Annotated in this window: 53 protein-coding genes and 1 pseudogene (1 of these 54 running past the window's edge); 33 read left to right on the top strand and 21 right to left on the bottom strand. The window is 74.3% G+C overall.

What is annotated here, in order from left to right:
- The 4 genes from pabB to GCU56_RS00465 all read left to right on the top strand — a co-directional run.
- A protein-coding gene (gene pabB, locus GCU56_RS00480; protein ID WP_163479542.1) for an aminodeoxychorismate synthase component I crosses the window boundary here: on the top strand, positions 1–787 show its end. The gene continues 1052 nt to the left of window position 1, outside the view; the window shows 787 of its 1839 coding nt (coding positions 1053–1839); its start codon lies beyond the left edge, outside the window; it ends in the stop codon at positions 785–787.
- A gap of 98 nt (positions 788–885) precedes the next feature.
- Positions 886–1758, top strand: coding sequence for a formyltetrahydrofolate deformylase (gene purU / locus GCU56_RS00475; protein WP_163479541.1), 873 nt, complete (start codon positions 886–888; stop codon positions 1756–1758).
- Positions 1755–2423: a cyclodeaminase/cyclohydrolase family protein gene (locus tag GCU56_RS00470; RefSeq protein ID WP_345771554.1), complete on the top strand. Its 669-nt coding sequence runs from the start codon at positions 1755–1757 to the stop codon at positions 2421–2423. The genes purU and GCU56_RS00470 overlap by 4 nt, the downstream gene beginning before the upstream one ends.
- Before the next feature lie 58 nt (positions 2424–2481).
- Positions 2482–3501 carry an amidohydrolase family protein gene (locus tag GCU56_RS00465; RefSeq protein WP_163479540.1) on the top strand — a complete coding sequence of 340 codons (1020 nt, stop codon included), beginning with the start codon at positions 2482–2484 and terminating at the stop codon, positions 3499–3501.
- A gap of 46 nt (positions 3502–3547) precedes the next feature.
- Here GCU56_RS00465 and GCU56_RS00460 read toward each other — a convergent pair whose 3' ends face one another.
- From GCU56_RS00460 to GCU56_RS00450, 3 genes are all read right to left on the bottom strand, one after another.
- Positions 3548–4324, bottom strand: a complete 777-nt coding sequence (locus tag GCU56_RS00460) for a DUF1932 domain-containing protein (protein ID WP_163479539.1) — start codon at positions 4322–4324, stop codon at positions 3548–3550.
- Positions 4321–5331, bottom strand: coding sequence for a VOC family protein (locus GCU56_RS00455; protein ID WP_163479538.1), 1011 nt, complete (start codon positions 5329–5331; stop codon positions 4321–4323). Before GCU56_RS00455 ends, GCU56_RS00460 begins: the two co-directional genes overlap by 4 nt.
- 89 nt (positions 5332–5420) lie before the next feature.
- Positions 5421–6563, bottom strand: a complete 1143-nt coding sequence (locus tag GCU56_RS00450) for a 4-oxalomesaconate tautomerase (protein WP_345771553.1) — start codon at positions 6561–6563, stop codon at positions 5421–5423.
- Between the two features lie 212 nt (positions 6564–6775).
- On the opposite strand from GCU56_RS00450, the gene GCU56_RS00445 reads away from it, so the two are divergent.
- Positions 6776–8209 (top strand): MFS transporter, encoded by a 1434-nt coding sequence (locus GCU56_RS00445; RefSeq protein ID WP_163479537.1) that lies wholly within the window; start codon positions 6776–6778, stop codon positions 8207–8209.
- A 4-nt stretch (positions 8210–8213) separates the two neighbouring features.
- Here the strand turns inward: GCU56_RS00445 and GCU56_RS00440 are convergent, their stop codons facing one another.
- The 4 genes from GCU56_RS00440 to GCU56_RS00425 all read right to left on the bottom strand — a co-directional run bounded on the left by GCU56_RS00440 (position 8214) and on the right by GCU56_RS00425 (position 11452).
- Positions 8214–8489 (bottom strand): muconolactone Delta-isomerase family protein, encoded by a 276-nt coding sequence (locus GCU56_RS00440; RefSeq protein ID WP_163479536.1) that lies wholly within the window; start codon positions 8487–8489, stop codon positions 8214–8216.
- A gap of 32 nt (positions 8490–8521) precedes the next feature.
- Positions 8522–9259, bottom strand: coding sequence for an alpha/beta fold hydrolase (locus tag GCU56_RS00435; protein WP_163479535.1), 738 nt, complete (start codon positions 9257–9259; stop codon positions 8522–8524).
- Positions 9256–9951 carry a 4-carboxy-4-hydroxy-2-oxoadipate aldolase/oxaloacetate decarboxylase gene (locus GCU56_RS00430; RefSeq protein WP_163479534.1) on the bottom strand — a complete coding sequence of 232 codons (696 nt, stop codon included), beginning with the start codon at positions 9949–9951 and terminating at the stop codon, positions 9256–9258. The genes GCU56_RS00435 and GCU56_RS00430 overlap by 4 nt, the downstream gene beginning before the upstream one ends.
- Positions 9952–10117: 166 nt before the next feature.
- The gene (locus GCU56_RS00425; RefSeq protein WP_163479533.1) at positions 10118–11452 is read right to left on the bottom strand and encodes an MFS transporter; all 1335 of its coding nucleotides are present in this window, start codon (positions 11450–11452) and stop codon (positions 10118–10120) included.
- Positions 11453–11887: 435 nt separating this feature from the next.
- Between GCU56_RS00425 and GCU56_RS00420 the strand changes: the two genes are divergently transcribed.
- A complete protein-coding gene (locus GCU56_RS00420; RefSeq protein ID WP_163479532.1) occupies positions 11888–13279 on the top strand; it encodes an MFS transporter in 1392 nt (463 codons plus the stop codon).
- Here GCU56_RS00420 and ilvD (GCU56_RS00415) read toward each other — a convergent pair.
- Genes ilvD (GCU56_RS00415) through GCU56_RS00405 form a run of 3 tightly spaced genes read right to left on the bottom strand, consistent with a single transcriptional unit; the run spans position 13228 to position 17392 of the window.
- Complete coding sequence (ilvD, locus tag GCU56_RS00415; protein WP_163479531.1) at positions 13228–14898, bottom strand: dihydroxy-acid dehydratase; 1671 nt, start codon at positions 14896–14898, stop codon at positions 13228–13230. The genes GCU56_RS00420 and ilvD (GCU56_RS00415) overlap by 52 nt on opposite strands.
- Positions 14895–16244, bottom strand: a complete 1350-nt coding sequence (locus GCU56_RS00410) for an FAD-dependent oxidoreductase (protein WP_163479530.1) — start codon at positions 16242–16244, stop codon at positions 14895–14897. The genes ilvD (GCU56_RS00415) and GCU56_RS00410 overlap by 4 nt, the downstream gene beginning before the upstream one ends.
- On the bottom strand, positions 16241–17392 hold the full coding sequence (locus tag GCU56_RS00405) for a hypothetical protein (RefSeq protein ID WP_204331237.1): 1152 nt from the start codon (positions 17390–17392) through the stop codon (positions 16241–16243). Before GCU56_RS00405 ends, GCU56_RS00410 begins: the two co-directional genes overlap by 4 nt.
- Positions 17393–17800: 408 nt before the next feature.
- On the opposite strand from GCU56_RS00405, the gene GCU56_RS00400 reads away from it, so the two are divergent.
- From GCU56_RS00400 to GCU56_RS00365, 8 genes are all read left to right on the top strand, one after another.
- Positions 17801–18901 carry an ABC transporter substrate-binding protein gene (locus GCU56_RS00400; protein WP_163479529.1) on the top strand — a complete coding sequence of 367 codons (1101 nt, stop codon included), beginning with the start codon at positions 17801–17803 and terminating at the stop codon, positions 18899–18901.
- Positions 18902–19002: 101 nt separating this feature from the next.
- Positions 19003–19854 (top strand): ABC transporter ATP-binding protein, encoded by an 852-nt coding sequence (locus GCU56_RS00395; RefSeq protein WP_163479528.1) that lies wholly within the window; start codon positions 19003–19005, stop codon positions 19852–19854.
- Positions 19851–20726, top strand: coding sequence for an ABC transporter permease (locus GCU56_RS00390; protein ID WP_204331236.1), 876 nt, complete (start codon positions 19851–19853; stop codon positions 20724–20726). The genes GCU56_RS00395 and GCU56_RS00390 overlap by 4 nt, the downstream gene beginning before the upstream one ends.
- Positions 20727–20799: 73 nt before the next feature.
- A complete protein-coding gene (ilvD, locus tag GCU56_RS00385) occupies positions 20800–22524 on the top strand; it encodes a dihydroxy-acid dehydratase domain-containing protein (RefSeq protein ID WP_163479527.1) in 1725 nt (574 codons plus the stop codon).
- Positions 22521–23873 carry an FAD-dependent oxidoreductase gene (locus GCU56_RS00380; RefSeq protein WP_163479526.1) on the top strand — a complete coding sequence of 451 codons (1353 nt, stop codon included), beginning with the start codon at positions 22521–22523 and terminating at the stop codon, positions 23871–23873. Before ilvD (GCU56_RS00385) ends, GCU56_RS00380 begins: the two co-directional genes overlap by 4 nt.
- The gene (locus GCU56_RS00375; protein ID WP_163479525.1) at positions 23870–25153 is read left to right on the top strand and encodes an aconitase X; all 1284 of its coding nucleotides are present in this window, start codon (positions 23870–23872) and stop codon (positions 25151–25153) included. Before GCU56_RS00380 ends, GCU56_RS00375 begins: the two co-directional genes overlap by 4 nt.
- On the top strand, positions 25150–25590 hold the full coding sequence (locus tag GCU56_RS00370; protein WP_204331235.1) for an aconitase X swivel domain-containing protein: 441 nt from the start codon (positions 25150–25152) through the stop codon (positions 25588–25590). The genes GCU56_RS00375 and GCU56_RS00370 overlap by 4 nt, the downstream gene beginning before the upstream one ends.
- 48 nt (positions 25591–25638) lie before the next feature.
- A complete protein-coding gene (locus GCU56_RS00365; protein WP_345771552.1) occupies positions 25639–26550 on the top strand; it encodes an IclR family transcriptional regulator domain-containing protein in 912 nt (303 codons plus the stop codon).
- Here GCU56_RS00365 and GCU56_RS00360 read toward each other — a convergent pair.
- From GCU56_RS00360 to GCU56_RS25820, 3 genes and pseudogenes are all read right to left on the bottom strand, one after another.
- Positions 26541–28214 (bottom strand): AMP-binding protein, encoded by a 1674-nt coding sequence (locus tag GCU56_RS00360; RefSeq protein ID WP_163479524.1) that lies wholly within the window; start codon positions 28212–28214, stop codon positions 26541–26543. The two genes, GCU56_RS00365 and GCU56_RS00360, sit on opposite strands and share 10 nt — an antisense overlap.
- Position 28215: 1 nt before the next feature.
- On the bottom strand, positions 28216–29274 hold the full coding sequence (locus GCU56_RS00355) for a hypothetical protein (protein WP_163479523.1): 1059 nt from the start codon (positions 29272–29274) through the stop codon (positions 28216–28218).
- 28 nt (positions 29275–29302) lie between these two features.
- Positions 29303–29839, bottom strand: a pseudogene (locus tag GCU56_RS25820) (UGSC family (seleno)protein).
- A gap of 215 nt (positions 29840–30054) precedes the next feature.
- Between GCU56_RS25820 and GCU56_RS00340 the strand changes: the two are divergent.
- Complete coding sequence (locus GCU56_RS00340; protein ID WP_163479520.1) at positions 30055–30927, top strand: alpha/beta fold hydrolase; 873 nt, start codon at positions 30055–30057, stop codon at positions 30925–30927.
- A 15-nt stretch (positions 30928–30942) separates the two neighbouring features.
- On the opposite strand, the gene GCU56_RS00335 is transcribed toward GCU56_RS00340, so the two are convergent.
- The 3 genes from GCU56_RS00335 to GCU56_RS00325 form a co-directional block, all read right to left on the bottom strand.
- Positions 30943–31542 carry a YceI family protein gene (locus GCU56_RS00335; protein ID WP_163479519.1) on the bottom strand — a complete coding sequence of 200 codons (600 nt, stop codon included), beginning with the start codon at positions 31540–31542 and terminating at the stop codon, positions 30943–30945.
- A gap of 97 nt (positions 31543–31639) precedes the next feature.
- Positions 31640–32500, bottom strand: coding sequence for an amidohydrolase family protein (locus tag GCU56_RS00330; RefSeq protein WP_163479518.1), 861 nt, complete (start codon positions 32498–32500; stop codon positions 31640–31642).
- 138 nt (positions 32501–32638) lie between these two features.
- The gene (locus GCU56_RS00325) at positions 32639–33436 is read right to left on the bottom strand and encodes an enoyl-CoA hydratase-related protein (RefSeq protein WP_163479517.1); all 798 of its coding nucleotides are present in this window, start codon (positions 33434–33436) and stop codon (positions 32639–32641) included.
- Positions 33437–33531: 95 nt separating this feature from the next.
- On the opposite strand from GCU56_RS00325, the gene GCU56_RS00320 reads away from it, so the two are divergent.
- Complete coding sequence (locus tag GCU56_RS00320; RefSeq protein WP_163479516.1) at positions 33532–34290, top strand: SDR family NAD(P)-dependent oxidoreductase; 759 nt, start codon at positions 33532–33534, stop codon at positions 34288–34290.
- A complete protein-coding gene (locus tag GCU56_RS00315; protein WP_163479515.1) occupies positions 34287–34691 on the top strand; it encodes a RidA family protein in 405 nt (134 codons plus the stop codon). The genes GCU56_RS00320 and GCU56_RS00315 overlap by 4 nt, the downstream gene beginning before the upstream one ends.
- Positions 34692–34714: 23 nt before the next feature.
- On the opposite strand, the gene GCU56_RS00310 is transcribed toward GCU56_RS00315, so the two are convergent.
- Positions 34715–35563, bottom strand: a complete 849-nt coding sequence (locus GCU56_RS00310) for a PaaX family transcriptional regulator (RefSeq protein ID WP_345771551.1) — start codon at positions 35561–35563, stop codon at positions 34715–34717.
- 122 nt (positions 35564–35685) lie between these two features.
- Here GCU56_RS00310 and GCU56_RS00305 point away from each other — a divergent pair, with 122 nt between their 5' ends.
- The 5 genes from GCU56_RS00305 to GCU56_RS23325 all read left to right on the top strand — a co-directional run bounded on the left by GCU56_RS00305 (position 35686) and on the right by GCU56_RS23325 (position 42028).
- Positions 35686–37278: an AMP-binding protein gene (locus GCU56_RS00305; RefSeq protein ID WP_163479514.1), complete on the top strand. Its 1593-nt coding sequence runs from the start codon at positions 35686–35688 to the stop codon at positions 37276–37278.
- 5 nt (positions 37279–37283) lie between these two features.
- The gene (locus GCU56_RS00300; protein WP_163479513.1) at positions 37284–39638 is read left to right on the top strand and encodes a bifunctional salicylyl-CoA 5-hydroxylase/oxidoreductase; all 2355 of its coding nucleotides are present in this window, start codon (positions 37284–37286) and stop codon (positions 39636–39638) included.
- On the top strand, positions 39635–40555 hold the full coding sequence (locus tag GCU56_RS00295; RefSeq protein WP_345771550.1) for a DMT family transporter: 921 nt from the start codon (positions 39635–39637) through the stop codon (positions 40553–40555). Before GCU56_RS00300 ends, GCU56_RS00295 begins: the two co-directional genes overlap by 4 nt.
- A gap of 50 nt (positions 40556–40605) precedes the next feature.
- Complete coding sequence (locus tag GCU56_RS00290) at positions 40606–41340, top strand: alpha/beta fold hydrolase (RefSeq protein WP_163479512.1); 735 nt, start codon at positions 40606–40608, stop codon at positions 41338–41340.
- A gap of 136 nt (positions 41341–41476) precedes the next feature.
- Complete coding sequence (locus GCU56_RS23325) at positions 41477–42028, top strand: DUF6158 family protein (RefSeq protein WP_204331233.1); 552 nt, start codon at positions 41477–41479, stop codon at positions 42026–42028.
- Positions 42029–42119: 91 nt separating this feature from the next.
- Here GCU56_RS23325 and GCU56_RS00280 read toward each other — a convergent pair whose 3' ends face one another.
- Positions 42120–42965 carry a PaaX family transcriptional regulator C-terminal domain-containing protein gene (locus GCU56_RS00280; protein ID WP_163479511.1) on the bottom strand — a complete coding sequence of 282 codons (846 nt, stop codon included), beginning with the start codon at positions 42963–42965 and terminating at the stop codon, positions 42120–42122.
- A gap of 181 nt (positions 42966–43146) precedes the next feature.
- Between GCU56_RS00280 and GCU56_RS00275 the strand changes: the two genes are divergently transcribed.
- From GCU56_RS00275 to GCU56_RS00255, 5 genes are all read left to right on the top strand, one after another.
- The gene (locus GCU56_RS00275) at positions 43147–44370 is read left to right on the top strand and encodes an ABC transporter substrate-binding protein (protein ID WP_163479510.1); all 1224 of its coding nucleotides are present in this window, start codon (positions 43147–43149) and stop codon (positions 44368–44370) included.
- Positions 44371–44446: 76 nt separating this feature from the next.
- Positions 44447–45331, top strand: a complete 885-nt coding sequence (locus tag GCU56_RS00270; protein WP_163479509.1) for a branched-chain amino acid ABC transporter permease — start codon at positions 44447–44449, stop codon at positions 45329–45331.
- The gene (locus GCU56_RS00265; RefSeq protein WP_163479508.1) at positions 45328–46374 is read left to right on the top strand and encodes a branched-chain amino acid ABC transporter permease; all 1047 of its coding nucleotides are present in this window, start codon (positions 45328–45330) and stop codon (positions 46372–46374) included. The genes GCU56_RS00270 and GCU56_RS00265 overlap by 4 nt, the downstream gene beginning before the upstream one ends.
- Positions 46371–47162, top strand: a complete 792-nt coding sequence (locus tag GCU56_RS00260; RefSeq protein ID WP_163479507.1) for an ABC transporter ATP-binding protein — start codon at positions 46371–46373, stop codon at positions 47160–47162. The genes GCU56_RS00265 and GCU56_RS00260 overlap by 4 nt, the downstream gene beginning before the upstream one ends.
- On the top strand, positions 47163–47864 hold the full coding sequence (locus tag GCU56_RS00255) for an ATP-binding cassette domain-containing protein (protein ID WP_163479506.1): 702 nt from the start codon (positions 47163–47165) through the stop codon (positions 47862–47864).
- 12 nt (positions 47865–47876) lie between these two features.
- Here GCU56_RS00255 and GCU56_RS00250 read toward each other — a convergent pair whose 3' ends face one another.
- Complete coding sequence (locus tag GCU56_RS00250; RefSeq protein ID WP_163479505.1) at positions 47877–48524, bottom strand: GNAT family N-acetyltransferase; 648 nt, start codon at positions 48522–48524, stop codon at positions 47877–47879.
- Between the two features lie 182 nt (positions 48525–48706).
- Here GCU56_RS00250 and boxC point away from each other — a divergent pair, with 182 nt between their 5' ends.
- The 6 genes from boxC to GCU56_RS00220 all read left to right on the top strand — a co-directional run bounded on the left by boxC (position 48707) and on the right by GCU56_RS00220 (position 56057).
- The gene (boxC, locus tag GCU56_RS00245) at positions 48707–50431 is read left to right on the top strand and encodes a 2,3-epoxybenzoyl-CoA dihydrolase (RefSeq protein WP_345771546.1); all 1725 of its coding nucleotides are present in this window, start codon (positions 48707–48709) and stop codon (positions 50429–50431) included.
- A gap of 2 nt (positions 50432–50433) precedes the next feature.
- Entirely contained in the window at positions 50434–51915 is a 1482-nt protein-coding gene (gene boxB, locus GCU56_RS00240) for a benzoyl-CoA 2,3-epoxidase subunit BoxB (RefSeq protein WP_239521566.1), read from the top strand.
- Positions 51916–51999: 84 nt separating this feature from the next.
- Positions 52000–53673, top strand: a complete 1674-nt coding sequence (locus GCU56_RS00235) for a benzoate-CoA ligase family protein (protein ID WP_345771545.1) — start codon at positions 52000–52002, stop codon at positions 53671–53673.
- Positions 53670–54752 (top strand): NAD(P)/FAD-dependent oxidoreductase, encoded by a 1083-nt coding sequence (locus GCU56_RS00230; protein WP_163479504.1) that lies wholly within the window; start codon positions 53670–53672, stop codon positions 54750–54752. The genes GCU56_RS00235 and GCU56_RS00230 overlap by 4 nt, the downstream gene beginning before the upstream one ends.
- 52 nt (positions 54753–54804) lie before the next feature.
- Positions 54805–55137: a ferredoxin gene (fdxA, locus tag GCU56_RS00225; protein ID WP_163479503.1), complete on the top strand. Its 333-nt coding sequence runs from the start codon at positions 54805–54807 to the stop codon at positions 55135–55137.
- A gap of 8 nt (positions 55138–55145) precedes the next feature.
- Complete coding sequence (locus tag GCU56_RS00220; protein WP_163479502.1) at positions 55146–56057, top strand: LLM class flavin-dependent oxidoreductase; 912 nt, start codon at positions 55146–55148, stop codon at positions 56055–56057.
- 180 nt (positions 56058–56237) lie between these two features.
- Here the strand turns inward: GCU56_RS00220 and GCU56_RS00215 are convergent, their stop codons facing one another.
- The gene (locus GCU56_RS00215; protein ID WP_163479501.1) at positions 56238–57101 is read right to left on the bottom strand and encodes a dioxygenase family protein; all 864 of its coding nucleotides are present in this window, start codon (positions 57099–57101) and stop codon (positions 56238–56240) included.
- A 50-nt stretch (positions 57102–57151) separates the two neighbouring features.
- A partial coding sequence (locus tag GCU56_RS00210) for a zinc-binding dehydrogenase (RefSeq protein WP_163479500.1) occupies positions 57152–57671 on the bottom strand: 520 nt, incomplete at its 5' end.

The raw sequence follows: 57671 nt of genomic DNA, 5'->3' as shown, positions 1-57671 counted from the left end.
CTACGGCGCCGGTGGCGGGATCACCTGGGACTCCGAGCCGGCCGCCGAGTGGGCCGAGCTGCTCACCAAGGCCGCGGTGCTGACCACGCCGGCCGAGGACCACCAGCTGCTCGAGACCCTGCTGTTCGAGCCCGGCCGCGGGCTGCGCAACCTGGAGCGGCACCTGGCCCGGCTGGCCGACTCGGCGGACTGGTCCGGGTTCGCCTGCGACCTGGCGGCGGTCCGCGCCGAGCTGGACGCCGCGCTGTCCGGCCACGGGACGCCGGCCCGCGTGCGGGTCGCGCTGCACCGGTCGGGCCGGGTGGACGTGCAGACGGCGCCCGCCCCGCCGGCCGCCGCCGGGCCGGTGACCCTCGCGGTCGACACCGACCCGGTCGACTCACGCTCACCCTGGCTGCAGCACAAGACCACCCGCCGCGACGTCTACACCGACCGCGCCGCCCGCCACCCCGGGGCCGACGACGTGGTGCTGGTCAACGAGCGCGGCGAGGTCACCGAGACGACCATCGCCACCCTCGCCGTCCGCCTGGGCGGCCGCTGGTGGACGCCCCCCACCGCCGCGGGCTGCCTGCCCGGCGTCGAGCGCGGCCGGCTGCTGGAGGAGGGCCGGCTGCACGAGCGCGGCATCCACCTCGCCGACCTGCTGGCGGCCGAGGAGCTCGCCGTGGTGAGTTCACTGCGCGGCTGGCGCCCGGCCCGGCTGCTGGGGCCCCCCGACGACGACGGCCGTCCCCCGGCCGAGGGCTCCTGGCGCCGCCCGGCGCCCGTCGGGGGGAGCGACCGGTGACCGCCGCCCGCGCAGCCCCCTGACCGACCCGCCGCACGCCGTCCCACACCGTCCCGCACACGCACAGCCGCCCCGCCCATCCCGACCCTGGAGGACCCGTGACGACCCCCTCGACCGCCCGCAGCGCCGTGCTCACCCTGTCCTGCCCCGACGTCCCCGGCATCGTCCACGCCGTCACCGGGTTCCTCGTCGAGCACGACGCCACCATCACCCAGAGCTCGCAGTTCGACGACCTCGAGAGCTGCAACTTCTTCATGCGGGTGCAGTTCGCCCCGACCACGGACGCCGGCCTGGACGTCGCCGCGCTGTGCCAGGCCTTCGAGCCGGTCGCCCAGAAGTTCGGCATGACCTGGCGGCTGGAGGACACCTCCCACCGCGAGCGCGTGATCATCATGGTCAGCAAGTTCGCGCACTGCCTCAACGACCTGCTGTTCCGCAACTCCGTCGGCGACCTCAACCTCGACGTCGTCGCGGTGGTCTCCAACCACCCCGACCTCAAGCCCCTGGCCGACCACTACGGCGTCCCGTTCAAGCACATCCCGGTCACCAAGGACACCAAGGACGCCGCCGAGGCCGAGCTCCTGGACATGGTCCGGGAGCAGAACGTCGAGCTGGTCATCCTCGCCCGCTACATGCAGATCCTCTCCGACAACCTCTGCCGCCAGCTCGCCGGCCACGCCATCAACATCCACCACTCGATGCTGCCGGCCTTCAAGGGCGCCAAGCCCTACCACCAGGCCCACGACCGCGGCGTCAAGTTCATCGGCGCCACCGCGCACTACGTCACCGCCGACCTCGACGAGGGCCCGATCATCGAGCAGGACATCCAGCGCGTCGACCACTCCATGGACGCCGACACGTTCGTCGCCCGCGGCCGCGAGTCCGAGTGCCGCGCGCTGGCCCGCGCCGTCCGCTGGCACACCGAGAACCGGGTCCAGCTCAACGGCAACCGCACCGTCGTGCTCCAGTGAGCGCACCGGAGCGGGCCGGCGTCCCCGACGACGGGGACGCCGGCGTCGACGACCAGCCGCTGGGTCACTTCCTGGGCCAGCTGGCGGCCAAGATGCCGGCGCCGGGCGCCGGCGCGGCTGCCGCGATGGAGGCCGCGCTGGCGGCCTCGCTCGTGGCGATGGTCGGCCGCTTCACCACCGGTGAGCGGTACGCCGAGCACGCCGACGTGGTCGCCGAGGTCGTCGCGCGGGCCGACGTCGAGCGGGACGCCTGCCTGGACGCCGCGGCCGCCGACGGTGAGGCGTTCACCGCCGTGACCGAGGCCTACCGGCTGCCGCGCGACACCGACGAGGAGGAGGCGGCGCGCAGGCAGGCGATCTGTGCGGCACAGGAGCGGGCCGCCGGCCCACCCCGGGACGTGATCGCGGCGTCGGCGTCGCTGATGACCCTCGCCGAACGACTGCTGCCGATCGCCAACTTCAACGTGCTCAGCGACGTCTCCGCCGCGACGGAGGCCGCCCGGGCGGCGGCGACCACGGCGCGCCTGGCGATCGAGGTCAACCTGCCCGGCGTCCAGGACGAGCGGTACCGGGAGGAGCTGACCGCCATGGTGGCGTCGGTCGACGACCTCACCCGCCGGGCCGCCGACGTCGAGGCGGAGGTCCGGCAGCGGATCACCAGCTGACGCCGGGACGGCCCGCACCGGGACGGCTCCCACCACGACGACGCGAGGAAGGGCCCGCATGATCATCGACTGCCATGGTCACTACACGACCGCGCCGCAGCCGCACACGGCGTGGCGGGAGGCGCAGCGGACGGCGTTCGACGCCGGCCAGGAGCCACCGAGCTACCCCGCGATCTCCGACGACCAGATCCGGGAGACGATCGAGGGCAGCCAGCTGCGCCTCATGCGGGAACGCGGCATCGACCTGACGGTCTTCTCCCCCCGCGCCTCGGCGATGGGCCACCACATCGGGGACGAGGCGGTCAGCACCCGGTGGACCCAGGTGAACAACGACCTGATCGCCCGCGTCGTCGAGCTGTTCCCCGACTCGTTCACCGGCGTCTGCCAGCTGCCCCAGTCCCCCGGCGTCCCGATCGCGCACTCGGTGGCCGAGCTGCGCCGGTGCGTGGACGAGCTGGGCTTCGTGGGCTGCAACCTCAACCCCGATCCCAGCGGCGGGCACTGGACCTCCGCGCCGCTGACCGACCGCAGCTGGTACCCGTTCTACGAGGCGATGGTCGAGCTCGACGTCCCGGCGATGGTGCACGTGTCGGCGGTGACCAACCACAACTTCCACGCCACCGGGTCGCACTACCTCAACGCCGACACCACGGCGTTCATGCAGCTGCTGCAGGCCGACCTGTTCACCGACTTCCCCGACCTGCGGCTGGTCATCCCGCACGGCGGCGGGGCGGTGCCCTACCACTGGGGCCGCTTCCGGGGCCTGGCCGACATGCTGGAGCGGCCGCCGGTCGAGGAGTCGGTGATGGGCAACGTCTGGTTCGACACCTGCGTCTACCACCAGCCGGGCATCGACCTGCTGTTCGACGTCATCGACACCGACAACATCCTGTTCGGCTCGGAGATGGTCGGGGCGGTCCGGGGCATCGACCCGCGGACCGGCCACTACTTCGACGACACCCGCCGCTACGTCGACGCGCTCGACCTGTCGGCGGCCGACCGGGAGAAGGTGTTCGAGGGCAACGCGCGCCGCGTGTTCCCCCGGCTGGACGCCGCCTTGCAGAAGCGGGGCCGCTGAGCACCGCGGTGCCGCCGGACGCCGAGCGCGTCCGGCGGCACCGCCGTCACGGCTGCGGCCGGTCCCGCAGCTCGACGAGCCGGTCACGGGCGGCCGCGGCCACCCGGGGCTGCACGCCCAGCTCCACCAGCTGCTCGGCCGCGGCCGTCATCTCGTCGGCCCGCCGCCGCGCGTGGGTGTGCGTGCCGGAGACCAGGCGGTCGATGGTGCGCTCGTCGAAGCCGGCCAGCTCGGCGCTGATGTTGCCGTGCAGCCAGTCGGCCACCCCGGCGGCCTCCGCGCCCTCGAGCGCCTCGACGACCGCCGCGGCCAGACCCTTGTAGAAGACGCTGCGCAGCAGCTTGCGGGAGATGGCCGCCCCTGCCGGACCGGGGAGCACCTCCACGGTGACGCCGACGCCGGCCAGCATGCCGGCGTAGCGCCGCGCCGCCGTCCCCGACGCCACCATCGGCGTCCGCAGCCCGAGCCCGGGGACCGGCGCCATCAGCGCGACGTCCACGACCTCGACCCCCGCCGGTGCGGCCGCCTCCGCGAGCGCCGCCTTGACCCCCGGCGAGGCGGTGTTGAGGTCGGCCCACACCGTGCCCGGGCGGAGCCCGGGCAGGGCGTGGGTGAGCGCGGGCATGGCGTCGTGCGAGCTGTTGGCGCTGAGCACCAGGTCGGCGTCGCGGACGGCGTCGGCCTCGTCGGTGCGGGGCACGACGCCGTCCACCGACGGCACCCGCGGGTCGTACCCGCGGACGTCGGCGCCGGCCGCGACCAGGTCCCGGGCGATCTCGGACCCGGCCTCGCCGAGCCCGAGCACCGCGATCGGCAGGGTCACCCGGCGCTGCCCCCGGAACCGGCGGCCCGGGGACGGCCGGCCAGCTCGTCGGCCAGGTTCTCCCCCACCGGCGGCGTGCCGTGGGTGTGGAAGGTGTCGATCGTCTTCAGCCCCCACGCCTGGCCCTTGGCCCGCTCGGCCTCGCTCCAGTCGACCGGCTGCCAGTCCGGCGCGAAGACCAGCCGGGCGGCGGGGTTGTCCAGCTCGATGCGGTTGCCGGCCGGGTCCCAGACGTAGAGGAAGAAGCTCTGCTGGATGGTGTGCTTGTGCGGCCCGGTCTCGATGTGCACGCCGTGCTCGAGGGCGAGGTCGGCGGCGCGGATGACGTCGTCGCGGCTGTCCACGGCGAACGACAGGTGGTGCAGCCGGCCCGACGTGCCGGTGTTGTCCTTGGTCCAGACGACGTCGTAGCCCTTGTTGGTGAACGTGGTCCAGGTGCCGGCGATCGTCCCGTCGTTGAGCACGATCTGCTCGGTGATCATCGCGCCCAGGGTGTCGACGAAGAAGTCCCGGTTCTCCACCGGGGTGACGCCGAGGTAGTTGATGTGGTCGATCCGCCGCACGCTGACCCCACGGCCGGGGTAGGCCTGCGCCTGGTTCTTCAGCGCGGGCTTGAGCCTGCCCTCGGGCCGGTACCACTCGGTCTCGTAGTAGAGGCCCATCTCGTGGCCGTCGGGGTCGGTGAAGACGTAGACCGGGCCGTAGCCGGGGTCCCCGTCCTGCCAGCCCTTGCCCAGGCCGGTCTTCTCGATGGCCTCGACCCGCCGCTGCAGCGACTCGGGCGTGCCCGCCCGGAAGTTGGTCCGGCCCACACCCGGCTGATGGGCCGCGGTGAGCTTGATGGTCGTGTTCTCGTAGTCGTCCCACGCGCGCAGGAACACCGAGTCCCCGGAGGAACCGTTCTCGGTCATCCCGAGGTAGTTCACGTAGAAGTCCAGGCACTCCTCCGGCTTGTGCGTGAGGAGCTCGACATGGGCGAGGTGCGCGACGTCGTGCAGCGGGGGCACAGGTATCTCCTTCGGTTGATGTCTCCGTCGGCCCTCCTGCAGGGCCCCGCCGCGAGCCTGCGCGTGGCGGGTGCGAGGAGGGCCCTCTCTCAGGCGCGCGGGAAGGCGAGGCCGTCGAACAGCTTGCGGGCGGTGCGGACGACGCCGGACCGCAGCACGCGCGGTGGGTCGGCGACCGGGTCCACGGCCACGTCGACGAGCAGGTGGCCGGTGGGGTGCTCGACGTCGACCCGTGTGGTGCCCTCGGGCCAGTCCCGGGTCAGCTCGTGCCCGACCGAGCCCGGCAGCAGCATCCCGGTCACGATGCTGACCGCGGCGAGGACGCCGACCGACGAGTGCGGCTGCACCGGGATGAACGACCGGGTGCACACCTGCCCGCCGTCGCGCGGAGCGGCCAGCAGCGCCGTCTTCGGCACCGAGGAGGACCGGACGTCGCCCATCCCCATGAGGTCGCCGGCCTTGGTGCGGAGGGCGTCGATCCGGGCCAGCAACTGTGCGTCGGCGGCCAGCTCCTCGTGCGACTCGTACCCGGTCAGCCCGAGGGACTCGGCCATCGCGAGGACCACCGGCATGCCGTTGTCCACGCAGGTGACGTCGACGCCGTCGATGGAGTCCCGCACCCGGCCGGTGGGGAGCAACCCGCCGGTCGCCGACCCCTCGGTGTCGGCGAAGTCGAGGACGACCGGGGCGGCGGTCCCGGGGACCCCGGCGATCTCGATCTGTCCCCGGTACTCGACCCGGCCACCGGGCGTCGGGAACGTCGCGACGGCGATGCTGTCGGAGTTCACCATGCGGATGGCGACCGCGGTCTCCTCCGGGCCCGCGGGCACCAGGCCGCGCTCGACCGCGAACGGGCCCACGCCGGCCAGGATGTTGCCGCAGTTCTGCCGGTCGCTGACGGTGGGCTGGTCCACCCCGAGTTGCAGGAAGAGGTAGTCGACGTCGACCTCGGGGTGCTCCGACGGCCAGACGACGGCGACCTTGCTGGTCAGCGACGTGGCCCCGCCGAGACCGTCGATCTGGCGCGGGTCCGGGGTGCCCATCAGGCGCAGCAGCAGGTCGTCGCGCTCGGCGTCGTCGGCCGGCAGGTCGCGCGCCTCGAAGTACAGGCCCCGGGACGTGCCCCCGCGCAGCATGGTGCAGCGCACGCCGGTGTCGTCGTAGCCCATCGTCCCCGCCTCCCCGGTGCTGGCCGGACGGTCCTCGTACGCGTGTCCGGGGTCACGCACCACCGGTGCACAGTACAACGGTGCGCGGGGGCCTCCCGGGACCGCCCTCCCACCATGTGGAAGCCTTCCGGCGTCTGCGGCTCCACGCCCCGGTCCGCCCGCCGGGCGCCGTCGTCGCACGTCAGGGCGCTAGCCTGACCCGGCTCCCTCCCGGGGGACGGTCCGCGCAGCCCGCCGCCCGGTCCGGGACCCGCTCCGCGTGATCGAGGTGGTGGATGCTCCCCCGGGCCCTGGGCGGCGGCCGCCGGGCGCCGGTGCGGGGGGACGGCTCCTCCGCACTTCCCGCGGCCCTCGTGCTCGTCGCGACGGTGGTCACCGTGGTCGGCAGTCTGGGGGCGCCGCTGGTGCCGACGGTCGCCGACGCCTACGACGTGCCGGTTCCCGATGCCCAGTGGTCGCTCACCCTCCCCGTGCTGGTCGGCGCGGTGGCCACGCCGGTCCTCGGCCGGCTGGGCGACGGGCCGCACCGGCGGACGGTCGTGCTGGCCGTGCTCACCGTCGTCGCGGCCGGCAGCGTCCTGGCCGCCCTGCCGCTGGACCTGGGCTGGCTGCTGGCCGGTCGCGCGCTGCAGGGCGTCGGGCTCGGGCTCACCCCGCTCACCATCGCGGTCGCGCGGGACGCCCTCACCGGCGAGCGGGCCCAGCGGGCAGCGGCAGCGCTGTCCATCACCACCGTGGCCGGCGTCGGCCTCGGCTACCCCCTGGCCGGGTGGATCACCCAGGGATGGGGTCTGCACGCGGCGTTCGGCTGCGGCGCGGTCCTGGCGGCGGTCGTGGTCGTCGTCGCGGCGCTGGTCCTGCCGCCCGCGAGCAGGGCCTCCCGCCGGCCGCTCGACCTCCCGGGCGCGCTCCTGCTGGGCGGGGGGCTGGGATCGGCGCTGGTCCTGCTGGCCGAGGGCGGCGACCTCGGCTGGACGTCGACCCCCGCGCTGGCCCTCGCCGCGAGCGCGGTGGCGCTGGGGGGCTGGTTCGTGGCGCGGGAGCTGCGCGTGCCCGCTCCCCTGGTGGACCTCCGGCAGGCCCGGCAGGCCGGAGCGCTGGTCGGCCACACCACGGCGCTGCTGGCCGGCGTCGCCAACTACGTGCTGCTGACCGTCGTCACGATCATCGCCCAGGCACCCGTGTCCTCGGGTCACGGCTTCGCCGTGCCGGTCGTGGTCTCCGGACTGCTGCTGCTGCCCTTCTCGCTGGGCAGCCTGCTGGCCGGGCGGCTGGTGCGGGACCTGGACCGTCCCTCCGGTCCCGGGTCGGCGCTGACCGTCGGCGCCGCGGTCACGGCGACGGCGTTCCTCTGGCTGCTCACCGGCCCGGAGCGGTTGTGGGAGCTGTTCGCGCTGATGGCGCTGGCGGGGACGGGCATCGGCGGCACGTACGCGGTCATGCCCCGGCTGCTGTTCGCCGTCGTCCCGCCCGAGGACACCGGAAGTGCCATGGGGCTCAACCAGGTGCTGCGCTACGTCGGGTTCGCGACCGGCAGCGCGCTGAGCGCCGGCGTGCTGGCGGCCGCCACCGAGCCCGGGGCGCGCCTGCCGTCGGCCGCCGGGTACACCGCCGTCTCCGCCGTCGGCTGCGCGACCTGCCTCGCGGCCGCCGTCCTGGCCGGCGGGCTCACCCTGCGGGCGGCCCGCCGGCGGCAGCCGGCCGGCTGAGGGCTCAGCGCTCCTGCGGGTGCTGCGCCAGCGCCTCGACGTGGACGTCGAGCCAGGGCGCCATCGGCAGGGACACCAGGGCGTCGTGCAGGGCCGCGGGGTCGGCCGCCTCGTAGAGCCCGATGGTGGCGTTGCGCCCGGGCACCCGCCACAGCCGCTTGAGGACGCCCGCCTGCCGCAGCTCCATGGCGCGGGCCCGCTCGGCGGCGCGCAACTCCTCCCGCCGTTCGACCGGGGTCTCCGGGGGCAGCCGGTTCTCGGAACGGACGAGGAACTCCACGACGACCTCCTGGTCGGGTACGGGGACGGGGGTCAGCGGGCGAGCTCGAGCAGGACGTCGGCCAGCGCCTCGGGGGCGGTGACCATCGCCTCGTGCCCGGTGTCGAGCTCGTGCACCGGCCAGCCCCGCTCGCGGGCGCGCTCGGCCTGCGCCTGGAACACCCGCATCCAGGTGACGCACTCGATGAAGGCGGCCGGCACGGAGTCGACGGCGCCGGTGAGGTCGAGCGGGTCGAGGTAGGTCTTCCAGGGGTGCGGGGTCAGCTTGGGGGTCAGCCAGTCGACGTCGGCCTGGTCGGTCACCCCGAGGACCGACAGCTTGCGGACCGGGACCAGCCAGCCGAAGCCCTGCTCGGCCGCGGACTCGGCCCAGTGGTGCTCCACCTGCTCGGGCAGCAGGTCCCGGGCGGCCTCCCCGTCGGAGCCGACGAAGGCGTCCAGGTAGACCCGCCGGGCGATGGCCTCCGGCCGCCGGTCGGCCACCGCGGTGACCACCTGCCCGGCGTAGCTGTGCCCGACGAGGACGACGTCGCGCAGGCCGAAGGTGTCGATCACCCGGACGACGTCCTCGACGTGGGTGTCCAGCCCGACCAGCGGGGACAGCAGGTGCGACCGCTCCGACAGCCCGGTGAGCGTCGGGGCGTGCACCTCGTGGCCGGCCGCGCGCAGAGCCGGGGCGACCCGGTCCCAGCACCAGCCGCCGTGCCAGGCGCCGTGGACCAGGACGAAGGCGCTGCCGTGCCCCCCGCGTGCGCTCGCGAGCTCGCTCACCGGCCCTCCTCGTCGACGTAGACCACACCGAGGCGCTCGAGCGTGGGCCGCATCCCGTAGACGTCCAGGCCGAGCACGCCGGCCTGGAACTTCTCGCGCTTCTCCTGCTCGCTGTCCTCGCGTGCGATGGAGGCCTCGGCCACCGCGGGCGCGTCCTCCCGTGGCACGACCAGCACGCCGTCGTCGTCGGCGACGACGACGTCGCCGGGGCGGACCAGCGCCCCGGCAAGCACGACGGGCACGTTGACCGACCCGGGGGTGGCCTTGACCGTCCCCTGCGCGGACACCGCGCGCGACCAGGCGGGGAAGCCCATCGCGGTCAGCTCGGACACGTCACGCACCCCCGCGTCGATGGCCAGGCCGAGCACGCCGCGGGTGGCCAGCTGGGTGGCGAACAGCTCGCCGAACATCCCGTCGGTGGACGGCGAGGTGGTCGTGACGACGAGGACGTCGCCGGGCCCGGTCTGCTCGATCGACGCGTGGATCATGAGGTTGTCACCGGGCTGGCTCAGCACGGTCACCGCCCGGCCGGCGATGCGGGCGCCCGGGTAGATCGGCCGCAGCACCGGGTGGGTGAGGCCGCGGCGGCCCATGGCCTCGTGAGCCGTCGCCACGCCGACCCTCCCCAGGACGCTGACCGCGTCCTCGTCGGGCCGGGGGACGTTGCGGACGATGACGTGCCGGGTTCCCACTGTTGCTGCTCCTCCGTCGGGGCGGGGGTCGCTGCCCGGGCCGGCGCGAGCCGGTCCGGCGGGGCGACCTGGGCGGGGTCATTCTGGTCGGCCCCCCGGACCTGCCGGGAGCCGGGTCCCCGTGGCCCCGCACGAGGGAGCGGGCGGGGGCACGGGGGCCGCGGACTCAGCGCCGGGCGGTCGCCGCGGACGTCGGGACGTCGGCCGCCCGCCCGGTCGACGACGTCACCCGGATGCCGAGGACGGCGACCAGGCTGACCAGCGACAGGGCGGCCACGTACAGGGCGATCGGCGTCGACGACTCGAACGCGTCGTAGAGCGCGACGGCCACGATGGGGGTCACCGCGCCCCCGATCATGCCGCCGAGCTGGTAGGCGATCGAGATGCCGCTGTAGCGCGTCTTGAGCTCGAAGATCTCGGTGAACAGGCCGCCCTGGGCGCCGGCCATGATCCCCTGGACCAGCGCCGCGACGCTGAAGCCCAGGAGCGCGGCCGCGGCGCTGCCGGTGTCGACCAGGGCGAACAGCGGCCAGGGCCAGATGACCGCGGTGAGCGCCCCGACGATGAAGACCTTCTTCGACCCGATCCGGTCGGCGACCACGGCGGCCACGACGATCGTGGCGATCCACAGCACGGTGGAGGCCAGGATGAGCCACAGCAGGGTGTTGCGGTCGAACCCGACGACCTCGGTGCCGTAGTTGAGCATGTAGACGATGACGGTGTAGCCCACCGCCGGCGGCGCGATCGAGGCCAGGCTGGCCAGGATCAGCGTGCGCGGCTGACGCCGGAACAGCTCGGCCACGGGGATCTTGCTGACCTCCTTCTTCTCCTTCACCTCCTGGAACTCGGGGGCGTCCTGCAGCCGGGATCGGACGAGGAAGCCGACGACCACCAGCACGATGCTGAGCAGGAAGGGGATGCGCCAGCCCCAGGCCTGGAAGTCGTCGTCGTCGAGGCCGGAGACGGCGAGGAAGGCGAGGTTGGAGGTCAGCACGCCCATCGGCACGCCGAACTGGGCGAAGCTGCCGTAGACCGCGCGCTGCTTCGGGCTGGCGTGCTCCGTGGCGATCAGGACCGCACCGCCCCACTCACCGCCGACGCCGAAGCCCTGGATGAGGCGCAGCGAGACCAGCAGCAGGGGTGCGCCGATGCCGATGGCGGCGTAGGTGGGCAGCACGCCGATGAGGAAGGTCGAGCCGCCGGTCAGCAGCAGGGTCAGCACCAGCATCGACTTGCGGCCGATGCGGTCGCCGTAGTGGCCGATGACCGCGGCACCCAGCGGGCGGGCGAGGAAACCGACGGCGAAGGTGGTGAAGGCGGCCAGCGTGCCGACCGTGGGATCGGCGTCCGGGAAGAACGCCGTCCCGAACACCAGCGCGGCCGCGGTGCCGAAGATGTAGTAGTCGTACCACTCGATCGACGTGCCGACGAAGCTCGCCGCGAAGATCCCCTTGCGCGACGGGCCGCCCGTCGCGGGGGTGGTGCTGCTGGTCCTGGCCACGGGGGTGCACTCCTCTGGACGCCGTGCGGGCTGGGCGGTGTGGGCGCACCGAGAGTGCGCGACCGCGCGGACATCGGCACCTCGACCGCGCCGGGACCGGGGGCAGGGTGCCCGGCGCGGTCGCCACCGCGGGCGCCTACCGTGTACCCCGCCGCGGACGGGCAGCTCCGGAGCGCGTCCGCCGCCCCAGGGGGGTCCCGGCCGGCACGCCCGGACCCGTCCACCCGAGCCCGAGGAGAGACCACCGATGGTGACGCTGGACCAGTCGCCCGAGATCACGGACACCCACTCCGTGGGCTCCCCCTCCTGAGCGAGCAGCCGGTCGCCGCCGCGGCGGACCCCGCCACCGGGACGGGGACCGCCGCCGCTGCGGCGCGTCCGCGACCGGAGGGAGGGGACGAGCCGGGCCGGCGCACCCCGCGGTTCCTGGTACCGGTGCTGATCCTGCTGGGCACCGTCGTGGCGGTCACCAGCAGCGTCGGCGCCCCGCTGATCCCGGCCGTCGCCGACCTGCACGACGTGCCGCTGCACGTGGCCCAGTGGTCGCTCACCATGCCGCTGCTGGTCGGTGCGGTCGCCACCCCCGCCCTCGGCCGGCTCGGGGACGGCCCGCACCGCCGGGCGGTCGTGCTGGCCGCGCTCGGTCTCGTGGTGCTCGGGGGCATGTTCACCGCGCTGCCGCTGCCCCTCGGCTTCTTCCTGACCGGGCGGGGGCTGCAGGGCTTCGGCCTCGGCCTCATGCCGCTGCTCATCGCCACGGCCCGGGACGCGCTGCCCCCCGACCGCTCGAAGGGCACGATCGCGGCGCTGTCGATCACCGTCGTCTCCGGCGTCGGTCTCGGCTTCCCCATCGCCGGGGCGATCGCCACCTACGCGTCGGCGACGGCGGCCTTCTGGACCGCGACGGTGGTCTGCGCCGGCGCGCTCGTCGCCGCCGCGCTGGTGCTGCCGGCCGCTCCGCCCATGGCGCCCCGGCGGTTCGACCTGGCCGGCGCCGTCCTGCTCGGCGCCGGTCTGGCCGGCGCCCTGGTCACCCTCAGCGAGGGCGAGGAGTGGGGCTGGTCGTCGGCCCGTGTCCTGCTGGTGAGCGCCGGCTCGGTCGTCGCCCTGCTCGCGTGGGCCGCCGTCGCCCTGCGGGTCCGCGCGCCCCTGATCGACCTGCGGCTGGCCCGGGGCCGGCTGGCCTCGGCGGGCCACCTGTCGGTGTTCCTGGTCAGCCTGTCCAACTACCTGATGATGAGCTCGGTGCCGATCTTCGCCCAGACACCGACGGTCAGCGGCTACGGCTTCGGCGCCTCGGTGCTCGTCGCCGGGGCGGTGCTGCTGCCGTTCTCGCTGGCCGGCATGCTCGCCGGCCCGCTCTCCCGCCGGCTGGGCGAGCGACACGGCCCGCGGGTGGTGCTCCCGGTCGGTGCGCTGCTCATGGCCGCGTCGCTGACCCTGTTCGCGCTGTACCGGGCCGACCTCTGGGTGCTGTTCGTCGTCACCGCCGTGGCGGGCCTGGGCGTGAGCACGGTGTTCGCCGCGGCCCCGGGGCTGGTCGTCGCCGCCGTCCCGCAGCGGGAGACCGGTAGTGCCATGGCCCTGAACCAGGTGGGCCGCTACACCGGCTTCGCCGTCGGCAGCGCCCTGACCGCGACGGTGCTCGCCGCGGTCACCCCGGCGGACGGCGGCCTGCCCGACGGTGCCGGGTACACCGTCATCGGCGTCGTCGGCGGTGGCGTCTGCCTGGTGGCCGCCGTCCTGACCGGGCTGCTGGTGGGCCGGACCGCCGCTCAGCCGCCCAGCGTCGCCCCGCGGGACAGCGGCGCCACCGTCCGCGCGTAGACGTCGAGCCAGCCGCAGCCGGTCGGGGCGGCCAGCGGGGGCAGCTCCGCGCGGCGCCGCTCGAGCTCGTCGGCCGGGACCTCGAGCTCGAGGCTCCGGGCGTCGACGTCCACCGAGATGGTGTCGCCGTCGCGGACCAGCCCGATCGGACCGCCCACGGCGCCCTCGGGGCTCACCTCGGCGATCACCAGGCCCTTGTTGACCAGCCCGGACATCTGCCCGTCGGTGACGACGACGACCTGGTCGCCCAGCCCCGCGCCGTCGAGGGCGAAGATGAACGCCGAGGTCAGCGCCATCCCCGGGGAGCCGCGCAGGCCCAGCCCGGACAGGACGACGACGTCCCCGGGGCTGACCTCGCCGCCGCGGATGCCGGCGATCCCCTCGTCGCGCGAGGAGTAGACCTTGGCCGGGCCGGTGAAGCGGTGCACCCCGTCGTCCTCGACGGTGCGCTTGACCACGCCGCCCTCGGGCGCGAGGGAGCCCCGGACGATGGTGATGCCGGGGTGGCGGGCCAGCGGGTCGTCGACGGAGCGGATGACGTCGCTGTCGGCCACCTGCGCGGCGCCCAGCACGTCGCCGAGCGTGCCGCCGGCCACCACCGGCTGGTCGAGGTCGAGCAGCGGGCGCAGCCGGTGCAGCAGTGCCTGCGCGCCGCCGGCCGCCTCGAACTCGTCGATCCGCCGGTCGCCGTTGGGCTTCACGCCGGTGAGCAGCGGCACCTGCGGCGCCAGCTCCTCGAACAGGGCCAGCACGTCGACGTCGCACCCGGCCTCCACTGCGACGGCCTGCAGGTGCTTGACGCAGTTGACCGACCCGCTGATCGCGAGCACCGCGACCACCGCGTTGCGGAACGCGCCGGGGGTCATGACCTGCCGCGGGCGGAGGTCCTCGAGCACCAGCTCCACGATCCGGTGCCCGGCGCGCTCGACGTCGGCGAACATCTTCGGGCTGTTGGCCAGCACCGGTGCGCTCCCGGGCAGCATCATGCCCAGCGCCTCGGTGGCGATGTGCATCGAGTTGGCCGTGCCCATGCCGGCGCAGACGCCGGGGCCACCGACCGCGACCGACGCCATCTCGGCCAGGTCCTCGACGGTCATGGCGCCGGTGGCCACGTGCCCGGCGTAGAGGAAGACGTCCTCGAAGTCGACGTGCTCGCCGCGGAAGACCCCCGAGGGCTGGTACCCGCAGCCGACGACGATGGTCGGGATGTCCAGCCGGCCCGCGGCCATGAGCTGGCCGGGGGTGGTCTTGTCGCACGAGGCGAGGGTGACCATCCCGTCGAGCTGGGCCCCCTCGACGGCGACCTCGATGTCGCTGGCGATGAGGTCGCGGGTCGGCAGGATGTACCGGCCCTGGGCGCCGGCGCTGGTGATCGCGTCGCTGGACGCCGCCGTGCGCACCTCGAACGGGACGCCGCCGGCCGCCCGGATCGCCGCCATGAGCGGGGGCACCACACCGTCGAGGTGGCTGAAGCAGCTGGCCAGGCTGGACGAGCTGTTCACGATGGCGATCTTGGGCTTCTCCATGTCCTCGTCGGAGAGCCCCAGCGCGGTCCACTGCGCCTTGCGCATCGCCCACGGGGTGCCGCCGACGGGGAAGTTGCTGCGCAGCACGGTCATGCCGTCTCCTGCCGTCCGAGGAAGGCGCCGCCGAGCTCGAGGCGCCGTTGCAGTTCGTCGATCGGGACGTCGCCCACGGCGACGCCGTCGCGGATGGCGAGGTCGGCCGCCGTCCCGACGGCCTCCCCCATCGCGAAGCAGGGGCCGGTGACCCGGGCCGAGGACTGACCGCCCTGGGTCATCGAGGCGCAGCGGCCGGCGACGAAGAGGTTGGTCACCCGCTCGGGCACGAGCATCCGGTAGGGCAGCTGGTTGTAGCCGCGGGGGTCCTCACCGCGCTGCCAGCGGAACTCCACGGTGCCGGCGACGTGCGCCTCGACCGGCCAGCCGTTGACCCCGATCGTGTCGGGGAAGTCGGCGCAGTCGAGGACGTCGTCCTCGGTGAGCCGGTACCGGCCGAACACCCGGCGGGTCTCGCGGATCCCGATCTGCGGGGCGAGGTCGACGATGTAGGACTCCTCGAAGCCCGGCGTCCGGTGCTTGATGAAGTCGAAGGCGTCGAAGGCCTGGCGCCGGCCCTGCAGCTCGCCGCGGGTCAGCTGGTCGACGTCGGTGCCGTCGACAGCGGTGCCGTCGGCGTTGGACAGCTGGGTCAGGTTGGCCCGCCACTCCAGCGGGTTGCGCTGCGGGCGGACGATCGGCTTCTTCCGCGGGAACGTGTGGGTCCCCGCGGCCTCGGCCTCCTCCATGAGCCGCTCGACCGTGCGCCACGGGGCGGGGCCGGCCGCCGCGACGTCCACGGCGTTGATCCGGAACATCAGCGACGGGTAGAGCAGGTGCGGCGCCTTCTCGAACGGCACCCCGGCCCAGGCGGCGACGTCGGCGTCCCCCGAGGCGTCGACGAACACCCGGCCGCGGACGGCGGCCCGGCCGGACTTGGACTCGATGACGACGGCGTCGATCGTGTCGTCGTCGGCCATCACCACCCCGACCGCGGTGGCGTGGAAGAGCAGCCGGGCGCCGGCGTCCACCACGAGCTCGTCGGCGGCCAGCTTGTAGGCGGAGATGTCGAAGGCCTGGGCGAGGATGCCGTCGTTGATGGTCAGGTGCGGCTCGTTGAGCCCGTCCAGCTTGACCAGCCGTTCCAGCAGCTCGTCGGCCAGGCCGTGGACGACCTGCCGGTGCTCGCCGTGCACCTTGGCGTGCAGGCCGCAGAAGGTGGACAGCCCGCCCATGGTGCCGGCGCCACCGAGGAAGCCGTAGCGCTCGACCAGCAGGGTGCTGCGGCCGGTCCGGGCCGCCGCGGCGGCGGCCGTGATCCCGGCCGGCCCGCCGCCGATGACGACGACGTCGAACTCGCCGTGGACCGGGATGTCGCGGGCGGGCTCGTGGACGGTGCTGCTCATCGGGGTCCTCCGGTGGACGGGTCGGCGGGGACGCGGGCGATGGCCGGGGCGCCGCCGCGGGGGCCGAAGGTCTCGGCGACGGCGGACACGCCCGCGTTGTGGGCGCCGGCGACGGTCACCAGCAGCGCCTCGGGCGAGTTGAGCACGGGGACGAGGTCCTCCGGGGCACCCGCGTCCGACCCGGGCACCGCGTCGGGGTGGCCGGCCGGCAGCCGCCAGCGGGTCTCCTTGGAGATCGCGTCCTTGCCGACCTCGGCCAGCCGGGCCCGGGTGTTGACCGCGTGCTCGTGGACGAACTGCCGGACGTCGGTCCGCGACCAGCCGGCCCGGTGGAACAGGTGCGCGTGCTCGGGGCCGAGCACCAGGCAGCCGCTGATCGTCTCGTGCACCAGGGCCCCGGTGCGGGCCAGCGTGCCGGCGAGGTCGCGGCCCAGCTGCTCGGGGTCCTCGGTGTGCCGGGCCTCCAGGTGGATGACCGAGCGGATCAGCATCGCGGTGACCGTGCTCTCGCCGGGGGCGAAACCGTGGTCGGCGGGGAACGGGGTCCAGGGGCTGTCCTCCTCGTTCTCCCCGATGCAGCAGGTGTACTTCGCCGGCGTCCCCTGGGTGGCCTGGTCCAGCTGCTGCGGCTGCAGGCCGAAGGCGTTGATCGCGGTGAGCCGCAGGGCCCGGCCGATGGTGGCGTTGGCGCGGAACCCCGAGCCGAAGACGTTGCCGCGGCTGTTGATCCCGAGCTGCTCGCGGACGGGGCCGTTCACGACCAGCATCGGCGCCGTGCCGGTCGTGCTCTGCCAGATGCCCTTGCCCGCGTACCCCTCGAGCGTGAGCGCCTCCCACGCGGCCAGCACCACGGGGAAGTACTCGGGGAGGCACCCGGCCATCGCCGCGTTGATCGCGGCCGAGCGCACCGTGCACGAGCGCTGCAGGTGCGGCATCCGGAAGACGACGTCGTCGGGGGCACGGTCGGTCCGGGCGAGGAACTCGGCCAGGTAGGAGTCGGTCACCGGGACGACCGGCAGCCCGTCGGTCCAGCCCTGGCCGGCGTAGTACTCCTGGACCCGCCGCAGCGTCTCCATGTCCACCCGTGGACGGCCGGCGTCGTCGGCCGCCCCCGCCACGCCGTCCCTCGAGTCCAGCCCGCTGCTCACGGGTTCTCCCTCCTGGTGGGCGCGCCGGGATCGAGCGCCATGGTGTGCGCCATCCGTACAAGCGCTCTCTCTGCGCACAGACGCTCCCCCAGCGCGGCCTCCGGGTCAAGGGCGCGAGCGGTGTGGGTCACATCTCGGTCACGGATCACGCGGGGCGCCGCCCGGGTCGGGATCCTCCCGTTGACACCCCTGTGATGGGCGCCATAATGTTCGGTAGGAGCACGACTGCTCGCATGCCGCACACATCGGCGCCGCCGGCCCACCTCGTCGTCCCGCCGACCTCCACCGCCCGTCCACTGCCACCCGCAGGGAGACCGCCGTGGCCAGACCGCTCGCCGTCCCGCCGGTGTCGACGACGCCCGTCCTCCGGACCGAACCCGACCGCCCCGCCGCTCGAAGGAGAGCTCGATGACCCGCACGACCGCACGCTCCGCCCGCTCCGGTCGCCGCCCGCGCTGGCAGGTGACCCTGGCGGCCGTCAGCGCCGCGACCCTCCTGGCCGCCTGTGGCGGCGGGGACGACGAGGCGGCCGGCGACGGCGGCGGCACCGGCGGTGGCGGTGGCGGCGGCGGCGAGCTGCAGGAGGTCACCTTCCTCAACATCCTCCCGCTGGAGAGCCTGACCTTCACCCCCGAGCTGGTCGCGCAGGCCTGTGGGCACTTCGAGGAGCAGGGCCTCGACGTGAGCTTCGAGACCACCCAGGGCTCGGCCCAGGCGATCCAGACCGTGATCGCCGGCGGCGCGCTGATCACCCGCGTCGGCGACATGGAGACCATGCTGGCGATCGGCGAGCGCGACGCCCCCCTGGTCAACGTCGGCCAGATCTTCAAGACCGGCACCATCCGCTTCGTGTCGGCGCAGTCGGACCCGCTGGAGACCGCCGCGGACATCGAGGGCCGGCTCATGGGCACGCCGTCGGAGGGCGGGACCAGCGAGATCATCCTGAAGCTCGCGGCCGCCTCGGCCGGCATCAACCCCGACGACGTCCAGACCCAGGTGGTCGGCCTGGCCCCGGGTGTGTTCGACCTGGTGACCTCCGGACGGATCGGCGGCTACATCGTCTCCCTCGACACCGCGGTGGCGCTGGAGGAGCAGCAGCCCGACGCCGTCATCTACGCCCCGTCCGACGACGTCGAGAGCGGCGGGCAGGTCTACATCACCTCGCAGGAGCAGGCCGACGACCCGGAGAAGCAGGAGCAGTTGCGCTCCTACCTGGCGGCCATCAAGGCGGCGGTGCAGTTCGTCGCCGAGGACGAGGCCAACGACTTCGCCGAGACGATCGAGTGCCTCTCGGAGTACGACATCCCGACCCTCCAGGACCCGGCCGTGGCGCAGGGCGCGCTGTCCCAGTACGTCGAGTCGTGGACCGCGGCCGGCGAGGGCGAGATCGCGCGCACCGTGGACGAGCAGTGGACCGCGGTGTACGAGGAGATGTCGGGCTCGGGCTTCGTCCCCGAGGGCCTGGACCCGGCCGAGTGGTACACCAACGACTTCGCGCCGGCGCCGTGACCGCGCCCCGACCGGCGAGCGCCGGACCCGGCTCACCCACGCACGTCGGGGCCACCCCGTCCGGGGTCCCCGAGGCCGAGGCCGGACGACGGGAGGACCGCATGACCGCCCCTGCCACCGAACCCGACGTCGCACCCCGCCCGGGTGCGGCCCGCACCCCCGGCGCCCTGGACGGGCAGTCCCAGCTGGAGGTCTCCGGGGTCGACAAGATCTACCAGGCCCGCCGCGGGGAGGTGCACGCCCTCAGCAACGTGAACCTCTCCATCGCCCGCGGGGAGTTCATCTCCCTGGTCGGCCGGTCCGGCTGCGGGAAGACGACCCTGCTGCGGATCCTCGCCGGCCTGCTGCCGCCGAGCTCGGGCAGCGTCACCGCCGACGGGGAGAGCATCTGGCGGGGCGGCAAGCGCAACGACAAGGCCTTCGAGCACTTCGGGCTGGTGTTCCAGGACGCCAACCTGTTCCCCTGGTACACCGTCGCCGACAACATCGCGCTGCCGCTCAAGCTCCGCGGGGTCGGCAAGAAGGCGCGGCGGGCGCGGGCGACCGAGCTCTGCGAACTCGTGGGACTGCCCGGGTTCGAGAACGCCTACCCGCGGGAGCTCTCGGGCGGGATGCGGCAGCGCGCCGCGATCGCCCGGGCGCTGAGCTACGACCCGACCATCCTGCTGATGGACGAGCCGTTCGGTGCCCTGGACGCCCTCACCCGCGACAAGATGAACCTCGAGCTGCAGTCGATCCACGCGCAGGCCGGCGCCACCGTCGTCTTCGTCACGCACTCCATCAACGAGGCCGTGTTCCTCGCCGACCGCGTCGTGCTGCTCACCCCGCGGCCCGGCCGCATCCGTTCCGTCACCCCCGTCCCGCTGGCGCGGCCGCGCTCGCTGGAGACCGAGACCAGCGCGGAGTTCCAGGAGATCGTCCGGGTGCTCCGCCACGAACTGGACGAAGAATGACCGATCTCGTGAAGTCCTCGGAGACCACCGCCGCGACCGCCGGCCCCCGCCCGCCGGCGGCCAAGGACCCGGACGCGCCGGTGCAGGACCGCGACACCCTGATGAAGTGGCTGCCCTTCATCTCCACCCCGATCCTGCTGGTGGTCCTGATCGGCAGCTGGCAGTTCGCCGTCTCGGTCATCGGGGTGTCGGAGTTCATCCTCCCCGCACCGCTGGACGTGTGGCGGTCGCTGATCGACCTCCTCTCCGGCGGGGCGGTCTGGCGCGACATCTGGATCACCCTCTACGAGGTGCTCGTCGGCTTCCTCTTCGCGCTCATCGTGGGCACGGCCGTGGGCGCCGTCCTCGGCCGGGTGATCTGGCTGGAACGGGCCGTCCAGCCCGCCCTGGTGGCCCTCCAGGTGGTCCCGAAGGTCGCGTTCATCCCGATCTTCGTCATCTGGTTCGGCTTCGGGACGACGTCGAAGATCATCATGGCCGGGATCCTGGCCTTCTTCCCGATCATGCTGAACGTGATGCTCGGCGTCCGCTCGGTCGACCGCGGGCACCGCGACGTCATGCGCGGCCTGGGCGCCAGCAAGTGGGCGACGTTCAAGAGCCTCGAGCTGCCCAGCACGCTGCCCTACATCTTCGCCGGCGCCGAGGTGGGCATCGTGTTCGCCGTCATCGGCGCGATCGTCGGTGAGTACCTGGGCGGCAGCGAGGGCCTGGGCCACCTGGTGGTCCGCAGCCTCAACGCCCTCGACGCCCCGCAGCTGTTCGCCGTCATCGTGCTGCTGGCGCTCATGGGCTCGCTGCTCTACGCCGCGGTCACCCTGACCAAGCGGCTGATGATCCCGTGGCACGACTCGGTGGCCGGGGTCAGCCCGTGACCGAGCTCGCGAGGTCACGCATGAGCACAGCACCTCGCGGCACGGGGCCGACGAGCGCCAGCGAGGAGACCCCGTGACCACTCCGCCGCGCCCCCTGCGCAGCAACCTGCAGGAGGGCAGCTCGCGCTGGGCGGTGCGGCGGGCCCAGTGGCGGGCGCTGGGCATCCCCGACGAGGACATGACCAAGCCCAAGATCGCCATCGTCAACAGCTCGTCGAAGCTGGCGATCTGCTTCAGCCACCTCGACGGCATCGTGCCGGCGCTGGAGGAGGCGATCCGGGCCGCCGGCGGCGTGCCGTTCGAGGTCCGGACGGCGGCCCCCAGCGACTTCATCACCTCGGCCGGCCGGGACGGGCGCTACATCCTGCCCAGCCGTGACCTGATCACCAACGACATCGAGGTGGCCGTCGAGGGTGCCCAGCTCGACGGCATGGTCACCCTCGCCTCGTGCGACAAGACCGCGCCGGCGCACCTCATGGCCGCCGGCCGGTTGGACATCCCCACGATCGTCGTCGGCTGCGGCTACCAGCCCAGCGGTGACTACCGCGGCGAGCACGTGGACATCGAGGAGGTGTTCCTCGCCGCCGGCTCCGTCGCGGCCGGGCGGATGTCGCTCGAGCACCTGTGCGGGATGGCCGACAACGCCATCCGCGGCCCGGGGGTCTGCGCCGGGCTGGGCACCGCCAACACGATGCACATGGCGTGCGAGGCGCTGGGCATGTCGCTGACCGGCACCACCCCGGTGCTGGCCAACAGCCCGGCCATGTGGGACGGCGTCCGGCGGGCCGGCGCGCGGATCGTGGAGCTGGTCACCGAGGGCCTGCGCCCGCGCGAGGTGCTCACCGAGGGGGCCTTCCGCAACGCGGTCACCCTCATGCTGGCCACCAGCGCGTCGGTGAACTCGATCAAGCACCTGCAGGCCGTCGCGCACGAGGCGGACTGCCCGGTCGACGTGCCGGGGCTGTTCGCCGAGCTGGCCGACCGGGTGCCGCTGCTGTGCGCGGTGCGCCCCAACGGCCCGCACTTCATCGAGGACCTGGAGCGGGCCGGCGGCGCCCGCGCCGTGCTGTCGCAGCTGACCGGGATGCTCGACCTCGACGTCCGCACGGTCGACGGCGGCACGCTCGGCGAGGTGCTGGCCGGCGCGACGGTGGCCGACGCGGAGGTCGTCCGCCCGGCCGACCAGCCGTTCGGCACCCGCCCCACCATCGTCATCGTGCGCGGGTCGCTGGCGCCCGGTGGCGCCGTCGTCAAGCGCCCGGTCGACGACCGCGGCGCCCGCCGGTTCGAGGGCACCGCGCTGTGCTACCCCTCCCGCGACGCGGCCCTCGAGGGACTGGCCAACGGCGAGGTGCGACCCGGCACCGTGCTCGTCGTCCGCGGCCTGGGGGTCGTCGGCGGGCCCGGCATGGCGCTGGGCTCGGCGGTCGTCTTCGCCCTCGAGGGCGCGGGGCTCGGCGACAGCGTCGCCCTGGTCACCGACGGGCAGATGTCGGGCCTGGTCAACGTGGGCACCGTCGTCGGCGAGGTGACCCCGGAGGCCGCGCTCGGCGGGCCGCTGGCCCTGGTGGAGGACGGCGACCGGATCGTCATCGACGTCGACCGACGTACCGTCGACCTCGAGGTCCCCGACGACGTCCTGTCCGCCCGGCGGGACCGGCTCGGCGCGCCGGAGCTGGGCCCCGACCACGGCTGGCTGTCGGCCTACCGCCGGCTGGTCTCCCCCGTGCCGGGCGGCGCGGTGCTCACCGCCCCCGCCCCCGGCCGCACCCCGACCCCCGAGGAGAACGGCCCGTGACGCAGAGCTGGCTGGACGAGCCCGGACGGCGCACCGCCGTCCTCGGCGAGTACGAGGTCGTGGTGGTCGGCGGCGGACCGGCCGGTGTCATGGCCGCGGCCGCCGCCGCCCGCGCGGGCCGCTCGACGATCCTGGTGGAGCGCAACGGCTACACCGGCGGGGCCGGCAGCGCCGGTGGCCTGTCCACCTTCTGTGGCCTGCACGCCAACGTGCACGGGGAGCACCGGCAGGTGATCCACGGGCTGGCCGACGAGCTGCTGACCCGGATGGACGCCCTCGACGGCCTCAACGCGCCGCACCTGAGCTTCGCCAACCGGATCCTGGCGCAGGCCTACGACATCTCGGCGTACAAGATCGCCCTCGACGACATGCTGGTCGAGGCCGGCGTGCAGCTGCTCTTCCACGCCCTGGCCGTCGGCGTCGTCATGGCCGACGAGCACCGGGTGGACGCGCTGCTGGTCGAGTCGAAGTCCGGCCGGGGGGCGATCCGGGGGCAGGTGTTCGTCGACGGCTCGGGCGACGGCGACCTCGCGGCCTGGGCCGGGGCACCCTTCGAGAAGACCGATCCCCGGCACGGGATGCTCTACCCGTCGCTGATGTTCCGGGTGAACGGGGTCGACGCCGACGCGGCCCGCGCCACCTACGACCAGCTGCCCGCGCTGATGGAGGACGCCGAGGGATCGGGCCGCTTCTCCTTCCCGCGCAAGCGGCCGATCGTGCGCCCCCAGCGCAACCCGCTGGAGTGGCGGGCCAACATCACCCAGCTGTCCAACGCCGACGGCAGCGCCATCGACGGCACCGACGTGTGGCAGCTGACCCGCGGCGAGCTGCAGGGCCGCCGCCAGGTGCGCGACGTCTTCCCGTTCTTCCAGCGGGAGGTCCCCGGGTTCGAGGCCTCCTACGTGGTGGACATCGCCCCCGACATCGGCATCCGCGAGACCCGCCGGATCATCGGGCCCTACCAGCTGTCCGAGGCCGACATCCTCGACTGCGTCGACTTCCCCGACACGATCGGCGTCAACGGCTGGCCGGTCGAGGCGCACGTCGAGGGCGACGTCGAGATCCGCTGGCAGCGCGATCCCCGCGGTTACAACCAGCTGCCGTTCCGGATGATCGTGCCGCAGGTGCTGACCAACACCTACGTCGTCGGCCGGTGCGCGTCGATGACCCACGAGGGGCAGTCCAGCGCCCGGGTCTCGGGCCCCTGCTTCGCCATGGGCCAGGCCGCCGGCACCGCCGCGGACCTCGCCCTCGGCGCGGGCGTGGCCGTCGGCGACATCGACGTCGGCAAGCTCCAGGCCCGGCTGGAGGAGGACGGCGCCTTCCTCGGCGGCGAGGGCACCCGATGAGGCTGGCCGACGACGAGCAGGCCATGCTCGACGGCGAGCAGGGCGAGGCGGTCGCCGCCGCGATGGACCTGCTGGTCCGCTACGGCGAGGTGCTCGGCGCCGAGCGGCTCGTCGACACCGACAACGTGTGCGGGGCCAACCTGTTCGGCTCCCGCCACAGCCTGGTCTGCGGCTCCCCCACGCCGGACGCCGCGTTCTCCGAGCACAGCCTGGACGCACCGACCGTGCTGACCATCCCCCCGGTGAAGGCGCAGAGCTACCAGCTCATCGGGCCCATGGACACCAAGAACTGGCAGGTCCAGGGGCTGCCGCAGGCCGAGCACGACGAGATCATGGCCAGCGAGCAGTACAACGCCGAGCACGGCATCCACCTGCTCACCACCTGCACGCCGTACCAGGTGGGCAACGTGCCGCTCAAGGGCGAGCACTGCGCCTGGATGGAGAGCTCGGCGGTCGTCTACGTCAACTCCGTGCTCGGTGCGCGCACCAACGTGGAGGGCCGGGAGAGCACCGGCGCGGCGATGCTCACCGGCAAGATCCCCTACTGGGGACTGCACCTGGAGGAGAACCGGCGCGGCTCGCACCTCATCGAGGTGAGCACGCCGGTCACCAGCAACCGCGACTGGGGGCTGCTGGGCTACTGGATCGGCGAGCAGGTGCCGGAGGAGGCGATCCCGGTCGTCGACGGCATCACCGGCACCACCCCCGACCTGGTGCGGCTCAAGCACTTCGGCGCCGCGGCGGCCTCGTCCGGCGGCGTGGAGATGTACCACGTCCCGGGCATCACCGCGGAGGCCCGCACCCGCGACGAGGCCCTCGCCGGCCGGACACCGGTCGAGACCCTCGGGTACGGGCCGGCGCAGCGGCGGGAGGCCTACGAGCACCTCAACGCCACCGCCTCGGACACGTCGGTGGACCTGGTGATGATCGGCTGCCCGCACGCCACCCTCGGCCAGATCCGGGACGTCGTCCGGCTGCTCGAGGGCCGCCGGGTGCACCCGGACAGCGAGCTGTGGGTCTTCACCCCGCGGGCGCTGCGGCACGTCGCCGAGCAGAACGGCTACGCCAAGGCCCTGGAGGACGCCGGGGCGCTGCTGATGAGCGACACCTGCCCCGCGATCGGCCAGTTCCTCCCGAAGGGCACCCGGGTCATCGCCACCGACTCGGCGAAGCAGGTGCACTACCTGCCCGCGATCATGAACGTGCAGGGCTGGTTCGGCACGCTCGCCGAGTGCGTCGACGCCGCGGTGACCGGCACCTGGCGGGGGGAGCAGCCGTGACCGATCTGGCGCGCAGCGGGGAGACCGTCGTCCTGCGGGGCCGCGGGCTGGTCGGGGGCGTCGCCGAGGGCGAGGCCCTGGTCACCCGGGAGGCGATCTCCGGCTGGGGCGGGGTGGAGCCGCGCAAGGGCCGGGTCATCGAGTCCCGCCACGAGCTGGTCGGGCAGTCCTTCGCCGGCAAGGTGCTGGTGTTCCGGGGCGCGAAGGGCTCCTCGGGGTGGTCGGGCATGTTCCACATGTCCCGGCTGATGGGCTCCGCCCCGGCCGCGATGGTGTTCACGACGATGAACACCAAGATCGCGCTCGGCGTCGTGGTCACCCACGTCCCGGCGATCACCGACCTGGACGGCGACCCGTTCGAGCTGATCGCGACCGGCGACCTGGTGCGGGTGGACGCCGACCGCGGCGAGCTGACCATCACCCGGCGGGGTGGGTAGCGCCGGCGGAGCCTCCCCCGGCGCGCAGAGCAGGGACGAGGATCGAGAGTGGACACGGACACCGCGGCGCAGGGCCGCGCACGCGCGGAGGAGCTGGGCCCACTGACCGAACCCGACGCCGCAGCCGGCCCCGAGGACGACGCGGGCCCGGAGGCCACCGGCGTCCGGCCACGCGGGGACTACTTCGTGCAGTCACTGGAGCGCGGGCTGGCCGTCGTCAAGGCGTTCACCGCCGACGAGCCGGAGCTCACGCTCAGCGACATCGCGCGGCGCACCGGCATGACCCGCGCGGCCGCCCGCCGCTTCGTGCTCACCCTGGTCGACCTCGGCTACGTCGGCACCGTGGAGCGCCGGTTCCACCTGCGGCCGACGGTGCTGGAGCTCGGCTACACCTACCTGTCGCTCCTGTCGTTCCCCGAGGTGGCCACGCCGCACCTGACCGCCCTCTCCAACCGGCTGAAGGAGACGACGAGCATCGCCGTCCTCGACGGTGACGACGTGGTCTACGTGGCGTGGGTCGGCCCCCGGCGGGTGGCGTCCAGCGGGATCAGCATCGGCACCCGGCTGCCGGCGTACCTGACCTCACACGGGCGGGCGCAGCTGGCCGGGCTCCCCGACGAGGCGCTCGACGACTACCTCGCGCGCACCCCCCTGCCGGCCCGCACCGCCCGGACGACGACCGACCCGGCGGTGCTGCGCCAGCGCCTGATGGACGTCCGCGCGCAGGGGTACGCGCTCGTCGACCAGGAGCTCGAGGAGGGCGTGACCTCCCTCGCCGTCCCGATCCGCGACGCCGGCGGCACGGTCGTCGCCTCGGTGAACGTCGGCACGCACGCGCGGCGGATGTCCGCCGCCGCGCTCCGACGGACCTCCCTGGAGGCGCTGCGGGAGACCGCCGCGCAGATCGAGCGGGACATCGCCCTGCTCGGCGCGCGGCCCACCCCGCCCGGTCAGCTCTGAGCCGGGGCGTCCAGCCGCAGCGCCTGCTCGGCCGCCCACCGCCGGTCGATCTTCCCCGACACCGTCCGCTCGATCACCGGCACCACCGACACCGCCCGCGGGCGCTTGTACCCGGCCAGCCGGCCGCCGACGTGGTCGGCCAGCTCCTGCGCGGTGGGGGCGGTGCCCGGCTCGGCGACGACGAGCGCGGTCACCACGCTCCCCCAGCGCTCGTCCGGGACCCCGACGACGACGGCCTCGGCCACCGCGGGGTGCTCGGCGAGGACGTGCTCCACCTCCTCGGCGAACACCTTCTCCCCGCCGGTGTTGATCACGCCGGAGCCGCGGCCGAGCAGGGTCAGCGTGCCGTCGGCCTCCAGCGTCGCGGAGTCCCCGGGGACGGCGTACCGGACGCCGTCCAGGGTGCGGAACACCGCGACGGTGGCCTCCGGCGCGTCGAGGTAGCCCAGCGGCAGGTTGCCGGTGCTGGCCAGCACGCCCTCCTGTCCGGAGCCGGGCCGCACGTCGGTGCCGTCGGGGGCGAGGACGCGCGCGTTGGGCGGCAGCGTGAACACGGTGTTGGCCGAGTCCGGGTCCGGGCCCGACATCGACAGGCCGAAGGGGCCGCCCTCGGTGGCCGCGATCGTGTCCTGCAGGGTCATGTGCCCGGCCTCGAGCAGGCGCCGCTTGGTCTGGGTGCCCCAGCGCACGCCGCTGCTGAACACCCGGCGCAGCGACGACAGGTCGTAGGGGGTGCCCGCGGCGGCGGCCCGGTCCAGCTCGGCCACCAGCGGGACGGCGAACGCGTCCCCGACGATGACCAACTCGGCCACCCGGTGCTCCTGCACCGCCGTCCAGAGTGCGGCGCAGTCCAGCGAACGCTGCGGGAGGGTGACCACCCGGCCGCCGCGGACCAGGTTGCCCAGCGCGGCGAAGAAGCCGGTGCCGTGCATCAGCGGCGAGGCCGGCAGCACCACCGGCTCGGTCCCGGCGCCGGCCGCGGCCAGGGCGGAGGCGACGACGCCCGCGGTGTCGGCGGGCACCGGCAGGTCGACCCGCTTGTAGGCCGACGACACCAGGCCACACAGCCCCGCGCAGTCCCAGACCACGCCCTTCGGCAGCCCGGTGGTCCCGCCGGTGAGCACGATGACCTGGTCGTCGGCCGAGCGTTCCCGGCGCGGCAGCGGCGGTCCGGCCAGTGCCTCGTCGTACCCGGTGGCGCCGCCCGGCGGGGCCCCGTCCCCGTCCCCGGCGACGACGACGACGGCCCGCAGCCCCGGCGTCCGCGAGGCGACGGCGACCGCCGCACCGGCCAGCGTGCCGTCGCACACGAGCGCCCGGGCGTCGACCATGGCCAGGACCTGCTCCAGCTCGGCCTCCCGGTACCGGTAGTTGACGTTCACCGGCACGGCGCGCAGCTTGAGCGCCGCGACGACGCCCTCCAGGTACTCCGGGGAGTTGTGGAGGCCGACGCCCACGCGGTCGCCGTGGCCGACGCCGGCGGCCGCGAGAGACCCGGCCAGCCGGGCGGCCCGGTCGTCGAACTGCGCCCAGGTGAGGGTCCGGTCCCCGTGCACCAGCGCGGTGCGGCCGGGGTCCAGCTCGGTCATCGCGTCGGCGACCGCCTCCAGCAGCGTGGCGAGGTTGTCGCGGAAGCGGGGAGCCTCGCCGGCCGGCCCGGTCACGTCAGACCGCCGCGACCGGGGTGACCGCCGGCCGGTCGCCGCGCGGGCCGAAGGTCTCCACGACGGCCGAGACGCCCGAGTTGGACGCACCGGCGACCACGACCAGGACGGCGTCCGGCGAGGTCATCGTGTGGATGCCGTCCCGCTCGGGGTCGGCCCCGGCGTCCACGACGGCGTCGGGGTGGTCGCGGGCCACCCGCCAGTGGCTCTTCTGCGACACGGCGCCCTTGCCGGCCCGGTCCAGGGTCTCCCGGGCCACGAACGACTGCTCGTAGAGGTGCCGCGACACGTCGCGCTTGCTCCACCCCGCGTCGGCGAGCAGGTGGGCGTGCTCGGGGCACAGCACCACGCACGCGCTCACCGTCTGGTGCAGCAGGGCCCCGGTCCGCGCCAGCGTCCCCGCGACGTCGAACAGCAGCTGCTCCGGGACCCCGGTGTGCCGGGCCTCGATGTGCACGGTCGACCGCATGGTCATCGCGGTGACGGCGCTGTCGTCCGGAGCCAGCCCGAAGTCGACGTGCAGCGGCGTCCACGGCGACTCCTCCTCGTTCTCCCCGATGCACGCGGTGTACTTCGCCGGGGTGCCCTGGGTGGCCTGGTCCAACTCGTGCGGCCGGAGCCCGAGGGAGTTGATCGCCGCCAGCCGGATCGCGCGGCCGATGGTCGCGTTGGCCCGGAACCCCGGCCCGAAGAGGTTGCCCTGGCTGTTGACCCCCAGCTCGCGCCGGACCGGGCCGTTGACCAGCAGCAGCGACGCCGTGCCGGTGGTGCTCTGCCAGATGCCCTTGCGGGGGTAGCCCTCCTCGCGCAGGGAGTCCCACGCCGCGACGACCACCGGGAAGTACTCGGGCAGGCAGCCTGCCATCACGGCGTTGATCGCCGCCAGCCGCACGGTGACCGCGCGGTTGATCTGCGGCATGCCCAGCAGGACCTCGTCCGGGTCGCGGGCGACCCGTGCGAGCACGGCGTCGAGCGCCGCCGCGTCGCAGGGGACGACGGGCAGCCCGTCGGTCCACCCCTGCGCGAAGCAGTGCTCGATCGCCCGCTGGGTGTCGTTCACAGGGCTCCCCGGCTCGGCCCGCGACCGGTCACTCCTCGACCCCGAGGATCTCCAGGAGACGCGGCAGCATCTCCTCGACGCGCTGCGCGATCCCCTCGGCGGACAGGCTCGCCACCGGGTGCGGGATGGAGGCGTACTGGAAGCCCGGGAACCCGTAGGTCCGGGCCATCGCCTCCGCGGTGATGCGGAAGGCGTCGGTGCAGACGGAGACGGTGGGCACGCCCTGACGCTCCAACAGGATGCCGTCGGCCAGACTGGCCGCGCTGCAGGAGCCCTAATCGCCGATCGCCGCTACGGCGAAGTCACACTCCTCGAAGATCCGCTCGGTCTGCGTGGGCTCCACGGGCGTGCCGAAGTAGGGCTTGGTGAACATCAGCACGTCCTTGACCCCGTACCGCTGCTGGAGCACCGAACCGATCTCGGTGAGCAGGGCGGCGCCGTTGGGCTTGCCGTTGTCCAGCAGCCCGAGGGTCTTGCCCCGCAGCGTGGTGATGCGGGGGGCCAGCGACGTGTCCGCCGTGGCATCGGTCGCGCCGGTCGGGTCCAGGATGGACTCGAGCTGCATGGCGACTCCTCGATCGTCGGGGCGCCGGGCCCCGCGAGAGCCCGGCGCAGGTGTGCGGCATCCGAACGCAAGTTCTCTGGCCGCACGCTGACCCTAACGAGCAGGTGGGACGCCGGTCAACGCCGGAGCGTCGGCCGGGGCCGCCGAGGGGGTGCGGTGCCGGTCGTGCGTAGCGTCGCGACCGGCCGTCGCCGTCGTCGCCACCAGGAGCCCGCATGTCCCGCCCCGGACCCACCGACGCCGGCGCCCCTCCCCCGGCCTGGTTCCTCCGCGCGGTGGCCACCCCGCCGGTGCACCGCGACGTGCGCGTCGGGGGCGTGCCGGTGCACTACCGGGTGTGGGGCCCGCCGGGCCGGCCGGGGCTGGTCCTCGTGCACGGCGGCGCGGCGCACTCCGGGTGGTGGGACCACGTGGCGCCGCTGCTGGACACCCACACCGTCGTCGCGCTCGACCTCAGCGGGCACGGGGACAGCGGGCGGCGCCCCTCCTACGGGACGGCGGTCTGGGCGCGCGAGGTGCTGGCCGTGGCCGCGGCCGAGCAGTTGCGCCGTCCGGTGGTCCTCGGGCACAGCATGGGCGGGTGGGTCGCGCTGACCCTGGGCGTCGAGCACGCCGGCGACGTCGCCGGCGTCGCGGTCATCGACTCGCCGCTGGACCGCCAGCCGCCGGAGGAGCGGGAGCTGCGCGACGAGCCGCGGGTGCACCGGGTGCACCCGACCGTCGAGGCCGCGGTCGCCCGGTTCCGGACGCTGCCGCCCCAGGAGGTGTACCTGCCCGCCGTCCGGGAGCACGTCGCCCGGGGCTCGCTGCGGGCCGTCGAGGGTGGGTGGACCTGGAAGTTCGACCCGGCGTTCTCCGGCGACCGTCCGCCGGTGCGCCGGCTGCTCCCCCGGCTCGGCGCCCCCGCCGCGCTGTTCCGCTGCGAGCAGGGCCTGGTCAGCCGGGAGATGGCCGCCGAGATGGCCGCGCTGGTGCCCGGTGGGCTGCCCGTCGTCGACCTGCCCGAGGCGGGACACCACCCGATGCTCGACCAGCCGCTGGCCCTGGTCACCGCCGTGCGCACCCTGCTGGCGGTCTGGCCCCGCTGAGCTGCCCCGCGATGATCAGGTGGTGCGGACGGCGGAGACGTCGAACTCGATCTGGATGCGGTCGCTGACCAGCACGCCACCGGTGTCCAGCGGGGTGTTCCAGGTCAGGCCCCAGTCGCTGCGCCGGATCGCCAGCGCGCCCTCGAAGCCGACCCGGGTGTTGCCGAACGGGTCCTTCGCCGAGCCGGTGAGGGTGAAGTCCACCGCGACCGGGCGGGTGGTGTCCCGGATCGTGAGGTCGCCGGTCACCGTGTAGACGTCCTCGTCGACCTGCTCGACGCGGGTGGAGGTGAAGACGATCTCGGGGAAGGTCTCGACGTCGAGGAAGTCCGCCGACCGCAGGTGCGCGTCCCGGTCGCCCTGTCCGGTGTCGATGCTGGCCGTCGCGATCCGCAGGGTGACGGAGCTGGACGGCGGGTGCTGGGCGTCCAGGTACGCCGTCCCGGCGAAGTCGGTGAAGGACCCGCGCACGGTGGTGACCATCGCGTGCCGGGCGCGGATGCCGATGCGGGTGTGCGCGGCGTCGACCGCGTACTCGCCGGTGACGTCGACGAGCGCGCTGGTCGCCTCGTCGAAGTCGGTGGGGTCCGCGTCAGGTGCCCGGTGCTTGCCCATCGTCGGGCCTCCTTCCCCCCAGTGCTCGGACCATCCTGACGGATGTCGCCCCTGGCGCCACCCCGGGGTCCCCTGGCCCGCCCGGGTCGGCCCGGGGTCAGGCCGGGTCGAGTCCGGCGTAGACCCGGCGGGCGTTGCCGCCGAGCACGAGCGGGACGACGTCGTCGGGCAGGCCGAGCGAGGCGACCGCGCGGGCGTTGGCCGCCTGGCCGGGCACCCCCGGCCAGTCGGTCCCGTAGATCCACCTGCGCGCCAGCCGGCCCAGGTCGAAGCGGGCGTAGTACTCCGGGAGCCGCTGGGGCGGCAGGCCCGACAGCTCGATCCAGACCGTCGGCCGGGACAGCGCCAGGAACGCCGCGGCGTCGTACCACCAGCCCCGGCCCCCGTGGGCGAGCACGACCTGCAGCTCGGGGAAGTCACGCAGCACCGCGTCGAGCAGCAGCGGGTCGGCGTAGGCGTTGGTCGAGCCGGGGAAGGTGCTCGTGCCGCAGTGCACGACGAGCGGGACGCCGCGCTCGACCAGCACCGCGTAGGCGGGGTACAGCGCGGCGTCGTCGGGCCGGAACCCGCCGTGCACCGGGTGGATCTTCAGCGCGGCGGCACCCAGGTCCAGCTGGCGCTCCAGCTCCCGGGCGATCGGGAAGTGCAGGTGCGGGTTGACGTTGGCGACCGGCCGGAACCGCCGCGGGTTGTGCTCGACGAGCGGCAGCAGGTCGTCGAAGAGCTGGTAGCCGGTCGCCTTGGGGCTGTACTCGCAGAAGAGCAGGGCGACGTCGACCCCCTCGTCGGCGAACAGCCGGTCGAGCGCGGCCGGGTCCGGCGTCCCGTCGGCGTCCCACACCTGCTCGAGCAGGCCCGGCCGGCCGAACTGACGGGCCCACTCGATCCAGGCCGGCGCGAGCGAGCCCAGCCGGGGGACGTGGACGTGCGCGTCGACCAGCAGGTGTCCGTCCAGCACGTCAGCGATCCTGCCCCGCGGGCCGCTGGACCACCCGGGCGGGCACCGGGTCGGCGGCACGCTGCGAGGAGCCGCCGCCCTGCGCCGGCCGGTCCGTCGGGGCGGCCATCACCGTCGGGAGCGATGGCACCGGCGCGGTCAACGGAACCGGCGGAAGTCCGGTGGCCGCTTCTCGGCGAACGCGCGGGCGCCCTCCATGCCCTCCTCCCCCTCGGCGAACAGCGCCAGCCCGTCGAAGGCCAGGTGCGAGATGCCGCCGAGGTGGTCGCTGTCGGCGTTGAAGGAGTGCTTGAGGAAGCGCAGCGCAGTCGGCGAGTAGGAGCCGATCTTCCGGGCCCACGCGCGGGCGGTGTCGAGCAGCCGGTCGGCCGGCACCACCTCGTTGACCAGCCCCCACCGTTCCGCGGTGGCGGCGTCGTAGCGGTCCAGCAGGAACCAGATCTGGCGGGCCCGCTTCTCGCCGACCACGCGAGCCAGGTAGGCCGAGCCGAACCCGGCGTCGAACGACCCCACCCGCGGCCCGCTCTGGGCGAACGTGGCGTGCTCGGCGGCGACGGTGAGGTCGCAGAGCACGTGCAGCACGTGACCCCCGCCGATGGCGATGCCGTTGACCGCGGCGATCACCGGCTTGGGGACGTCCCGGATGATCCGGTGCAGCCGCTCGATCTCGAAGGTGCCCCACTCCGTCTCGCCGTACCCGCCGGTCTCCGCCCGCTCCTTGACGTCGCCGCCGGTGCAGAAGGCGCGCTCGCCGGCCGCGGTGAGGACGACGGCGGCCACCCGGCGGTCGGCCCAGGCGTGCTTGAAGGCCGAGATCAGCTCGTCGACGGTGCGCCCGCGGAAGCTGTTCATCCGCTCCTGGCGGTCGATGGTGATGACCGCGTGGTTGTCCTCCTCCACCACGTAGCGGATGTCGGTGAACTCCTCGGGCCGCATGCCCACCACCCCTCCGTGGTCGCCCGGCCGGACGCCGCCCGGGCCGGTATGTCGTCATGTTGACGGTCGTCACGGACGGCTGGCAAGCTGCCGCCGTGGTCCCCCGCCGCTGCCTGGTGACCGGCGCGGGACGGGGCATCGGGGCCGCGGTCGCGCGGCGGCTGGCCGCCCAGGGGCACGCCGTGGCGCTCACCGCCCGCAGCGCCGACGAGCTGGCGGCGGTGGCCGCCGATCTGCCCGGCAGGACGCTCGTCACCGCGGCCGACCTCACCGATCCGGACGCCGCCGACCTGGTGCTGGGCCGGGTCGAGGCCGAGTTCGGCGGTGCCGTCGAGGTGCTGGTGCTCAACGCCGGTGCCGGGACGTCGGCGCCCCTGGCCCGCACCACCGACGAGGACTGGGCGCGGATGCTCGAGCTCAACCTGACCGCTCCGTTCCGGCTGCTGCGGCGGGCCCTGCCGGGGATGGTCGGGCAGGGCTTCGGCCGGGTGGTCGCGGTCGCCTCCACGGCCGCCAAGCGCGGGGACCCCTACGTCGCCGCGTACACGGCGAGCAAGCACGGCCTGCTCGGGCTGGTCCGGTCGGCGGCCGCCGAGGTGGCCGGCAGCGGCGTCACCGTCAACGCCGTGTGCCCCGGCTACGCCGACACCCCGATGACGGCGGCCACCGTGGCCGCGATCAGCACCGCCACCGGACGCACGCCCGGGCAGGCGCGGGACGTCCTCGCCGGTCGCCAGCCCATCGGCCGGCTGGTGGACCCCGACGAGGTGGCCGACGCAGTGCTGCTCTGCGTGGCCAGCGCGGCGATCACCGGGCAGGGCATCAACGTCGACGGAGGGGCGGTGCAGTCATGAGCGGGCTGGAGCGGGTGGACCCGCCGGAGCTGGCCCGCCCCTCGGGCTTCGCGCACGCGGTGGTGGCGCAGCCCGGCCGGACGGTGTTCCTCGCCGGCCAGACCGCCATGGACGCCGGGGGCCGGATCGTCGGCGCGGACGTCGTCGCCCAGTTCGAGCAGGCACTGGGCAACCTGCTGACCGCGCTGCGGGCGGCCGGGGGCGAGCCCGCACACCTGGCCTCGCTCACCGTCTACGCCGTCGACCTCGCGGGCTACCGGGCCCGGGCCCGCGACATCGGCGCGGTGTGGCGCCGGCTGGTGGGCGCCGACTACCCCGCGATGGCCGGCATCGGCGTGGCCCGCCTGTGGGACGACGACGCCCTCGTCGAGGTGCAGGGCATCGCCGTCCTCCCCGCCTGACCCCAGGAGTTCCCGGGCGGGGGTCAGGCGTCGAGGAGGCGGCGGGCGTGGGCCTGCGCGGGGCCGGCGAGGCGGCCGGCCAGGTCGGCGAAGAGGTCGGCGGCACGCGCCCCGTTCCAGTCCCCGGGCAGCAGGTCCAGGGGCAGCCCGGGGTCGGCGTAGGGCAGGGCGCGCCAGTCGGTCACCAGCCGGACGTGGTCGGCGAAGGCCCGCGCGGGGTCGGCGGGCCGGTCCGGGGACGCGCGGTGCAGGGCCGGCGCGTGCCGGTCGAGGAAGCCGGCGTAGCGGTCGTGCAGCACGTCGAGGTCCCACCAGCGGGCGACGGCGGCCCGCGCCTCGTCGTCGCCGGGCACGAGAGCGCGGGAGAACAGCTCGACGTAGCCGGCCAGCCCGCGCCGGCGCAGCACCTCGCCGAGCTCGTCGGCCAGGTGCGCCGGTGCGATCCACACCCCGGGCGCCACCGTGCCGAAGCCCAGCCGGGTGAGCTCCGAGCGCAGCCGGTGGCGGCGCTCCCGCTCGGACTCCGGCACCGAGAACACCACGAGCAGCCAGCCGTCGTCGGCCCCGGCCCGCCGGCGGCCGAAGATCCGCGCGTCCCCCTCGGCGAGCATCTCCAGCGCCCCGCCGGTGAGGGCGTAGCCCGCGACCTCGCCGTCCCGCCGGGCGTCGAGCAGCCCGCGGCGCTTCAGCCGGGAGATCGACGAGCGGACCGCGGCCTCCTCCACCCCGAGGTCGGCCATGAGGCGGACGACGGCGGCCACCGACAACCAGCCACCGCGCTCGCGGGCGTAGAGGCCGTAGAGGGTGACGATGAGCTGGCGGGGCTGGAGGACGACGGATCCCGGCGCCGCCGCCTCCTCGACGGCGGTCACGGCGTCCACGATAGCGGCCGACCTGCTCGCATGCCGTCCCGTTGACTCCCGTCATCTGCGCGGCATACTGGCGGCCGGTTGCGGTCCCGGCCGGGACCCGGCGACCCCGGGAGGTCCGTCCCATGAGCCGCGGTGCCCCGACCCTCACCCCCTCGGCGCACGTCGACCCGTTCTGCCGCGACCACCTGCCGCCGAGGGAGCAGTGGCCGGTCCTGGACCTCGGGGACCTGGACTACGGCGACCAGCTCAACTGCGCCACCGAGCTGCTCGAGGGCACCATGGCCGCGCACGGCGCCGACCGGCCGTGCGTGCGCGCCCCGGACGGCCCGGCGTGGAGCTACGGACAGCTGCGCGACCGCGCCGACCGGATCGCCGGCGTGCTCGTCGACGACGTCGGCGTCGTCCCCGGCAACCGGGTCCTGCTGCGCGGCTACAACAGCCCGGAACTGGTCGCCTGCTGGCTGGCCGTGCTCAAGGCCGGTGGCGTCGTCGTCACCACCATGCCGATGCTGCGCGCGGGCGAGCTGGCCACGGTCGGGCAGATGTGCCGGCCCACGGTCGCGCTGTGCGACGCCCGGCTGACCGGTGAACTGGCCCGTGCCGACGTCCCCGGCCTGACGGTGGTCGCCTCCGACGACCTCGACGCCCGGTGTGCCGGCCGGCCCGCGGGCTTCTCCGACGTCCCCACCGCCGCCGACGACGTCGCGCTGCTGGCCTTCACGTCGGGCACGACCGGCCGGCCCAAGGCGACGATGCACTTCCACCGCGACGTGCTGGCGATCGCCGACACCTTCTCCGCGTCGGTGCTGCGCCCCACCCCCGACGACGTGTTCGCCGGCAGCCCGCCGATCGCCTTCACCTACGGCCTGGGTGGGCTGGTCGTCTTCCCGCTGCGCGCGGGCGCCAGCGTGCTGCTGCTCGAGCGCGCCTCGCCCGACGAGCTCGCCGACGCGGTCGCCGAGCACGGCGTCACGGTCCTCTCCACCGCGCCCACCGCGTACAAGGCGATGGTCGCCGGCGGGCGGGGCGGCCGGCTGCGCGGCCTGCGCCGGGCGGTCTCCGCCGGCGAGCCCCTGCCGGCCGCCGTCTGGCACGCGGTGCACGACGCGGCCGGGGTGCGGATCGTCGACGGGATCGGCTCCACCGAGATGCTGCACGTCTTCATCGCGGCCGCGGACGACGACATCCGCCCCGGCTCGACCGGCCGCGCCGTCCCCGGCTACACCGCCGCCGTCCTCGACGACGACGGCCGCCCGGTCCCGGACGGGACGGAGGGACACCTCGCCGTGCGCGGACCCACCGGCTGCCGCTACCTCGACGGCGACCGGCAGGAGGTCTACGTGCGACACGGCTGGAACTACACCGGCGACACCTACGTCCGCGACGCCGACGGGTACTTCACCCACCGGGCCCGCACCGACGACATGATCATCTCGGCCGGGTACAACATCGCCGGCCCGGAGGTCGAGCAGGCGCTGCTGGGCCACCCCGCGGTCGTCGAGTGCGCGGTGGTCGGGGCGCCCGACCCCGACCGGGGCACCGTCGTCAAGGCGTTCGTCGTGCTCGACCCGGAGCACGGCGGGGTGGGCGCCGAGGAGCTGACCGCCTTCTGCCGGCAGGTGATCGCCCCCTACAAGTGCCCCCGCGCCGTCGAGTTCCGCACCGAGCTGCCCCGGACCAGCACCGGCAAGCTCCAGCGCTACCGGCTGCGGTGACCGGGATGCGGATCGCGGTGGTCGGCGGTGGCCCCGGGGGGCTCTACCTCGCGGCGCTGGTCAAGCAGCTGGACGCCACGCACGAGGTCACCGTCTGGGAGCGCAACGCCCCCGACGACACGTACGGGTTCGGCGTCGTCTTCTCCGACGAGACCCTGGGCGGCATCGAGCACGCCGACCCGGTGGTCTTCCGGGAGATGGAGCGGCACTTCGCCCGGTGGGACGACATCGACGTCCACCACCGCGGCCGGGTGACCACCTCGGGCGGGCACGGGTTCGCCGCGATGAGCCGCCGGGAGCTGCTGGCCGTCCTCCAGCGCCGCTGCGCCGACCTCGGCGTGCCGGTGCACCACCGCACCGAGGCCCCCGACCCCGAGGTGCTGCGCCGCGACTGCGACCTGGTCGTCGCGGCGGACGGCGCCCGCTCGGCCGTGCGCAGCCGCTACGCCGACGTCTTCTGCCCCACCGTGGAGACCCGCCGCTGCCGCTACATGTGGCTCGGCACCGACCTGGTCTTCGAGGCGTTCGAGTTCTACGTCGCGGAGACGCCGCACGGCGTCATGCAGATCCACGGCTACCCGTACGACCGCACCGGCAGCACGTTCATCGTCGAGATGCACGAGGACGTCTGGCAGCGCGCGTTCGCCCCCGTCGCCGCGCTCGACCTGCCACCCGGCGAGAGCGACACCGCGTCGATCGCCCTGATCGAGGAGCTGTTCGCCGACGTGCTCGGCGGCCACCGGGTGTTCGCCAACAACTCGAGGTGGCTGGCCTTCCTGTCCCTGCGCAACGAGACCTGGCGGCACGGCAACCTGGTCCTGCTCGGGGACGCCGCCCACACCGCCCACTTCTCCATCGGCTCGGGCACGAAGCTCGCCATGGAGGACGCCCTCGCCCTGGCCGCCTGCCTGCACGAGCAGCCCGACGTCGACGCCGCCCTCACCGCGTACGAGGCCGAGCGCCGCCCGGTGGTGCTCTCCACGCAGCGCGCCGCGCAGGCCAGCCTGGAGTGGTTCGAGGACATCGGGAGGTACGTGCACCAGGACCCCGAGCAGTTCGCCTTCAACATCATCACCCGCAGCCGCCGGGTCACCCAGGACAACCTCCGGCTGCGCGACCCGGAGTTCGTGGCCGGCGTCGACGCGTGGTTCGCCCGCACCCAGCCGGTGCCCGCGCAGCCGCGGCCCCCGATGTTCCACTCGTTCCGGCTCGGCGAGCTGGAGCTGGCCAACCGCGTGATCGTCTCGGCGATGGACATGTACTCGGCCGTCGACGGGCTGCCGACCGACTTCCACCTCGTGCACCTGGGCGGCAAGGCGCTCGGCGGCGCCGGGCTGGTGATGACCGAGATGGTCTGCGTCTCCCCCGAGGGGCGGATCACCCCGGGCTGCACCGGCTTCTACACGCCGGAGCAGGAGGCGGCGTGGACCCGCGTCGTCGACTTCGTGCACTCGGCGACCGACGCCCGGATCGGCGTGCAGCTCGGCCACTCCGGCCGCAAGGGCTCCACCAGGCTCATGTGGGAGGGCATCGACGAGCCGCTGCCCTCGGGCAACTGGCCGGTGGTCGGCCCCTCGGCGGTCCCCTACTCACCGGCCAACGCCGTCCCCCGGGAGCTGACCGAGGCCGACCTGGCGGCGATCCGCGAGCAGTTCGTCGCCAGCACCCGCGCGGCGGCCCGTGCCGGTTTCGACGTGCTCGAGCTGCACTGCGCGCACGGCTACCTGCTGTCCTCCTTCCTCTCCCCGCTGGCCAACCACCGCACCGACCGCTACGGCGGCTCGCCGGCCGCCCGGCTGCGCTACCCGCTGGAGGTCTTCGACGCCGTGCGCGCGGCGTGGCCGGCGGAGCGGCCGATGACCGTCCGCATCTCGGCGACCGACTGGTGCGAGGGCGGCACCGACGTCGAGGACGCCGTCGCGATCGCCCGCGCCTTCGCCGAGCACGGCGTCGACGGCATCGACGTCTCCACAGGGCAGGTGGTCAAGGCCGAGCGGCCGGCGTTCGGCCGCAGCTACCAGACGCCCTACGCCGACCGGATCCGCAACGAGGTCGGCCGCGCGCACGGCATCGCGGTCGTCGCGGTCGGCGCCATCTCCAGCTGGGACGACGTCAACTCGATCCTGCTCGCCGGGCGGGCCGACCTGTGCGCGCTGGGCCGCCCGCACCTCTACGACCCGCAGTGGACCCTGCACGCCGCGGCCGAGCAGGGCTACCAGGGCCCGGGCGTCAGCTGGCCCGCGCCGTTCCGGGCCGGGAGCCGGCCACCGCAGACCGGCCGCACCGACGGACCCCGGCCCCGGCTGGACCTGGTCCGGAGAGGCGGCAGCGGCACGCGGCACGCACGCTGGCGGCCGTGACCTCCTCTCCCCTCGTGCGCCTGGGCGGGCCGGCGCTGTTCGTCCTGCTGTGGAGCACCGGCTTCGTCGGGGCGAAGTACGGGCTGCCCTACGCCGAGCCGTTCACCTTCCTCGCCGTCCGGCTGGCCGTCGCCGCCGTGCTGCTGGTCGTCCTGGCGCTGGCGCTGCGCTCGCCGCGGCCGGCCACGGGCACCCAGTACGGGCACGCGTCCGCGGTCGGGGTGCTCCTGCACGCCGGCTACCTGGGCGGGGTCTTCTACGGCATCTCGGTGGGCGTGCCGGCGGGGGTGTCGGCGGTGGTGGTGAGCCTGCAGCCGGTGCTGGTCGCGGTCCTGGGCACGCGGCTGCTCGGCGAGCGGCCCACCGCCCGGCAGTGGGGCGGCCTGCTGCTGGGGCTGGCCGGCGTCGCCCTGGTCGTGGGCCCGGGCATCGCCGCCGCCGGCACCGAGGACCCGCTGCCGGCGTCCGGGGTGCTGGCCTGCGTGGTCGGCCTGGCCGCCGGCACCGCGGGCACGCTGTACCAGAAGCGGCACGGCGACGACGTCCCGCTGGTGTGGGGCACCGCGGTCCAGTACGCCGCGGCCTCGGCCCTGTTGCTGGTCCTGGCCGTCGGCACCGAGGACACCAGCATCCGGTGGACGGGCGAGTTCGTCGCGGCCTTCGTCTGGCTGGTGGTGTTCCTGTCGCTCGGTGCGGTGCTCCTGCTGCTGGTGCTGCTGCGCCGGGGGACGGCGGCCGGGGTGTCCAGCCTCTACTACCTGGTGCCGCCGGCGACCGCCGTGGAGGCCTACCTGCTGTTCGGCGAGCGGCTCTCGGCGGTGTCGCTGGCCGGCATCGCGGTCACCACGGTGGGCGTCGCGCTGGTCGTGGCACCCACCCGGCGACCGGCGACCGCTGCGGCGGAGAGCCGCTCCTGATCCCCCGCGCCCGTCCGGGCGCGGTCGGCACTCGACGAGGAGGAACGGACATGGCGGAGGAGTTCGTGCTGCAGCACGGCGCCTGGCACGGCGGGTGGGCCTGGCAGCCGGTGGCCGCCCGGCTGCGGGCGGAGGGGCACCGGGTGATCGCCCCCACCAGCCCGGGCCTCGGCATCGACGACGACCCGCGCGGGGTGACCCTCAGCGACTGCGTGGACCGGCTGGTCGACGCCGTGGACCGCTCCGGGATGACCGACGTGACGCTGGTGGGGCACAGCTGGGGCGGGTTCGTCGTCGCCGGCGCCGCGCCCCGGCTGGCCGGGCGGCTCAAGCGCCTCGTCTTCTGGAGCGCGTTCGTCCCCGAGGCGGGCAGCTGCCTCAACGACGAGGTGCCGCCGCACTACACCGAGCTGTTCGAGCAGCTGGCCGCCGCCTCCGACGACAACACGGTGCTGCTGCCCCTCGAGGTCTTCCAGGGCGGCTTCATGCAGGACGCCGACCCGGCGACGGCCGCGGTGGTGCACTCGGTGCTGCGCCCGCAGTCGTTCCTGTGCTTCAGCGAGCCCGCGGTCGGGGGCAACGCCTACCGCGACCTCGACGTCCCGATCGACTACCTGCTCTCCGTGGACGACGTCGCCCTGCCCCCGGGCGAGCACGCCTGGGCACCGCGGTTCCCACAGCGCTGCGGCGCGCAGGTCACCGAGGTCCCGGGCAGCCACGAGTCGATGTTCACCCGCCCGGCGGAGCTGGCCGAGGGCATCCTGCGCCTGGCGACGGCGCCGTGACCGGCCCGACCGGCGCCGCGACCGGGCCGACCGGCGCCGCGCCGCGCGGGGTGACAGCCGGGCCCCGCGCCCCCCACGATGAGACGCGGGTCACCGCCTGCGGCGTTCGACCGAGGAACCGACGGAGGGAGCGGCCATGACCGACCGACCGGGCATCCCGGCGCGCGAGCTGTCCGACGAGGAACTGGAACGCCAGGGCGTGCACGCCCACGCGATGCGGCACTGGGTCTTCCTGCACGGCACCGCCGAGCAGTTCCGCACCCACACCGAGCGGATGCTCGAGCTCGAGCAGGAGTACCTGCGCCGACACCCGCAGCGCACCTGGCAGGGCTCCGGCGGCGAGGCGGCGGCACCCTCGCGCGACGACCGCATCCGCGACCTGGTGCAGACCTTCTCCCGGGCGATCACCGCGCTGCTCGACGAGCAGCCCGCCGCGGTGGCCGACCCCCGGGACCGGCCCGACCCCGAGCAGGTGCAGGCCGCGCTGCTGCAGCGGTTCGCGGCCGCCCCCGAGGGCCGCCTGCACAAGCTGGAGGCCCACCAGATCGCCCGGCAGCTCGCGCCCGACAGCCACCTCGTCGCGCGGCTGTACCGGCAGGACCCGCCGCTGCTGCTCGCCGAGCGGGACATGCGGGTGCTCACCGACGCCGGCCGGGCCTGGCTCGAGCGGCACCCGGTCCCCGCCTGAACGGCCGCCCTCCAGGGTCCCGCGCCGGAACGGCCGCCCTCCAGGGTCCCGCGCCGAGCGGAGCGAGGCGTGGGGGGAGGGCGGTCCTCCTTCAGCGGTCGACGGACAGCTCCGACCAGGCCCGCTGCGCGCGCGGGGCCCAGGAGGCGTGCCGCTCGCGGAAGACCTCCGCCGCCCGGCTGCCGCTCCACCGCGGTGGCAGCAGCTCCCGCGGCAGGCCCGGGTCGAGCAGCGGGAACCGGCGCCACTCCTGGACCAGCCGGACCTGGGCCACCAGCGCCTGCCGGTCGGTCCGGGGTCGCCGGCGGCCGACCAGGTCGAGGAAGTCCTCGTAGCGGGCCTCGATCGCGTCGAGGTCCCACGCGTTGCGGGCCAGCGAGCGCTCTTCCCCGACGGCGCCGGCCGCGGCGACGAACGACCAGCTCCCGCCGAGCAGGTCCAGCTGCTCGAGCACGCGCCGGGCCTCCTGCTCGCGGTCGACCCGGGGGGTCACCCAGGTGCCGCCGTCGAGGGAGCCCAGCCCGGCCCAGCCCAGGCGGGTGCGCAGCTGCTGGCGGAGCGCCCGGTTGTTCTCCGGGACGCCGACGGACAGCACCAGCCAGCGGCCGTCCCAGGCCCGGTCGTCGGCGGCGAAGCCGTAGATGCGGTCGGTGCCCTCGCGCAGCAGGCGGGTACCCGCCGCGGTCAGCGACCACCGGGTCTCCCGGCCGATGCGGTTGGCCTCGATCCAGCCGCTGTCGGCGGTGCGCATGATCGCCTGCCGGGCGGCCTTCTCGGCGACGTCGAGCTCACCGAGCAGGTCGATGAGGCTGGCGGTCCAGACCGGCCGGTCGCTGGGCAGCACGAACTCGCCCAGCACGGTGAGCAGCAGGCTGCGCGCGCTGGCCGCGCCGAGCTCCTGCCGGCGGGTCACGAAGGGTCCCTCGACGACCTCCACACCTCCATCGTGACACCCGGTGACCCGGCTCCCTCCGCGCGCCACCACCCGCGTGGGAGAGGTCACGGATGGGTCACCTTCTCCACGGGGAACCGACTGTGACGCTTGACACAGCTACCGGTCCGCTACATGGTTCTGCGACATCAGACGTGCAGGTGTAGCACGTCACGAGCTTCGGAGCGTGCCCGTGCTGCATCACCTGTCCGGTCGGCGACTGCTCGGCGGCCTCGGCGTCGGCGTCCTCACCCTGGCCGTGGCCGCCTGCGGCGGCGGCAGCCTCGGCGAGGACGAGGAGAGCGGCGGCGGGGGCGGCGAGGGCGGCGGCACCGTCCGCATCGGCCTCGTCATCCCGCAGGCCGGGGTCTACACCCCGCTCGGCGAGGACATGCAGCAGGGCTGGGACCTGTGGCTGGAGCAGAACGGCGGCGAGATGGGCGGCTTCACCGTCGAGACGGTGACCGCCGACGAGGGCGAGGGCCCCGACACCGGCGTGCCGGCCATCCAGCGGCTGCTCACCGAGGGCGACGTCGACGCGATGGTCGGCATCGTCAACTCGGCCACCGCCCTGGGCGTCGCCGAGCAGGTCACCGAGGCGCAGGTGCCGCTGATCGTGGCCAACGCCGGCGCCGAGGCGATCACCCAGGCCGCCGCGAGCCCCTACGTCTGGCGGTCGTCCTTCACCAACGCCCAGATCGCCGGCGCGATGGGCGAGTACCTGGCCGGCGAGGGCATCGGCCCGGTCTACGTGATGGCACCGGACTACGCCGCCGGCCAGGAGGTGGTCGCCGGCTTCACCGAGGCCTACACCGCCGGCGGCGGGACGATCGCCGGCCAGGCGCTGACGCCGTTCGGCACGACGCAGGACTTCCAGCCGTTCCTCTCCGGCGTGCAGTCCTCCGGCGCGGCCGCGACGTTCGTGTTCTACGCCGGCGGCGAGGCGGTGAGCTTCGTCCAGCAGTACGCGGAGTTCGGCCTCAAGGACACCACCCCGCTCTACGGCTCGGGCTTCCTCACCGAGGGCAGCGTGCTCGACGCGCAGGGCCCGGCGGCGGTCGGCGTCCGGACGACGCTGCACTACTCGACCGAGATCGACAACGAGACCAACACCGAGTTCGTCGAGGCCTACCAGGCGGCCTACGACGAGCTGCCCACCACCTACGCGGTGCAGGCCTACGACGCGGCCAACGTCCTCGCCCGCGCGCTGGAGGAGTCCGGCGAGACCACCGGTGAGGCGCTGAGCGAGGCCCTCGGCGGCCTCGGGGAGATCGACGACAGCCCGCGCGGCCCCTGGAGCTTCACGGACCAGACCCCGGAGCAGGCCGTCTACCTGCGGGAGGTGGTCGATCAGGACGGGACGCTGGTCAACTCCGTCGTCGAGGAGCTCGGCGTCTTCCCGCAGCCCTGACCAGCCCGGGCGCCGGGCCGTAGCGGCACCTGCCCGCCCTGCCGCCGCGGCCCGGCTCCCCGAGAGGAGCACTCCCATGCTCGGCTGGTTCGACGAGAACCTCGTCAGCATCCTCAACGGCTTCGCCATCGGCGCGCTGCTGTTCGTCCTCGCCGTCGGCCTGTCCATCGTCTTCGGGATGATGGACGTGCTGAACCTGGCCCACGGCGCCTTCTTCCTCGTGGGGTCCTACCTGGCGGTCAACTTCGTCGCCGGCGACTCGTGGGGTGGCTTCCTCGCCGCGCTCGGCGTCGCCGCGCTGGTCGGGCTGCTGGCCGGCGGGGCCCTGTCGGGCATGACCGAGCCACTGGCCCGGCGGCCGGTCCTCGACCAGGCGCTGCTGACCCTCGGCATCTCGCTGGTCGTGGCCGAGGTGCTCTCGATCGTGTACGGCAACGACGTCCGGTCGGTCTCCCCACCCCCGGGCCTGGACACCAGCGTGGACGTCGCCGGCAGCGCCTACCCCGCCTACCGGCTGATGCTCATCGGCGTCGGGCTGGTCCTGGCCCTGGCCGTCTGGCTGGTCGTGGAACGGACGTCGGTCGGCGCCCTCGTCCGGGCCAGCGTCGCCGACCGGGAGATGGTCTCGGCGATGGGCATCGACAACCGCAAGGTGAAGGTCGCCGTCCTCGGCATCGGCTCGATGCTGGCCACGGTCGCCGGTGTGCTGGCAGCACCGGTCTACGGCGCGCGGCCGGGACTGGACGAGACCATCCTGCTGCTCGCGCTGGTGGTCGTGGTCATCGGCGGCCTCGGGTCCATCCGCGGCGCGCTCATCGGCGCGCTGGTGATCGGCCAGGTCGAGTCGCTGGGCCGCGCGCTGCTGCCCGACGTGGCCTCGTTCATCCTGTTCGGCACCCTCGCCCTCGTGCTCATCGTCCGGCCCCGTGGACTCTTCGCCGGGAAGGTGGCCCACTCATGAGCGTGCAGAGCCTCCCCGCCGAGACCGCGCCCGGTGCCGCGGCGGCCCCGGCCGCACCGCGCCGGCGCCGGCCGCCGCGCGCGCTGACCGCCGTCCTCGCCGTGGCGCTGCTGGCGGTCCTGGCCGCCGTGCCGCTGGTCGCCGACCCGTTCAGCACCAACACCGTCTCCCGGATCCTGGTCTTCGCGCTCTTCGCGATGAGCCTGGACCTGCTCGTGGGTCTCACCGGTCTGCCCTCGCTCGGGCACGCCGCCTGGTTCGGCGTCGGCGCCTACACCGCCGGCCTGGTGTCGACGCACTGGACCAGCGAGGGCCTGGTCACCGTCCTGGCGGCCGCGGTCGCCGGCGCGCTCGCGGCGGCGGCCACCGGCTGGCTGGCGGTGCGCAGCGGCGGCGTCTACTTCCTGATGCTCACCCTCGCCATCGGCGAGCTGGTGCACCAGCTCGCCCAGTCGCTGTCGTCGGTCACCGGCGGCTCCAACGGCCTGTTCGGCATCCCCTCGATCCGGGTCGCCGGCACCCCGCTGACCCTCGCCGGGTACGTGTACTGGTTCGTCCTCGCCGTGGTGCTGCTCGGCGCCCTCGGCCTGTGGCTGGTGGCCGCCTCGCCGTTCGGCGCCGCGCTGCGCGGCATCCGCGACAACGAGGGGCGGATGCGCTCGCTCGGGTACTCGCCGTTCCGCTACAAGTACCTCGCCTTCGCGCTCGCGGGCGGCTTCGCCGGGCTGGCCGGCGGCCTGTTCGCCGGCCTGGTGCGGATCGTCAACCCCAGCGACGCCGGCTTCACCACCAGCGCCCTGATGCTGCTGGCCGTCGTCCTGGGCGGCGCCGGCACGCTGTGGGGCCCGGCGCTGGGCGCGGCCGTCGTCGTCCTCGTGCGGGACACCTTCGGCCCGACGCTCGAGGGGCACGGGCCGCTGCTGCTCGGCCTGGTCTTCATCGTCGCCGTGTACGTGCTGCCGCGCGGGGTCGCCGGGCTGGCCGACCTCCGCCGGGGACGGCGCCGGGCCGTCCTGCCGGGCACCGACGAGGCACCGGCATGAGCGCACCGCTGCTGTCCCTGTCCGGCGTGACCCGCTCCTTCGGCGCCCTCACCGCGGTGGACGACGTCACGCTCGACGTCCCGGCCGGGGCGCGGCACGCCCTCATCGGCCCGAACGGTGCCGGGAAGAGCACGCTGTTCAAGCTGGTCACGGGTGCGCTGCGGGTCTCGGCCGGCACGGTGGCCCTCGCGGGGGACGACGTCACCCGGCTGTCGGAGCCGCAGCGGGCCCGGCGCGGCATCAGCCAGACCCTGCAGCACTCCAGCCTCTTCCTCAGCCAGACGGTCGAGCAGAACGTGCTGCTCGCGGCGCAGCGGCAGCACCGGTCCCGCCACTCGCTGGTTCCCCGCCGCCAGGCCGCGGCCCGCGAGCGGACCCGGGAACTGCTCGCCGACGTGGGCCTCGCCGAACGGGCCGGGACGCCGGTGGCCGCGCTGTCGCACGGCGAGCGGCGGCAGGTGGAGGTGGCCGTCGCGCTGGCCTGCGAGCCGACCCTGCTGCTGCTCGACGAGCCCGCCGCCGGCATGTCACCCGCGGAGAGCGCCCGCCTGGTCGGCCTGCTGCAGACGCTGCCCGGGTCGGTGACCGTGGTGATCGTCGAGCACGACCTCGACGTGGTGTTCGCCCTGGCCACCTCGGTCACCGTGCTGCACCTGGGCCGGGTGCTGCTCACCGGCGACCCGGACGAGGTGCGGGCGAGCACGGCCGTGCAGCAGGCCTACCTCGGCACCGGCCGGGAGGCGCTGTTCCTCGACGACCCGGGGCCGTCGCGGACGGAGGTGGGCTGAGTGCTCGAGGTCCGTGGCCTGCGCTCGGGCTACCGGCGCAGCACCGTCCTGCAGGGGATCGACCTCGACGTCGCCGCCGGTCAGGTGCTGGGGCTGCTCGGCCGCAACGGCGTCGGCAAGACCACGCTGGTGCACACGCTCATGGGGCTGGTGACGCCGTCCGCGGGCACGGTGCGGCTGGAGGGCCGGGACCTCGCCGGCCGCCGTCCCGACGTCGTGGCGCGGGCCGGTGTGGCCCTCGTGCCCCAGGGCCGGCGGGTCTGGGCGCCGCTCACCGTCACCGAGCACCTCGACCTCGCCGCCCGGCGAGGCCGGGGCCGCGGGCCGTGGGACGCCCCCCGGGTGCTCGAACTGCTCCCCCGGCTCGGCGAACGCCGCCGGCACGCGGCCGGTCAGCTCTCCGGCGGCGAGCAGCAGATGCTGGCGATCGCGCGGGCCCTGCTCACCAACCCCCGGCTGGTGCTCATGGACGAGCCCTCCGACGGTCTGGCCCCCGCCGTGGTCGACCTCGTGGGGCACGCGATCTCCGGCATGAAGGCCGAGGGGACGACGCTGGTGGTCGTCGAGCAGGACCTGCACCTGGCCTTCGCCGTCGCCGACGAGATCGCGGTGGTGGACAAGGGCCGGGTGGTGCACCGCTCCCCGACCCAGGAGTTCCGCCGGGACAGCTCGGTCGCCCACGCCCTCCTCGGCGTGGCCTAGGAGACGACGACGTCAGAAACGGTGCTGCTCCTGGGCGACGTAGCCGCCGCTCTCCTCGGTGCCCGGACCGAGGTCGGACCCCCCGGTCCGGTCGTCGGGGTGCCCGCGGCCGGCCGCGCGGTCCCGCTCCGCGGCGTAGCGCTCCTGCCGCCCGCCGTCGGGGAGGGGCGCCGTGCCGGTGCCCGGCCGGCCGGCCTGCCGCTGACCGACGTCGCGGGTGCGGTCGCCGACCCGCTTGCGCAGCCGGCCGCCCTCGTCGGCGGTGAACCCCCGGGCCAGCAGCCAGGCGGTCACTCCCTCCCGCTCGGGATGGGTGTCGCGGACCACGTTGAGCACGTAGTTGAGTCCGCGGGCGACCGCCTCCTCCTCCAGCCGGGCCAGCGTGAAGGCCCCGGCACCGCTGCCCCGCACACCCTGCTCGACGGCCAGCAGGATCTCCGCGTCACCCCAGACGTCGTCGAGCCACCCGTAGCCGACCACCCCGTGCTCGTCCTCCACGCGCCACCAGTCGCCGGGCAGTCGCGCGCCGGGACGCCGCGGCATCGTGGGGAAGACCCGGTCGGGGATGGCGGCGAAGACCCGCTCGCGGTCGGGGTCCCACCGCGGGTCGGGGTCGGCCACCCACCGCCACCGGTCGGTCCGGACGTCCGTCGTGGTCATCGCGACCCCTCCCCTGGGCTCGGGCCCCAGCGTGGCACCGCGGACCGCGTCCGTCTCCCCCGAGATCGGGAGATCTACACTCGCTCCGCCGCTTGCGCATAGTCGTGTAGCACGTCAGGATGGGCCGCGACGGCAGTGCGGTAGCCCGCCCGCACCACCTGCTGCGACTCCCTGGAGGCCCCGTGACCGCCCTCGAAGACCGCTCGACGACGGAGGGCCCGGGCCCGGTGGCCGAACCGGGTGCCACGGTGGAGGTCTCCTTCGACACCTCGCCCGAGCAGTACCGGCACTGGACGCTGTCGGTGGAGGGCGAGGTCGCGACGCTGACCCTCGACGTCGCCGAGGACGGCGGGATCGTGCCCGGCTACGAGCTGAAGATGAACAGCTACGACCTCGGGGTGGACATCGAGCTGCACGACGCGGTGCAGCGGATCCGCTTCGAGCACCCCGAGGTGCGGGCGGTCGTCGTCACCAGCGCCAAGGACCGGATGTTCTGTGCCGGCGCGAACATCAAGATGCTGGCCGCGTCGCCGCACAGCTGGAAGGTGAACTTCTGCAAGTTCACCAACGAGACCCGCAACGGCATCGAGGACGCGACCGCGCACTCCGGGCTGCCGTTCATCGCCGCGGTCAACGGCACCGCGGCCGGCGGCGGCTACGAGCTGGCCCTGGCCTGCGACCAGATCGTGCTGCTCGACGACAACTCCTCGGCCGTCTCCCTCCCCGAGGTGCCGCTCCTGGGCGTGCTGCCCGGCACCGGCGGCCTGACCCGGGTGGTGGACAAGCGCGGTGTCCGTCGCGACCTCGCCGACGTCTTCTCCACCACCGCCGAGGGCATCCGCGGCGAGCGGGCAGTCGCGTGGCGGCTGGTCGACGCCACGGTGAAGGCCCGCGACTTCCCCGAGGAGATCGCCCGCCGGGCGGCCGCCGCCGCCACCACGTCGACCCGGCCCGGGGCCGGGGCGCGGGGCGTGCGGCTCACCCCGCTGCGACGCGAGGTCGACGGCGACACCACCCGGTACGAGCACGTGCGCGTCGTCCTCGACCGGGAGTCGGGCACCGCGACGATCACGGTGCTCGGCCCGGCCGCCGTGCCCTCGAGCGTCGACGAACTGCACGAGCAGGGCGATGCCGCCTGGCTGCTGGCCGCCAGCCGCGAGCTCGACGACGTGGTCCTGCGGCTGCGCACCAACGAGCTGGCGGTCGGCACCTGGCTGCTGCGCACCGAGGGCGACGTCGCCACCGTCGCCGCCTACGACGAGTTGCTGCTCGCCCACCGCGACGACTGGCTGGTCAACGAGACGATCGGCTTCTGGAAGCGGGTGGTGAAGCGGCTGGACACCACCTCGCGCAGCCTGTTCGCGCTGATCGAGCCGGGCTCCTGCTTCTCCGGCCTCCTGGCCGAGATCGCCTTCGCCGCGGACCGCTCCTTCATGCTCGAGGGTCAGTTCGAGGAGGACGAGGACCCCGCGCCGCCGGCGGTGATCCGGCTCGACGCGTTCAACACCGGCCTGCTGCCGATGGGCAACGACCTCACCCGCCTGCAGGTCCGCTTCCTCGGCTCCGCCTCGGAGCTCGCGGCCGCGGAGGCCGCCGTCGGCCGGGACCTGCTCGCCGCCGACGCGCTCGAGCTCGGCCTGGTCACCAGCGCCCCCGACGACATCGACTGGGACGACGAGGTCCGCCTGGTCGTCGAGGAGCGCAGGAGCTTCTCCCCCGACGCGCTGACCGGCATGGAGGCCAACCTCCGCTTCGCCGGCCAGGAGACCCCGGAGACCAAGGTCTTCGGCCGGCTCACCGCCTGGCAGAACTGGATCTTCCAGCGGCCCAACGCCGCTGGCCCCGAAGGAGCACTGCGCCGCTACGGCACCGGCCAGCGGGCCGACTACGACAGGAAGCGGGTCTGACCATGACCACGACCGAATCCACCCCGCAGTCCGGCACCGTCACCGGCGACGCCCCCACCCCGACCGGGCCGCTGTCGAGGATCGACTACAGCGAGAAGATCCCGAACAACGTCAACCTCGCCGGCGACCGCAAGCTGCAGCGTGCCCTGGAGGCCTGGCAGCCCAAGTTCCTCGACTGGTGGAAGACCCTCGGGCCCTCCGTCCCGACCCACGACGTCTACCTGCGCACCGCGATCGCGGTCGGCCGCGACGGCTGGGCACACTTCGACCGGGTGCCGATGGAGGACTACCGGTGGGGCATCTTCCTCGCCGAGCGCGACCCCGACCGCAAGGTGAACTTCGGGGACAGGCTGGGCGAGCCGGCCTGGCAGGAGGTCCCCGGCGAGCACCGGTCGGACCTGCGCCGCCTGATCGTCGTCCAGGGCGACACCGAGCCCGCCTCGGTCGAGCAGCAGCGCCACCTCGGCATGACCGCGCCGTCGCTCTACGACATGCGCAACCTCTTCCAGGTCAACGTCGAGGAGGGCCGCCACCTCTGGGCGATGGTCTACCTGCTGCAGGCCTACTTCGGGAAGGACGGCCGCGAGGAGGCCGAGCAGCTGCTCAAGCGCAACTCCGGCGACTTCGACTCCCCGCGCATCCTCGGTGCCTTCAACGAGGAGACGACCGACTGGCTGTCGTTCTTCATGTTCACCTACTTCACCGACCGGGACGGCAAGTACCAGCTCGGCACGCTCAAGGAGAGTGGCTTCGACCCGCTGGCGCGCACCTGCGAGTTCATGCTCAAGGAGGAGGCGCACCACATGTTCGTCGGGACGACGGGCGTGCAGCGCACCGTCCAGCGGACCGCCCAGCTCATGAGGGAGCACGGCACCGACGACATCTGGCAGTACGGCGGCATCCCGCTCTCGGTGATCCAGAAGTACCTGAACTTCCAGTACTCGGTGTCGATGGACCTCTTCGGCTCCGAGACGTCGTCGAACGTCGCGTCGTACTACACCGCCGGGCTCAAGGGCCGGTGGATGGAGACCCGCCGCAAGGACGACCACCAGCTGCACGACCTGACCATGGACGTGCCGATCATCGACAACGGCGCGATGAGCCTCAAGACGGTGCCGATGCTCACCGCGCTCAACCTGGACCTGCGCAACGAGTACGCCGCCGACTGCGAGAACGGCGTCCGGCGGTGGAACCAGGAGCTGGAGGACGCCGGGCTGGAGGAGCGGCTCGTCCTGCCGCACCAGGGCTTCAACCGGAAGGTCGGCGCCTTCGCCGGGCACCACGTGACGCCCACCGGCGAGATCGTCGACGAGGCGACCTGGGACGCGATCGTGGGCGACCACCTGCCCACGCCCGACGACCGCGCCCGCGTGGCCGAGCTGATGGTGCCGCACTACGAGCCGGGCGAGTTCGCCGGCTGGATCTCCCCGCCCTCGGTCGGCATCAACTCCCTGCCGGTCGAGTACGACTACGTCCGCTTCTGAAAAAGGACCCTCCTGCCCCCCACCCCTCGCACGCTCGGGGTGGGATCCCGCAGGAGGGCCACGTCACCAGAAGGGCTGAGCAGCGTGGCCACCCTCGAGACCGCACCTCCCGACCTCCCCCTCGCGCGCACGGTGCCGGACACGGACCTGTTCAACGCGGCCGAGTGGCTGGTCACCCGCCACGCGCGGGCGACGCCGCAGGCGCGGGCCGTCACCGCGATCGACCTGGACGGCAGCGTCCGCACGCTCAGCTACGCCGACCTCGACGACGCCGTCCACCGGTTCGCCGCCGCGCTGGTGGCCTCCGGCGTCCGCCCCGAGGAGCGGCTGCTGCTGTGCATGGGCGACACTCCCGAGCTGCTCACCGCCTTCCTGGCCGGACTCCGGATCGGCGCCGTGCCGGTGCCGGTGAGCACCATGCTCAAGCCCAAGGACATCGCCCTGCTGGCCCGGGACAGCCGGGCCCGGCTGGTGGCGCTGAGCTCGGAGTTCACCGACCTCGCGCCCGCCGTCGGAGGTGCCCGGGACCTCGCCGACGTGGTCGTCCTCGGCGCTCCGGAGCTGCCGGAGGTCGACGGGGCCCGGGTGCGCACCTGGGAGTCCTTCGTCGCGGCGGGCGCGGACGTCCTCGGGCAGGTCGCGACCCCCTATCCGACGGTCGCCGACTCGCCCGCGTTCTGGCTCTACACGTCGGGCACGACCGGCACCCCGAAGGGCGCGATGCACCGGCACGGGTCGCTGCGGGACACCGCCGAGACCTACGCCCGCGACGTCCTGGCCATCGGCCCGGACGACGTCACCTTCTCGGTGGCCAAGTTCTTCTTCGCCTACGGGCTCGGCAACACGATGACCTTCCCCTTCTCGGTCGGCGCCAGCACGGTGCTCGACCGGTCCCGGCCCAGCCCCGCCGGCACGGCCCGGGTGCTCCGCGAGTTCCGGCCGACCCTCTTCTTCGGCGGGCCCACCTACTTCGCGGCGCTGCTGGCCGCCGGCCTCCCCGCCGACACCTTCGCCGGCGTCCGCGCCTGCGTGTCGGCCGGCGAGGCGTTCCCCGCCGCGCTGTTCGAGCGGTTCACCAGCACCTTCGGGGTGGAGATGCTCGACGGCATCGGCTCGACCGAGATGCTGCACATCTTCATCAGCGGCCGGCCCGGCCGCACCCGAGCGGGCAGCACCGGCGAGATCGTCGCGGGCTACGAGGCGAAGATCGTCGACGACGACGGCGCCCCGGTCCCCGACGGCACCCCCGGTCACCTCTACGTCCGCGGGGACTCGGCGGCCACCGGCTACTGGTCGCGGACGGAGGTCACCCGGCGGGTGTTCCAGGGCCCGTGGGTGCGCACCGGAGACACCTACGTGCGCAGCGCCGACGGCTACTACACCTCGCTGGGCCGCACCGACGACATCATCAAGGCCGGCGGCATCTGGGTCTCCCCGACCGAGGTCGAGGAGCGGCTGCGCCAGCACCCCGACGTCACCCAGGTGGTCGTCGTCTCGCTGCCCGACGCCGACGGCCTGGACAAGCCGGTCGCCTGCGCCGTCCTGGCGCCGGGGTCGACGACGGTGCCCGATGACCTCGTGGCGTTCTGCCGCGACGGGCTGGCCGCCTTCAAGCGCCCGCGGCACGTCCTCGTGTTCGACGAGCTCCCCACCACCGCGACCGGGAAGCTGCAGCGCTTCCGGGTCCGCGAGCTGGCCCTCGACCGGCTCAGCGGAGCCGCCCGGGCCGACAACATGGCGTCCGGAGGGCCTGCATGACCGCGACCGACACGCGGCCGCCCGCGACGGCGACGGGGGGCGGCCGGGAGGTCGCGGTGGACCTGCTGGTCGTCGGGGCGGGGCCGGCCGGGCTCTACGCCGCGTACTACGCCGGCTTCCGTGGCCTGCGGACGGCGGTGGTCGACAGCCTGCCCGAGCCGGGCGGCCAGGTCATGGCGCTCTACCCGGAGAAGATGGTCTACGACGTCGCCGGCTTCCCCGGCATCAGGGGCCGGGACCTGGTCGCCGGCCTGGTCACCCAGGCGGCCCGCTTCGACCCGGTCTACGTGCTGGGCGAGCGCGCGGAGTCCCTGACCGACGAGGCCGGACACCGCCCGCGGGCCGGCGACCGGCTGGTGGTGACCACCGGCAAGGGCACCCGCATCTCCTGCGGGGCCGTGGTCGTCACCGGCGGGATCGGCACCTTCACCCCGCGGCCGCTGCCCGGCGGGGACGTCTGGGAGGGCCGGGGCCTGACGTACGTGGTCAAGGAGCTGGCCGCGCACGCCGGCCAGGACGTGGTCATCGTCGGCGGTGGGGACAGCGCGGTGGACTGGGCGCTGGCCCTCGACGGCATCGCCGCCTCGGTCACCCTGGTGCACCGCCGGAAGAACTTCCGCGCGCACGCGGCGAGCGTGGCCGACATGGAGAAGGGGTCGACCGTCGTCGTCACCGACGCGCAGGTCGACTCCCTGGAGGGCGGCCCCGTCGACGGCGTGGAGGCCCTGCACACCGTGCACGTGCGCACCAAGGACGGCACCGTCACCCCGCACAGGGCGCAGGCGGTCATCGCCGCGCTCGGCTTCACCGCCGACATCGGTCCCCTGGAGGGCTGGGGCATCGACATCGTCGACCGCAAGATCCTCGTCGACACGGCCATGCGGACGTCGGTGTCCGGCGTCTACTCGGCCGGCGACATCACCGAGTACGCGGGCAAGGTGCGGTTGATCTCGGTCGGGTTCGGGGAGGCAGCGACCGCGGTCAACAACGCCGCGACCTACCTCGACCCCGACCAGCCCCTCTTCCCCGGGCACAGCAGCGACGACCCGGCCGGCATCGGCGCGAACGCGCACTCCTGAGCCGGGCCCACCGCGCCGTCGACCACCCACCCGCCCCAGCCAGGAGGCCCCCGTGCCCTACGTCATCGGTTCGGAGTGCATCGACACCACGGACATGTCCTGCGTGGAGGAGTGCCCGGTCGACTGCATCTACGAAGGCGACCGCAAGCTCTACATCAACCCCAAGGAGTGCATCGACTGCGGCGCCTGCGAGCCGGTGTGCCCGGTCGAGGCGATCGCGCAGGACCGGCGGGTGACCGAGGAGAACGAGCCGCACGTCGCCGACAACCGCCGGTTCTTCGTCGAGCTGCTGCCCGGCCGCGACGCGCCGCTGGGCAGTCCGGGGGGCGCCTCGAAGGTCGGCCGCATCGGGGTGGACACCGAGCTCGTCGGCGAGCACGGCTGAGGACCGGCGTGCGCGTCGTCCTCACGCTGGGCAGCGACCAGACCGCCGTCGCCGCGCAGGCCCGGGCCGCCGAGGACGGCGGCTACGACGGCGTCGCGACCGGCGAGCACCTGTTCTTCCACGGACCGGTGGCCAACGGCTTCGTCGCCCTCGCCGCGGCCGCCGGCGCGACGTCCCGGATCCGGCTGCTCAGCTCGCTGACCGTCCTGCCGCTGTACCCGGCGGCGCTGGCGGCCAAGCTCGCGACCACGCTGGACCAGGTCAGCGGCGGCCGCTTCGACCTGGGGATCGGCGTCGGCGGCGAGCACCCGCCGGAGTTCCTCGCCGCCGGCGTCGAGGTGACCGAGCGCGGCGCGCGGTCCGACGAGGCGCTCGAGCTCATGCGGGCGCTGTGGGCCGGCGGGCCGGTCGACTTCGCCGGCCGGTTCACCCGGGTCCCGGGCCTGGCGCTGGACCCCGGACCGGTGCAGCCCGGCGGGCCCCCGATCTGGCTGGGTGGGCGCCGGCCCGCGGCGATCCGCCGGGCCGGCCGGTTCGGCGACGTCTGGATGCCGTACATGTACACACCCGAGCAGCTGGCGCGCAGCCTGACCGAGGTGCGCGACGCGGCCGAGGCGGCCGGCCGGGACCCGGCCGCCGTCGGTGGCGCGGTGTTCTGCTGGGGCGGCGTGGACGACGACCCCGACCGCTCGCGCGCCCAGGTCGTCGAGACGGTGAGCGCGGTCTACCAGCAGGACTTCGGCCCGCTGGCCGACCGGTACCTGCTGCACGGTGATCCCGGCCGGGTCGCCGCCCGGATCCGGGAGTACGCCGACGCCGGTGCGCAGACGCTGGTCTTCTCCCCCGTCGGCGAGGGCGCGGCCCGGTCCGGCATCGTCGATCTGTTCACGCGGGCCGTGCTGCCCGCCCTGCGCACGTAGCCGGCGCCGGCCGCCACGCTCGCGACGGGCTCCGGCCGCTCGCTGCGGCTGGTCGACGCGCCGCCGTTCCTCGCCGGCCTCGTGGCGTTGGCGGCCTGGCGCACCTCCTGCCCGGGAGGCGCTCGCGGGCACGGATGGCCCGCCCGGTGGCACACCCGCGCGGGGGCGCGGGACCCCGGCTCAGGCGCTGCGCTGCAGCACGAAGTCGTAGCGGGCCTCCGACCACGGCACGTCACTGGACCCGCCGTCGGGAGTCGGGCCCGGCTCGCGCGGCTCGAAGGCGACGACCAGCTCCTGCTTGGTGCCGAACACGACGTCGCTGTCCAGGTACTGCGCGCCCTCCTCGAACAGGTGGGTGATCAACGGCTCGAAACCGGGCACGTTGAGGAGGAAGTGGATGTGCGCGGGACGGAAGTGGCTGATCCGGGTGCGGCTGATCAGGTCGCCGACCGGGCCGTCCATCGGGATGGAGTAGCCCAGCGGCGCGATGGTGCGCACGCAGTAGCTGCCGTCCTCGCGGGTCGTGTACTTCGCCCGCAGCCGGGCCTCGTCGACGTCGGCGTGCTGGGACTCGTACAGGCCCTCGGAGTCCGACTGCCAGACGTCGAGCACCGCGCCCGCGACCGGCGCGCCGTCCAGGTCGCGCACCGTGCCGTGCAGGTACAGCGGCCGGCCGGGCAGCCCCTGCGACATGTCGGCGCCGTGGTCGAGCTCCGGGGAGCCTTCGATGTGGAACGGGCCGAGGACCGTGGCGGGCGTGGCCTCCGGGTGGAGCCGGTGGTTCATCTGGACGACCAGCATCGACAGCCCGAGGACGTCGGAGGTCAGGATGAACTCCTCGCGCTTCTCGTTGCTGATCTGGCCGGTGCGGTTCAGCCACTGGATGGCCGCCATCCACTCCGCCTCGGTGAGCCGCACCTCGCGGGCGAAGGCGTGCAGGTGCCGGACCAGCGCGGTCAGGAGCTCGGCCAGCCGCGGGTCCTCGGCCGTGGCCCAGCGCTCGACGGCGAGATCGGTGATGTTGTCCTCGGTGACCAGCTGCACGGGGTCCTCCTCGTGTCCGGGAGGCGGACGGCGGGCGCCGTCCGCGGGGTTCAGGGGGCGAGCACCAGCCGGACGCCGGCCTCCCCGGCGGCCTGCCGCCGCCAGGCGTCGGCGACCTCGGCGAGCGGCAGCACGTCGTGCGCCACCGCCAGGCGGCCGGCGGCAGCGTGCGCGGCGACCGCGGTGAGCGCGTCCCGGCGCTGGTCGGGGGTGAGCGCGTTGTTGGTGTAGCCGAGCAGCTCGGCGCTGCGGCTGCGCAACACGGCTGAGGAGAAGCCGGCGGCGTCACCCCCGGCTCCACCGAGGTTGACCAGCCGGCCGCCCTCGGCCAGCACCCGCGAGGCGGCGGTGGCGGCCACCCCGAAGACCGGGTCGACGACGACGTCCACCGCGCCCCCGGCGGCCTCGGCGAACCGGGCGGCGAGGGCGTCGGCGTCCCCCTCCAGGGCCAGCACCTCGTCCGCGCCGGCCGCCCGGGCCCGCTCCCGCGCCGCCTCGGACCGGGCGACGGCGACCACCCGGCTCGCACCGAGGACCCGCGCCGCACCGACCGCCGCCTGGCCCACCGCT

Origin of the sequence: Geodermatophilus sabuli, assembly GCF_010686765.1 — a bacterium.
Lineage (GTDB): Bacteria > Actinomycetota > Actinomycetes > Mycobacteriales > Geodermatophilaceae > Geodermatophilus > Geodermatophilus sabuli_A.
Note: the sequence above shows the minus strand (reverse complement) of the source record. Positions and strands in the feature narration are given on the sequence as shown.

Bases quoted from the DNA above. Each gene is read 5' to 3' on its own strand.
- GCU56_RS00250 (WP_163479505.1), bottom strand. From the start codon at position 48,524: ATGACCACGACGGACGTCCGGACCGACCGGTGGCGGTGGGTGGCCGAC.
- GCU56_RS00375 (WP_163479525.1), top strand. From the start codon at position 23,870: ATGAGGCTGGCCGACGACGAGCAGGCCATGCTCGACGGCGAGCAGGGC.
- GCU56_RS00340 (WP_163479520.1), top strand. From the start codon at position 30,055: ATGTCCCGCCCCGGACCCACCGACGCCGGCGCCCCTCCCCCGGCCTGG.
- GCU56_RS23325 (WP_204331233.1), top strand. From the start codon at position 41,477: ATGACCGACCGACCGGGCATCCCGGCGCGCGAGCTGTCCGACGAGGAA.
- GCU56_RS00445 (WP_163479537.1), top strand. From the start codon at position 6,776: ATGCTCCCCCGGGCCCTGGGCGGCGGCCGCCGGGCGCCGGTGCGGGGG.
- GCU56_RS00230 (WP_163479504.1), top strand. From the start codon at position 53,670: ATGACCGCGACCGACACGCGGCCGCCCGCGACGGCGACGGGGGGCGGC.
- GCU56_RS00395 (WP_163479528.1), top strand. From the start codon at position 19,003: ATGACCGCCCCTGCCACCGAACCCGACGTCGCACCCCGCCCGGGTGCG.
- boxB (WP_239521566.1), top strand. From the start codon at position 50,434: ATGACCACGACCGAATCCACCCCGCAGTCCGGCACCGTCACCGGCGAC.
- GCU56_RS00410 (WP_163479530.1), bottom strand. From the start codon at position 16,244: ATGAGCAGCACCGTCCACGAGCCCGCCCGCGACATCCCGGTCCACGGC.
- GCU56_RS00300 (WP_163479513.1), top strand. From the start codon at position 37,284: ATGCGGATCGCGGTGGTCGGCGGTGGCCCCGGGGGGCTCTACCTCGCG.
- GCU56_RS00335 (WP_163479519.1), bottom strand. From the start codon at position 31,542: ATGGGCAAGCACCGGGCACCTGACGCGGACCCCACCGACTTCGACGAG.
- GCU56_RS00270 (WP_163479509.1), top strand. From the start codon at position 44,447: ATGCTCGGCTGGTTCGACGAGAACCTCGTCAGCATCCTCAACGGCTTC.
- GCU56_RS00315 (WP_163479515.1), top strand. From the start codon at position 34,287: ATGAGCGGGCTGGAGCGGGTGGACCCGCCGGAGCTGGCCCGCCCCTCG.
- GCU56_RS00265 (WP_163479508.1), top strand. From the start codon at position 45,328: ATGAGCGTGCAGAGCCTCCCCGCCGAGACCGCGCCCGGTGCCGCGGCG.
- GCU56_RS00390 (WP_204331236.1), top strand. From the start codon at position 19,851: ATGACCGATCTCGTGAAGTCCTCGGAGACCACCGCCGCGACCGCCGGC.
- GCU56_RS00305 (WP_163479514.1), top strand. From the start codon at position 35,686: ATGAGCCGCGGTGCCCCGACCCTCACCCCCTCGGCGCACGTCGACCCG.
- GCU56_RS00260 (WP_163479507.1), top strand. From the start codon at position 46,371: ATGAGCGCACCGCTGCTGTCCCTGTCCGGCGTGACCCGCTCCTTCGGC.
- ilvD (WP_163479531.1), bottom strand. From the start codon at position 14,898: ATGACCGTGCTGCGCAGCAACTTCCCCGTCGGCGGCACCCCGTGGGCG.
- GCU56_RS00325 (WP_163479517.1), bottom strand. From the start codon at position 33,436: ATGCGGCCCGAGGAGTTCACCGACATCCGCTACGTGGTGGAGGAGGAC.
- GCU56_RS00400 (WP_163479529.1), top strand. From the start codon at position 17,801: ATGACCCGCACGACCGCACGCTCCGCCCGCTCCGGTCGCCGCCCGCGC.
- GCU56_RS00465 (WP_163479540.1), top strand. From the start codon at position 2,482: ATGATCATCGACTGCCATGGTCACTACACGACCGCGCCGCAGCCGCAC.
- GCU56_RS00290 (WP_163479512.1), top strand. From the start codon at position 40,606: ATGGCGGAGGAGTTCGTGCTGCAGCACGGCGCCTGGCACGGCGGGTGG.